Genomic DNA, 54,903 nt, shown 5'->3' with positions numbered 1-54,903 from the left:
CTGCGCCACGATTGCCCAGGGCGGCGTCCAGCCCGATGGTTGGAAGGGCGCTTGCTGGGCCTTCGTCGAGAGCCGCTTCTCGCAGTTCATCTTCGGGCGTTATCCGCTTGAGGAACGCTGGCGGGTGATCCTGGTGGGCGTGATGTTCATCGCCCTGCTTGTGCCGATGCTGATCCCGAAGGCACCGCGCAAGGGTTTGAACGCACTTCTGCTCTTCGTCATCTTCCCGGTCGTCGCCTTCTTCCTGCTGCACGGCGGCTTTGGCCTTCCGGAAGTGGAAACCCCGCTCTGGGGTGGTCTGATGGTCACGCTGATCCTGTCTTTCGTGGGGATCGCGGTATCACTGCCGCTCGGCATCCTGCTGGCGCTTGGACGCCGGTCGGACATGCCGGTCATCAAGATGATCTGCGTCGTCTTCATCGAAGTGGTGCGCGGCGTGCCGTTGATCACGGTCCTGTTCATGGCCAACGTTATGTTGCCGCTCTTCATGCCGACCGGCTGGACGATCGACAACTTCTTACGTGCGCTGGTCGGCGTGTCGCTCTTCGCGTCTGCCTACATGGCAGAAGTGGTGCGCGGCGGCCTGCAGGCGATCCCGAAGGGCCAGTATGAGGGCGCGGATTCGCTCGGCCTGTCCTACTGGCAGAAGACCCGCCTGATCATCCTGCCGCAGGCGATCAAGCTGGTCATCCCGGGCATCGTCAACACCTTCATCGGCCTGTTCAAGGACACCTCGCTCGTGTCGATCATCGGCATGTTCGACCTCCTCGGCATCGTCCGCCTCAACTTCACCGATGCCAGCTGGGCAACGCCTGTGACACCGCTCACGGGTCTGATCTTCGCAGGCTTCGTATTCTGGATCTTCTGCTTCGGCATGTCGCGCTACTCCGCCTTCATGGAGCGGCACCTCGACACCGGCCACAAGCGTTAAGAACAAGGGGAAAAACCATGGCTGAAGCCAATTCCGCTAAGAAGACCGTGTCGGGCACCGACGTAGCGGTCGAACTGATCAACATGAACAAGTGGTACGGTGATTTTCACGTGCTGCGCGACATCAACCTGAAGGTCATGAAGGGCGAACGCATCGTCGTGGCCGGGCCGTCCGGCTCGGGCAAGTCGACGATGATCCGCTGCATCAACCGCCTGGAAGAACACCAGACCGGGAACATCCTGGTCGACAACATCGAACTCACGAACGACCTGAAGAAGATCGATGAAGTTCGTCGCGAAGTCGGCATGGTGTTCCAGCACTTCAACCTCTTCCCGCACCTCACTATTCTCGAAAACTGCACGCTGGCCCCGATCTGGGTCCGCAAGATGCCGAAGAAGGATGCCGAGGAAATCGCGATGCACTTCCTGAAGCGCGTCAAGATCCCGGAACAGGCCAACAAGTATCCGGGCCAGCTTTCCGGTGGCCAGCAGCAGCGTGTGGCCATTGCCCGTGCGCTCTGCATGAAGCCGAAGATCATGCTCTTCGACGAGCCGACCTCGGCGCTCGATCCCGAAATGGTCAAGGAAGTTCTCGACACCATGGTGGGCCTTGCCGAAGAAGGCATGACCATGATCTGCGTCACGCATGAAATGGGCTTTGCCCGTCAGGTTGCAGACCGCGTCATCTTCATGGACCAGGGCCAGATCGTCGAGCAGAATTCGCCGGCCGAATTCTTCGACAATCCGCAGCACGAGCGCACGAAGCTGTTCCTCAGCCAGATCCTGCATTAAGCGGTCTTCCGCATTCGGAATCAAAGAGCCCGCCGCGACCACCGCGGCGGGCTCTTTCAGTTGTGGAGACGGCCGCTATGTTGCAGTCACGGGCACCAGCTCTGCTGGCGCGCCATGCGCGGCTTGGCGAGGCCTTCGGACACCAGGATTGAACCCAGCGAGCGGCCATCGCGGGTTGCCACGCGTAGCACCCCTGAGGCACCGCCTGGACCCGCCGTCTTCAGTGTCTCAAGATCGAATCGTCCGGAGCTCAACAGATCCTTCAGCCGCACCTTGGCGGCAAAGCCGCGGTCGCGCTCTTGCTGGCAGGCGGCGCCATCCGTTCTCGGCGCTGCAATGTCGGCCAGCACGACCTTGGTCTTCTTGTACCAGAAGGTATCACCGCTCATGACGCAGTTGTCGAGGCCCGACGTGCCGCAGAAATAGAACTTGCCGGCGAAATTCTCCCCCGTCAGTGGGCCGCCAGCGGCGGTCGTGAGTGCCGGGCGAGACGCAGGGACCGCAGCCTTCACGACACCAACCTCGGCCGGCGGTATCGGCGTTTTAGAGCCGTTCGGGGCTGTCCGCGCGTTGGCGGTCTTCTCCCGCTCACTGCGGGGCTCCGCCTTGGCTTCGGTCCGGGCTGCGGCTGGCTTTCGGTCTGATAGAAGGGGAGACAATTCCTTGAGCACAGCGGCTCTGTTGTCGTAGAGGGCGATCCCGCCCGCGACAATGCCGAGCATGACCAGCCAGGTTGTCATGCCCTGGCTGCTGGAAGAGCGGGTCGACTTGCGCCGTTTGGCGGGCGCGCGGCGGGAAGATGCGGTGCGACTGGACATGGTTAACCTCTCGTGAGCGGCATCATGACGCTCAAGGGTTTCCGAAAGGTTGGCAGCGGATGGGAAAAGATGACTATCGCCCGATCCTGCACAAAGCACCGGTTAAAAAATGAGGATAGACTCGGCACTCGTCATAACAATAATCGAGGATTGGCGATCCCTGCAGATGACAAATCGTCTATTTTTTCAACTACGTGGCCTTGGTTTCTTGTCCCGCCGCTCCCAACTGAATCATTTGTGAAATCTCAAACCCCGGCGGCACTGAAGCAACACCCGCTTGCACCGACATACCAAATCTGACACAGGAACGGCGACCTTTACGCAAAAGGCGAAATCGTGACTGGACAACCCGTCAAACGATTGCTCTTTTAGGAACCAATGGGGAGCGCGCTTGTTAAGCTACAGACAAGCGATACACGCGTATCATGCCGCGCTGAAGAGAAGCGTCGCAGTCAAAGGGAGCGCCACGATGGATGCCAAGACATTGGAAGTCACCGCAATGTTCACTTCATTGGTGAAGAACGGCCAGATCTCTCCGACTGAAAACATGGAGGATTTACGTTTCCCTGGTGAACTGCCATATATCCCTACGATTGCAACCTATGGCACCCCAGAAGTGCCAGTTCGCGTGGGGAATAGCAGTAATGCCGAATTGGGACAGCGTACTCAGGGAAATTTCAGCTGAGCAAGCACGTGCACGCGAATCGGCGCACGACATAATCCGGCGCCGCTACTTAAAGCGTCTCAATCGACATACAGGGCGAAATGTCATCGCCTATTACTCCGGATACCTCAGCAAGCGCATTGAGGGCACGGAAATCAACGACGAAGACAAAAACGGCTTTATGCTGTGCGTCCACGAGATGGACCGCAGCAAAGGGCTCGACCTTATCCTCCATACGCCCGGAGGCGATGGGCAGGCTGCTGTTTCCTTGGTCGATTACTTGCGAGGCATGTTTGGGGACAACATGCGTGCTATCGTTCCCCAGCTGGCAATGTCGGCGGGGACCATGCTGGCTTGCTCGTGCAAGTCGATCATCATGGGCAAGCAATCCAGCCTCGGTCCGGTGGACCCCCAGTTCGGCATGATCGGTGCCGCCAATCTTCTCAGCGAGGTTCGGCGAGCCTATGATGAGATCCTTGCAAATCCCAATGCATCATTCTTCTGGAATCCCATCCTCTCCAAGATCACACCATCGTTCATTGAGCGGTGCGAGCTAGCGGTCGCCGACTCAAACGAATTCATAGAGAGAACGCTTCGGACCAACATGCTTTCCACCCTCGGCAAGGCTGAGCAGGACGAGATCATTGGCAAAATTGTCGAAATCTTCGCGAACAACGAGGGCAAGGCCCACAATACGCACATTCAAGCTGAGAAGTGCAAGGAAGTCGGCCTCATAATTGAAGACCTCGAAGAGGATCAAGCTCTGCAGGATCTCGTTCTGACTATTCACCACTGCTATATGCACACGCTGATGAACACTCCAGCGTTCAAGATCATAGAAAATCACCGAGGAAAGGCACTCGTCCGCCAGCAGATTGTCCCAATGCAGTTAGTGCCTGGCTGAACCGCAGTGGCTTCCTAAACTGGGCGATTACATGCAGTGCGTAGCTACGGTGCGAGACACGTTTTGGTACCTCCGGGCCCACCAAATTTCTTGAATATCAAAGGCATTCAGGCCGTGGCTAGCCACGTCTGCATAACTGCTGACGAATAAATGCAAGGTCGCCCTGCGCGCCTTGGTCGCACCTTAAATAAAATCATGCAGTTAACTAGGGGAATGGCGATCCCTGTAGGGCTCGAACCTACGACCTAGTGCTTAGAAGGCACTTGCTCTATCCAGCTGAGCTAAGGGACCGTCTCGGGGCCGCGCGAAGCGGCAGAAATGTCAGTGCGTCCAGGGCTGAAGACGGTTGTAGCGGAAGTTGTCCGTGTAGGACACGACCTGGCGCTTGGCTTCCTTCGGCAGGATGACGCGGTATTCGATGCCTTCGCGCTTCGCATAGGCTTCGGCCTGTTCCAGCGTCTCGAAGGTCAGCTTTACCTGCTGGCGGGTGTCGCCAGATGTGGTGTAGCCCATCATCGGATCGATCTTGCGCGGTGCAGACTGGTCGAATTCCAGAACCCAAAGATGGGTCTTCGCCTTGCCGGACTGCATGGCGGTTTTCGCGGGGCGGTAGATCTTCGCAGACATGGCCTTATCCATCTCCAAGATTTTGCGGCAAGTTGCCCTGCCGCCGGACACCCGGCCCGCCGAATGCGGAAGGCCTTCCAATTCTGATCGGCGCGGCGAGATTCTAGACCCCATATCCATTGAAAAACAATGGCATTTATCCGCTGTTCGTAGATTGCTCGCGCACTACGAGACCGACTTTCTTCGAGGTTCCGTATATCCTCGTTGGAGCGCCTTCGCAACAGCATGATGGATGAATTGCAGAGCGGATGTCCATACTCACCTGATACCGCGACAGTCATCGAGACGCCACCTCTCTGCGGGCCGCGCAAACCAAATCAGCGCTGCCCTCACCTCGCGTATCGGGCAGCCTAGTTGGCCTTCTTCGGTATTTGCGCCGTCGAGGTTCCCGCCCAGGCCAGTTGATTGACGAAGGCGTTGCAGGCCTCGATCGGGCCCACGAGCATCACGGCGCTCATCAGATTGCTGTTCATCCGCTCGCGCGCTTTTTGAACATCCATCTCCGTCGCGCCGAGGGCGCGCGCACGGGCGAGATTTTGATCGGCATCCGAGCGCATGGCTGTCACGGCACCATAGCCGCCATAGGCCGGGCAATTCCGCGCAATTGCCTCCGCCGCAGCATGCCGGTTGAGATAGGCTTCCATCGGAGAAGCAGCCGGCTTCATCGTCTGGCAGCCAGTTACCACGAGCGCCATGGCGGCAATGGTATAGATATGTCTCATTATGATCGTCCCCACCCCTGGATACAACCATAAGGAATAAAGGGCGCGCATTACGGCAGCAAGGGGAAATTGTGGCGTCGCCACAAATGCACGCATGCTCTAACGCAGGCCGCAAAAGGCACGCGATTCGCCTACCGCTTGGAGATAAAAGTCGGGGCGGCGCACAGGCCTTGTCAGTATCGAGTTGGGAAGTTTTATTTGCCGGATGTCCGCCTGTTCGTCAGTTCGTAACAGCAGACTTTTGGGACCCTAGAACTCAGGATGTTCCTGATGGTCCGGCTCATTGCTTGGTCGGAGTGGAGAGATTCGAACTCCCGACCCTCTGGTCCCAAACCAGATGCGCTACCAGGCTGCGCTACACTCCGTTCAAGCAATGAAGCGGGAATACACGGTTCACCCCTCAGCCGCAACAGCAAAAAGCGGTTTGTTCGCGATTGAATCTTCAGGCGAAAACAAAGGCCGCTGCCCCGTCACTTGGGCAGGTCAAGCGGCAGCACCAGGCGGGCGGTCGGCTTGAGGCCGAGTTCGGCTGCATGGCCGCCGCGGATTTCAAGCGCATAACGCACCGGCTTGTCCGAGGACACGATCGCCTCGGAATAGGGTGTCGTGCGCTCGGCGATGCGGGCGATCTTGCCAGTATCGTCGATGAAGATCATGTCGAGGGATTCGGGAGTATTGGCCATCCACATGGTGACCATGCGCGTTTCGCCGAAATCAAAGAGCATGCCCGTACGGTCGGGAAGTGCCGGCCGCTCCATCAGGCCCCTCGCCCGCTGCTCGGCGGTCAAGGCCCATTCCACGTCCAGTGTGATGCGCTCCCCGGCTTCCGTCTCGAAGCTCAGTTGGCCGCGCTCAAAGACGACTTCGCTCAGTGCAACGCCGGCCAGAGAGAAAAACGCAAGAAGCGCCACGAAGGCGCTTCTGGTGATGGTCATCAGCTTGGTCATCGGCTCAGTGCGCACGCACGGCCGGGCCCGGATTGTCCGGGTGGATTTCGGCGGCCATCAGGCCCTTGTCGCCAGGCCCGAAGCGCACCAGAACCGTCTGGCCCGGGCGAAGCTCGGTCAGTCCGAATCGGCGAAGCGTTTCCATGTGCACGAAGATGTCCTCGGTGCCCTCGCCGCGCGTCAGGAAGCCGAAGCCCTTGGTGCGGTTGAACCACTTGACCAGCGCGCGCTCAAGACCGCTCGTCGGCGTCACCTGCACATGGGTGCGAACCGGCGGCATCTGCGAGGGATGAACGGCAGTCGACTGGTCCATGGAGAGGATGCGGAAGGCCTGGTAGCCACGATCACGCTTCTGGATGAGGGCGACGATGCGGGTGCCTTCGAGGATCGTCTGGTAGCCGTCACGGCGCAAACATGTCACGTGGAGCAACACGTCCTGCATGCCGTTGTCGGGGACGATGAAACCAAAGCCCTTGGCGACGTCGAACCACTTGACGACGCCGGTGATCTCCAGCAGGTCTACGGCTTCTCCGGACAGCTCTTCGTACTCGCCGAGCCCCTTTGATGAAATCCTGTCCGCCATTTCCCCAAGCCCCTCGAAAACGCGTCACATTGCTTAGTTAACTGATTCTTGAGATTCAGATTAACATTTGGTCAACGGATCTGCGCAAGCCCTAGTTTTACATTTCACCAGTTGCTTTTGCAGCCACAGCCTTGCTCGAAGCTGACGGCAGCCCCATATCGACCGCGTCAAAGGAGAACACCCATGCGTTACCTGCACACCATGGTCCGAGTGAAGGACCTCGAGGCCTCTCTGCACTTCTATTGCAACCTTTTCGGCCTCACCGAGATCCGCCGCTACGAGAACGAGAAGGGCCGTTTCACGCTGGTCTTTCTGACCGCCGAGAAGGATCTCGACAAGGCGAAGGTGGACATGGCCCCCTGCCTCGAGCTCACCTACAACTGGGATACGGAAGACTATACCGGCGGCCGGAACTTCGGTCATCTGGCCTATGAGGTCGACGATATCTATGCCATCTGCCAGAAACTGATGGACAATGGCGTCACCATCAATCGTCCGCCCCGCGATGGCCACATGGCATTTGTCCGCTCACCTGACGGCATTTCGATCGAGATTCTGCAGAAGGGCGAAAACCTTGCCCCGGCAGAGCCCTGGGCCTCCATGCCGAACACCGGCGCCTGGTAAGCACCACCGCCTCGCGCAAGTTTGCGCGCCTAGTCTCCAGTCTACACGAGGGCCGCCCCGGCGGCCCTTTTCCTTGCGCGCGAAGGTGACGACGGAGATCGACATGACTTGCTCATCCCAGCCCCCGAAACCCGCATTTGCGCTGATCGCTGTGTTCGCAAGCGCGCTGCTCGCGTCATGCCAGACCAGCGCTGACGAGGTGCTGTCGATCGGCGACGCGACACCGTCGGAAGAGGTTTCCGCAGCAGCACCCGGCGGCAAGTCGTTTCGGGATCCCTATGTGGTTTCCGTTTCGGGACAACCGGCAGCCGCCGCCATGCCCGCCGCGTCTCAAAACGAAACAGATCCCCCGCGCCTGAAACGCAAACCGGTTCCGCTGGCCGCGGCCTTTGCCGATATTGCCGAACCGCCGCCGGAAGTGCTTGCCCTTCAGCAGCAGGCTGCTCAGGGACAGGCGCAACCTGCCAGTCAGCCACAATCACAGGCTCAGGCGGACCTTGGTGAGATCACCATGCAGCCGACGGCGGTGAATGCCGGCAACAACAGCCTGTTCTCTGCCGGGCGGGCCAACCAGCCAAGCGCAGCGCAGACCGGTGACACGGGAACGGCCCAGGTTGCGGCAGCTGGGTCTGCGGCAAGCCCGAGCCTGGTGCCGGGTGACATGCCGACACTCGGCGTCAATGCCATGCGCAAGAGCCTGTTCAGTCCGTCTGCCGAACAGCAGGCATTGATGCAGCAACAGGCGCTTCAGGCGCAGACCTCGCAGCCGACAGCTGAAGGCCTGCCGCTCACCGAATCGACTGCGGTGCCGGCAGAGGAGCAGCCGGTTCTCAAGAAGCTCTCAGACCCGCGTCCCAAGCGGAAGATACTGGCCCTTCGCGAACCGACATCCGATGTGCCGGAACGCGTCCAGCTCACGCCTGATCAATTGCAGGCCATGGGTGCGGTCCAGGCGTTCGATCCGGCAGAGCCGCTACCGGCCGATGAACAGGTCGTGGCCGAGGCTGATGCGGGTCCGAAGAAGAAGGCATGGCTGCCCTCGCTCTCCGATCTCCTCAAAGGCGGAAAGAAAGCGGAGAAGGCTGCTGCGGCACCTTGATCCCAAGTCTTTCGAGAGTGGCTCAAGTCCTTCCAATCAAAACGTTTGTCGCTCGCGAGAGATCTGGATTTGATCGCTGTCACATTTTTTGCATGAAAGACATAAAAGCCGCTTGCGGTCCGGGAACAGCCTGATTATAAGGGCGCCACGAAGCAGACGCGCCCTTCGTCTATCGGTTAGGACACCAGATTTTCATTCTGGGAAGAGGGGTTCGACTCCCCTAGGGCGTGCCACTTCGTATCAGTCTCCCCAGCAGTTTAGTCGTCTACAGAGGCCTGTCGTGGACTGGCGTTTTCTGCCGAGTTTCGCCCGCTTTCCGCGCCTGATTTTTTCTCTCGAACTTCGCCAAGTTTCCGCTTGCGGTCATCCAGAGGCCTGACTATAAGGGCGCCACCGAAGCGCACGCGCCCTTCGTCTATCGGTTAGGACACCAGATTTTCATTCTGGGAAGAGGGGTTCGACTCCCCTAGGGCGTGCCACTTCGATCTTCCCTGACAATTCGCAACCTGTGGACAGCTTACGCGCAAGTGTTTGTTTGTGCTTGAGATACTGCCTCTGCGCATGCCTGTGGAAAAAATCGTCCCATGGCGTTTAAAGCCTCTTGCGCTTGCCGGAAGTTCCGGCCATAAGGGCGCCACCGAAGCGCACGCGCCCTTCGTCTATCGGTTAGGACACCAGATTTTCATTCTGGGAAGAGGGGTTCGACTCCCCTAGGGCGTGCCACTTCGATCTCCCCGACATCTGATCAAATCGTTCGCCTCACGGCGCCTTGGCGGCGTCCATGACGCGGAACTGAACGCGTCTGTTGCCTTGCCAGTGATCGGCGCTCAGGGTGCCTGCGACATGCACCTGGTTGCCACGGTTGTTCATCAGGAAATGGCCGAGGTCCGTTTCGGCTGCCCTAAAGGCGATCCCCTCCAGACGCTTTCCATCCATGCCTTCCAGCGTGATCTTTATGTGGGTCGTTCCCACGGGGCGAGCGTCTTTCAGCCGGTGCAGCGGCACGGCGAAGATGGGTTGCGGATGGCCCGAGCCATAGGGGCCTGCAGCCTCCAACTGGTCGACAAGCGCAAGTGTCGCGCCCGAGGCACCGATGGCGCCGTCGATCTTCAGCGTCTGGTTGGCGGCAAGCGCCGATACCTGAGACGTGGCCTGTTCGTCGAAGAAACTGCGCAGGCGTCCTAGATTCGACCGCTCGACCGTCAGGCCCGCCGCCATGGCATGCCCGCCGCCTTTGACCAGCAGACCCTCATCGACCGCAGCCCGGACCATCCGGCCCATATCGAACCCGTTGATCGAGCGGCCCGAACCGGTGCCTTTGCCCAGGGGATCGAAGGCAATGGCGAAGGCCGGGCGTTTGAACTTCTCCTTGAGCCTTGCTGCGAGCAGGCCGACGATGCCCGGGTGCCAGTTCTCCTTGGCGGTGACGATCACGGCTGCCCGCTCGCCCGTGCCGTATTCGGCCATCGCCTCGGCTTCTGCCTCGGCCAGCATGATGGCTTCCATCGCCTGGCGCTCACGGTTCAGTTCGTCGAGCTTTGCGGCGATCTCGTCGGCTTCTGCCGCGTCATCCAGCGTCAGCAGCCGGCTGCCGAGAGCGGCATCGCCGATGCGACCGCCGGCATTAATTCTGGGCCCGAGCAGAAAGCCGAAATGGTAGGGCGTCACGGGCCCGCCGATCCCCGCCACCCTCAGCAGAGCCGCCATACCGGCATTGTTCTGATGGCGGGCGGCGATCAGGCCCTTGGTCACATAGGCGCGGTTCAGGCCCTTCAGCGGCACCACATCACAGACGGTGGCGAGCGCCACGAGATCGAGCCAGGCGAGCAGGTCGAGGGAACGCGCATGGGGATGGCCGGCCTCTCGCAGAACCCGAAGTGTGGCCACCAGCACCATGAAGACCACACCGGCGGCGCAGAGATGACCCTGCCCCGACAGGTCGTCCTCACGATTCGGGTTTACCAGCGCATGACAGATCGGCATTTCGTGGCCCATCTGGTGGTGGTCGATGACGACAACGTCCACACCGCGCCGTTCGGCGGCCCCCAGCGCTTCGATGCTGGTCGATCCGCAGTCGACGGTAATCAGGAGGTTCGCGCCGCGCTCGATCAGCTGGTCGATGGCGGCAGCATTCGGGCCATAGCCTTCGAAGATCCGGTCCGGGATGTAGATCTCGGCCTCTATGCCGAAATGATGGAGAAAGCGGGCCATGAGCGCCGAGGACGCGGCCCCGTCGACGTCGTAGTCGCCGAAGATGGCGACTCTTTCCTTTCGATCGATCGCCTCCACGATGCGCTGCGCTGCCGCATCGCAATCGGTGAGCTTGGACGGGTCCGGCATGAGATTGCGAATGGTCGGATCGAGAAAGGCCGGCGCCTCGTCGACACCGACGCCCCTGCCGGCCAACACGCGGGCGACGAGCTCGGGAATGCCATGCAACTGGCTGATTGCAAGCGCACGGTTCTGGCCGGCCTGATCGGTGCGGGACATCCAGCGCTGACCGCTGGCGGAGTGTTCAACGCCGAGGAAGGCGCGGATGACGGGATCTACCGGTTCAGTCGACATTACTGCTCTTTGCGGGTGCGCAGGCGCTTGCAAGCCTGCACGACAGGGCCATGGGCGGCGGCACCGCCCTCACCCGTTCTATACCGATCGCAGAAAATCACCAGAGGCCGAAGCCCGAGAGCCACAAGGCTGAGCCGCAGCGTCAGGACATCAACCACGCGACCAGCGCAAAGGCGACGGCCATGAATGCGGCGAGGACAAACAGGAGAGCCCAATCGGCGCGTGTTTCGACGGAAGCCGCGGATTTTGAGCGCTCGCCTTCGCGAGACCGTGACGATTGATCGTCACTGTCCAGAACGCCGTCGGATAACTCAATCCACGGCGCTCTGCCTTTTACCAATCCCATCGACGAACTCCTCCCCAGGACCCGATAGAGGCTGGAGACTACGCCCGCATTAGACTTTTGGCGAGAGCCCAGGCAGGCAACCGCCAGGAATCATCTGATTAATGACGATTCTGCCATGGTCTGCCGGTTTAACGGCAGGCCGAAGGGCGCCACCGAGTCTCGTTCGGTTCAGGTTTTGGGGCGTTCGATGCGAATCACCTGCGGCTCGCCGATCAGGTAACCTTCGCCCTTGATGGCGCCGACGGCCTTGCGGACGGCACTTTCCATCGTCGCGTGGGTGACGAGGATGATCGTCTGGGGGCGATCCGGCGTCACCGGCTGCTTGGAATGCTGGACGATCGATTCAAGCGAAATGGCGTTCTCGGCCATCTTCGTTGCGATGCTGGCGAAGACACCGGTGCGGTCCTGAACGGTCAGGCGGATGAAGTAGCCACCTTCATGGCTCTGCATCTCGGCCTGACGATAGGGCTCAAGCAGATGGGCCGGACGGCCGAGGACGGGCACTTCCTGCGCACCCGGGCGGCTTTTCGCAATATCGGTGATGTCACCGAGCACGGCAGATGCCGTGGCATTGCCGCCGGCACCGGGGCCGACCATCAGCAATTCGCCGAGGATGTCGGATTCGAGCGCCACCGCGTTGGTCACGCCATCGACCTGGGCGATGACGCTGTCGAGCGGCACCATGGTCGGATGTACGCGTTGCTCGATGCCGCTCTCGGTCTTCTGGGCCACACCGAGAAGCTTGATGCGATAGCCGAGATCGGCCGCCGCATGGATATCCTCGATCGAGATGTTGGTGATGCCTTCGAGATAGATCTTGTCCGCCGAGATCTCGCAGCCGAAGGCCAGCGTCGTCAGGATCGACAGCTTGTGGGCAGTATCATTGCCTTCAATGTCGAAGCTCGGATCGGCTTCGGCGTAACCCAGGCGCTGGGCTTCCTTGAGGCAATCGGCAAAGGACAGGCCCTCACGCTCCATCCGGGTCAGGATGTAATTGCAGGTGCCGTTCATGATCCCGTAGATGCGGGAGAAATTGTTGCCGGTGAGCGACTCGCGCAGCGTCTTGATGACGGGAATGCCGCCAGCGACCGCCGCTTCGTAGTTCAGGAGGCGACCTTTTTCCTCGGCAAGCTTGGCGAGTTCAACGCCATGGCGCGACAGAAGCGCCTTGTTGGCCGTCACAACATGAAGACCGCGTCCAAGCGCTGCACGGACCGAGTCTTCAGCTGCCCCTTCAGAGCCACCGACGAGTTCGACGAAGACGTCGATGTCTGCTTGCTGGGCCATCTCCACCGGATCCGCATACCAGGTGATGCCGTCCATCAGGATGCCGCGATCCTTGGAGGCGTCGCGAGCCGAGACGGCAGTGACCACGATCGGGCGACCGCAAGCGACGGTCAGCGCATTGGCGCGGGTCTGGAGGATACGGACAAGCGAGGCACCGACGGTACCCAAACCCGCCACGCCGATTTTAAGGGCATTTGCCATGAGGCATTCCTGACGTCATCGAAAAGGAAGTGAGGCGGTCCTGACGGGACCGCCTGGGGCGCAACGTGGACTCAACGGTGGGCGTTGAGCGAAATCACGTTGTGCATGGTCTCGTCGGCCGTCGACAGGAACTTCTTGATGTTGCGAGCGGCCTGGCGGATGCGGTGCTCGTTCTCGACGAGCGCCAGACGCACATATTCGTCGCCCATTTCACCGAAGCCGATGCCCGGGGCAACAGCCACATCAGCCTTCTCGACGAGCAGCTTGGAGAACTCCAGCGAACCAAGATGGCGGAACTTTTCCGGGATCTTCGCCCATGCAAACATCGTGGCTGCCGGCGGCGGCACTTCAAAGCCAGCCTTGCCGAAGCTCTCGACCATCACGTCGCGGCGGCGCTTGTAGACGCTGCGCACTTCCGCGATGTCAGAGCCGTCGCCGTTCAGGGCGTGGGTCGCGGCCACCTGGATCGGGGTAAACGCGCCGTAGTCAAGGTAGGACTTCACGCGGGTCAAGGCCGAGATCAGGCGTTCGTTGCCGACGGCAAAGCCCATGCGCCAGCCGGGCATGGAAAAGGTCTTGGACATCGAGGTGAACTCGACGGTGCAGTCCATGGCACCCGGAACTTCGAGCACGGACGGCGGCGGATCGCCATCGAAGTAGATTTCCGAGTAGGCAAGGTCTGAGAGCACGATGATGTCGTGCTTCTTCGCGAAAGCGATGACGTCCTTGTAGAAGTCGAGACTTGCGACGCGCGCCGTCGGGTTCGACGGGTAGTTGATGATCAGCGCCAGCGGCTTCGGGATCGAGTGTTTCACGGCACGCTCGAGCGGCGGGAAGAAGGTTTCGTCCGGCTCGATCGAGATCGAGCGGATGACGCCGCCGGTCATCAGGAAGCCGAAGGCATGGATCGGATAGGTCGGGTTCGGGCAAAGAATGACGTCACCGGGTGCGGTGATCGCCTGCGCCATGTTGGCGAAGCCTTCCTTGGAACCCAGCGTCGCCACGACCTGCGTGTCGGGATTGAGCTTCACGTTGAAGCGGCGGGCGTAATAGGCCGCCTGGGCGCGGCGCAGGCCCGGAATGCCCTTGGACGAGGAGTAACGATGGGTGCGCGGGTCCTGAACCACTTCGCAGAGCTTGTCGACAATCGCCTGCGGAGTCGGAAGATCGGGATTGCCCATGCCGAGGTCGATGATGTCGGCCCCACCGGCTCGCGCGCTCGCCTTCAAACGGTTGACCTGTTCGAAAACGTAGGGCGGCAAACGCCGGACTTTGTGAAACTCTTCCATCTTCAACCCCTGAAACCGCGCGGCTCATAAACCGCGGCAGGCGCGCTCGTTTTCCCAGTGACCACACGCTCCGCAACGAACCGCAAAACCGGATGCGCGTGATGATATCTCAATCAAAGCGCTCGCAGGAAAATTTGTCGCAAATCCGACGCAAGGCCTGAATCGCCGACGAAATTTTATGTCAAAAACGCCTCGGTTGCTTTGCGAAAAAAACGCCGCCAGCGCAAGCCTTAATTGGCGATCTGCGCCTGGGTTTCCGCGCCGTGCTGGGCCGCGAGCTTGCGCAGTTCCGAAAGCTTCGCCTGATACTCGGCCTCGGAGATCGCGCCCGACTTGCGGGCAGCACCAAGCGAGGTCAGCTGAGCCTGGAGTGCGGTCGCTTCCTCGTTGCTCATTTGGACGCTTGCGGCGTTCAGCGAGCCGGCAAAATTCGGATAGCCGTCGGCATAAGCAGGACGCACGGCCGGCGCTTCCGGATTGTCAGGATCCTCGACATTCACCTGGAGTGCCGCAGGGGCCGCAGCAACCGTCGGGGTGGCAGGCGGAGCGGACTGGCAGCCGGCACCCGCCATCGTCGCCAGAAATGCGGCGATCAACGCCCGGCCCGAGAAACCCGAAAAATTGAACTTGCTGTGCACCATGGCCCCGACCGCCCGCGTTCGCGCGCAAAACTGACATTTCTCAAGGGCGCAACCGTCGATCATCATCGAAAGACTATGCGCCAATCGCTGGAACTTGTAGTCGTTTTCATGCAGGATAGGCAAACACAAAAGACACCAGAACAATCCTGGGGAGGATGGCATGGACAGGACGCGGGAAGAGGCCGAGGCGGGTGCCGCGTTCGATCCGAAGCTGATCGAGCCTTATATCATCAAGGATCCGCAGGCCTTCGCCGTCAACGCCGCCAAGGCGCTTGAGAACCTCGGCAAGGCCGCATCCGTGTGGCTGAAACCCCGTGAAACCGGCGAAATCGTCGATCCCGTTTCCGAGCCGGTGGCCGAGCTCGTGAAGATCATGGGCAAGGTGGCGGAATACTGGATGTCCGACCCGAAACGGACGCTCGAAGCGCAGACGCATCTGCTCAACGCGGTCTTCATCGTCTGGAGCCGGTCGCTGGCGCGATTCGCAACGCCGGAACAGCCGCTCGCCGATCCGTTCCCCAAGGACAAGCGCTTCTCCGACGAAGACTGGGAGCGCAATCCCTTCTTCGACTTCCTCCGCCAGACCTATCTCGTTTTGTCGCAATGGGCAGAGAAGATGGTCAATGATGCCGGTGGCCTCGACGAGCATACGCGCCACAAGGCGAACTTCTACATGCGGCAGCTCACGGCAGCACTTTCGCCCGCCAACTTCGTTGCCACCAACCCGCAGCTTTATCGCGAGACCGTGGAGAGCAGTGGTGCGAACCTCGTCAAGGGCATGCAGATGCTGGCCGAGGACATTGCCGCCGGCGGCGGAGATCTCAGGATCCGCCAGACCGATACCAGCAAGTTCGCGGTCGGCGAGAACATGGCAATCACGCCGGGCAAGGTGATCGCCCAGAGCGACATATGCGAGGTCATCCAGTACGAGCCGACGACAGAGACGGTGCTGAAGCGCCCTCTCCTCATCTGCCCGCCCTGGATCAACAAGTTCTACATCCTCGATCTCAATCCGCAGAAAAGCTTTATCAAGTGGTGCGTCGATCAGGGCCACACGGTCTTCGCCATCTCCTGGGTCAATCCGGACGAGCGGCACGCGAGCAAAGACTGGGAAGCCTATATCCGCGAGGGCGTCGATTTCGCGCTCGACACGGTGGAGAAGGCGACCGGCGAAAAACAGGTGAACGCGATCGGCTACTGTGTCGGCGGAACTCTGCTTGCTGCGGCCCTTGCCCTGCATGCGCAGGAGAAGAACAAGCGGATCGCCAGCGCAACTCTGTTCACCACGCAGGTGGACTTCACCTATGCCGGGGATCTCAAGGTCTTCGTGGACGAAGAGCAGCTGTCGGGCCTCGAAGAGCGGATGAAGTCGACGGGCTATCTCGACGGTTCGAAAATGGCAGCAGCGTTCAACATGCTGCGATCCTCCGAGCTGATCTGGCCCTATTTCGTCAACAACTACCTTAAGGGCCAGGATCCGATGCCCTTCGACCTGCTCTACTGGAACTCCGATTCGACCCGGATGGCGGCAGCGAACCACTCCTTCTATCTGCGCAACTGCTACCTCAACAACACGCTGAGCCAGGGCAAGATGCAGCTTGCCGGCAAGACGCTGTCGCTGAAGGACGTGAAGATCCCGATCTACAATCTCGCGACCAAGGAAGACCACATCGCGCCGGCGAAGTCGGTCTTCGTCGGCAGCAGCCTGTTCGGTGGGCCGGTCGATTTCGTCGTCTCAGGCTCGGGCCACATCGCCGGCGTCGTCAATCCGCCGGACAAGCAGAAGTACCAGTTCTGGACCAATGGGAAGGTTGCCGGCACCTACGAGGACTGGATGGCGAACGCCAAGGAGACGTCAGGCTCCTGGTGGCCGCATTGGCAGATCTGGGTGGAAGATCTCGCCGACGAACGCGTCCCGGCCCGCAAGCCGGGCGGAGACGCGCTCAATGCGATCGGCGATGCGCCGGGACGGTATGTTATGGCGAGGGTCTAGAATTCCTGAGAAGCAACGAGCCGTCTCGGCTCGAATGCTTCAAAATGCCAGTACCTCACCCGCAAATTCCGCCGGGTCGATCCTGAACTCCGCGGTCATGGCGCGATCTCCACGCTGGTTATCGCCCCGCTTTCGGTCACGAAGCTGTAGCGCAAGGTGATCGGACTGCCTGGAAAATTGCCGGAGACTTCGGCAGTGGCGATCACGGTGTCACCGTCGGCTTCAACGGTCAGCAGTTCGGAGCGGTCATCGTAGGCGGCTATGGTCTGCATCATCCAGGCGCGGATTTCTTGCGTCCCGCGATGCGTGCGGCTTTCGTCTCGGACGACGGCATCATTCGAAAATCCGGACAGCGCTAGCGCGAAATCGCGCGCATTCCTGCCTTCGAAATAAGCCTTAACCGGCCCGGTCATTGTGTTCGACATGGGATCAGATCTTTCGTTTTTTAGAGTGCGAAAGAGCGGCGCGCTTGCTCGAGGGCGAAGATGGCGATACGCTCGCAGAATGACAAGAACGGACGAAAAAGTAAGGTACCCACTAAAAAGTAAGGATGCCTTTCTGACGCCTGCCGACGGGGCCGAAGGCGTGGAGAATGTCCTGCGGATCCTTGAGGGACGGTGGAAGCTGGTGATCCTGTTTCATCTCTTCGGCGGCGCGGTGTTGCGCTTCTCGGAGCTCGAGCGATCCATCCCGGGAATATCGCAGAAGATGTTGATCCAGCAGCTCCGCCAAATGGAGAGCGACGGCATTGTCCGTCGGATCGTCCATCATCAGGTGCCGCCCAAGGTGGAGTATTGTCTGACGGACTGGGGACAGGCGCTCTGCCCTGCCCTTGATGCGCTGCTGACCTGGGCGATCAACAAGCCCGATGCCGATCCGGCCGCTTAAGCCTCTGCGAAGACAGCTATGATCTTCTCCCCACCCCTCATCCCTGCCCGGCTCGTGCGCCGCTACAAGCGCTTCCTCTTTGACGCCGTCCTCGAAGACGGCACCGAACTCACCGGGTTCTGCCCCAATACCGGCTCCATGCGCGGCCTGACAGAACGGGGATCGCGGATCTGGCTATCGCGCCATGACACCGCGACCCGAAAATACGCCCATGCGCTTGAACTGGTCGAAGCGGACGGCACGGTGGTCGGTGTCAACACGGCCCTGCCCAATCGGCTGGCGGAAGAGGCAATCCTCGCCGGGCTCGTTCCGCCGCTTGCGGGCTTCCGGACGCTCAAACGCGAGCAGCGTTACGGCCGCAATTCGCGGATCGACATTTTGTTGGAAGACGAAACCAAGGGCAGCGTGCATGTCGAGGTGAAGAACGTGCATTTCATCCGAGAGGCAGGTCTTGCGGAGTTTCCCGACAGCGTGACGACCCGAGGCGCCAAGCACCTCGACGAAATGGGCGACCTCGTTGAGGCTGGCCGTCGTGCGGCCATGCTCTTCATCATCCAGCGCGCCGACTGCGACCGCTTGAGAATCTGCTCGGATCTCGACCCCGGTTATGGCCGCGCCTTCGCCCGTGCGATTGCCCGCGGTGTGGAGGCCTATGCCGTGCGCTGCCACCTCGATCAGGGCAAAATCGTGCCTGAAAGCCTCATCCGGATAGACGAAGACGGGCTTGGTCGTTTATGAACGGCCAAAGCTCCTAGATTAGAACTTGCGAAAGCCACCCCATGGTCACCTATATCGACGCGGCGACGGCACCGCTGAAGAACACCGGCGCGATCCGTCTCTATGGCGCAAACGATTTCGAAGGCATGCGCCGCGCCTGCCAGTTGACCGCGCGCTGCCTCGATGCGCTGGCGCCTATGGTCAAGCCTGGTGTCACGACAGCCGCGATCGACCGGTTCGTCTTCGAGTTCGGCGCCGATCACGGCGCCCTGCCCGCGACCTTGAACTATCGCGGCTACAAATATTCTGTCTGCACCTCGATCAACCACGTCGTCTGTCACGGGATGCCCGATGACAAGCCGCTGCGCGATGGCGACATCGTCAACATCGACGTGACCTATCTGCTGGATGGCTGGCACGGTGATTCCAGCCGCATGTATCCGGTCGGCCAGGTCAAGCGGGCGGCCGAACGGCTGATGGAAGTCACCTATGAATGCCTGATGCGCGGTATCGCTGCCGTCCGTCCGGGCGCGCGCACGGGTGCAATCGGCGAAGCGATCCAGACTTATGCTGAGGCAGAGCGCTGTTCGGTCGTGCGCGACTTCTGCGGCCACGGCGTCGGACGCCTCTTCCACGACAGCCCCAACATCCTGCACTACGGAAAGTCGAACGAAGGTCCGGAACTCCGCGAAGGCATGATCTTCACCATCGAGCCGATGATTAATCTCGGCAAGCCGCATGTGAAGGTGCTGTCCGACGGCTGGACTGCGGTCACCCGCGACCGGTCGCTGACGGCGCAGTACGAGCACACGGTGGGCGTGACGGCCAATGGCTGCGAGATCTTCACCCTTTCGCCAACAGGGCTCGACCGGCCCGGCCTCGGGTGAGGCAACAGCGTCGGCACAGCTTACCGCAACTTGAACTTGCGCACGGCGGCAGTCGTGTCACTATATCCGTGCGGCTTTTCAGCCGCTCGACCATGAGGGTCAGGATTGGGGTGGCATGACGAGCAAGCTTCCGTTTTCAGACGAACCCTTGCGCCACGAGGGCGCGACAGCACAACCGGCCGGTGATCTCTTCGGCGCAGGCCAAGCGCAGATGAGGGACGGCGCGGACGAGCGCAGCTTCTTCGCCGAACAGCCGACGCGTGAGAGCAATCTGGCGAAGGCCGCCTCGACACGCGCCACACTGCAGCCAGAGGCGCATTACCTTGGCCATCGGGAACGGCTACGCAGTCGGTTCCGCGAAGGCGGCGAGACAGCGCTTGCCGATTACGAGATCCTCGAGCTCCTGCTTTTTCGGCTCATCCCGCGCCGCGACACGAAACCGATCGCCAAGGCACTGCTGGCACGGTTCCAGACGCTTGCCGGCGTGCTCGGCGCGCCTCCAGCCTTGCTGCAGGAGGTCAAGGGCGTGGGTGAGACAGTTGCGCTCGACCTGAAGCTGATCGCCAATGTCGCCCAGCGCATGCTGAAGAGTGAGCTTCGCGAAAAGCAGGTTCTGTCTTCTTGGTCGTCGGTGATCGACTACTGCCATGCCGCGATGGCCTATGAGACGACGGAGCAGTTCCGCATTCTCTTTCTCGATAAGCGTAACGTGCTGATTGCCGACGAGATCCAGGGGCGCGGTACCGTCGATCACACGCCGGTTTATCCGCGCGAGGTTGTCAAACGGGCGCTCGAACTGTCTGCGACCGCTATTATCTTGGTGCACAACCATCCCAGTGGCGACCCGACACCGTCGCGGGCGGACATCGACATGACCCGGACCATCGTCGAGACCGCCAAGCCTCTCGGTATCACCGTTCACGACCACATCATTATCGGCAAGGATGGTCACGCCAGCCTCAAGGGCCTGCGGCTGATCTGACGGCCAGGCGCCTTTGGGCACCCCCAGATCGGGGGTGCCCCAACCCTTTGGCCCCTCCAGCATGATAACGAAACGGTGACGTTGCCCTGTCATACTGCTTCTTGATAATGTGCACTGCAGCATGGCGGCAGGCGAATCAGAGGCACCTCATGAACCAGTATGACTTCGTCGTGATCGGTAGCGGACCGGCCGGACGCCGTGCGGCGATCCAGGCTGCCAAGCTGGAAAAGAAGGTTCTCGTCATCGAAAAAGGCACGCGCGTCGGCGGCGTCTCGGTGCATACCGGCACCATTCCGTCGAAGACGCTGCGCGAGACGGCCCTGAACCTCACCGGCTGGCGCGAGCGCGGCTTTTATGGCCGCAGCTACCGTGTGAAGCAGGAAATCAACGCCGACGACCTGCGCCGCCGCCTGCTCATCACGCTCGACCACGAGGTCGAAGTTCTCGAGCATCAGTTCTCCCGCAACCGCGTGCAGCAGATGCGCGGCACGGCGCGTTTCATCGATGCGCAGACAATCGAGGTAACGAAAGAAGATGGCGAAGTGCTGCATGTGCAGGCCAAGTCCGTTCTCCTCGCCGTCGGTACCCGTCCTTTCAAGCCCTCGCATATTCCCTTCGACGGTTCGAGCATCATCGACAGCGACGAAATCCTCGAGATCAAGGAGCTACCGCGGTCGATGATCGTCATCGGCGCAGGCGTCATCGGCATCGAATATGCGACGATTTTTTCGGCGCTCGATACCGCAGTTACTGTGGTCGAGCCACGCGATACGATGCTCGATTTCATCGACAAGGAAATCGTCGAGGATTTCACCTACCAGCTGCGTGACCGCAACATGAAGCTGATCTTCGGCCAGACGGTCGAGGGCGTCGAAAAGGTCGATGGCAAGTGCCGCGTCACACTCAAGAACGGTCGTGTTCTAACCGCCGAAATGGTCCTTTTCGCTGCCGGTCGCGTCGGGGCTGTCGATTCGCTGAACCTGGAAGCCGCAGGGCTCGAAGCCGACAATCGTGGTCGGTTGAAGGTCAACCCCGAGACGTTCCAGACCGCCGTCCCCAGTATTTATGCGGCCGGGGACGTGGTCGGCTTCCCGTCGCTCGCCTCGACCTCGATGGAACAGGGCCGGATTGCGGCTCGTCATGCGGTCGGCGCACCGGCGCATGAACCACCCCAATTCTTCCCATACGGCATCTATGCGGTTCCCGAGATCTCCACCTGCGGGCTCACGGAAGAAGAGGTCATCCAGCGCAGCATTCCCTATGAAACGGGCATCGCGCATTTCCGCGAGACCTCGCGCGGCCACATCATGGGCCTCGACAGCGGCATGCTGAAGATGATCTTCTCGCTCAAGACCCGCCGTCTTCTCGGCGTGCATATCGTCGGCGAAGGTGCCACCGAACTGGTGCATATCGGCCAGGCGGTGCTCAATCTCAAAGGCACGGTCGAATATTTCGTCGAGAACACCTTCAACTATCCGACGCTCGCCGAAGCCTACAAGATCGCCGGGCTCGACGCGTGGAACCGGATGGGCGAGCTGAAGACGGAAAAGGTCGAGCGGCGGGCTGCCGAATAGAATCTAGCCAGCGATCAGTAGCCAATTGCGGACAGCAGGCTGCCGGCTTGAATGAGATCGGCTGCGTCGTGGCGCGACTCATGTCAGGATGGTTCTCTTTAAACCTTCCGGCTCCCCGCCGATTTTTCGCTGCATCGGCAGCAGAGATCCTCTCATGTTTTCAACCTTCGGCCAGATTGCCGGCCGCCCGCAATTGCTCGTTTTGTCCTTGATGATCTTTGCCCAAGGGTCGGCCTTCGGGGCGACGATCCCGTATCTTTCGGTGACCGCGATCGGCACGCTCGGGATGAGCGATCAGGCCTTTTCGCTGCTTGTGCTGGTCTCCTCGGTCTCCGCCGTCGTCATCAGCGTTTCGCTCGGCATAATCTCAGACCTCTTGGGCGACAGGCGCCATATGCTGATGGCGATGTCGACGCTGGGTGTCATCGGCTACGGCGCCATCTACCTGTTTCCCTCTGTCCCGGTCTTCCTCGGCGCGACCTCGCTGGTCGTGCCCTTCTTCTACGCCACCAGCTCGCTGCTGTTTGCCAGCGCGCGGCTGGAAACCGGCGACATCGAACCGGCGGATGCTGCGTCGATCAACGGTACCTTGCGCGCTGTGGTTTCCGCCGCCTGGGTGGTGACGCCCGCGGGGCTCGGGCTGGCACTTGGGGCGTCCGGCAACATGCTCGGCGCTTGGGGGATCGCCGCGCTGTTTTGCCTGTTCATCCTCATCTGCGCGACATTTGTCCTCAAAGCCCCGCCCAGTCGACCGGTCCGGGATACCTCGGCGCCCGGCTTTCTCGCAGCACTCAAGGAACTCGCCGCCCGCGACGTGCTGATCCGCATGGTTTCGATCGCAGCGATCACCTCGACCTTGCGGCTGAGCGGCACGGTCTGGCCTCTCATCCTCACGCTACAGCTCGGCGGCAAGACTGCCGATGTCGGGCTGATCGCCGGCATGACGGCACTTGTCGAGATCCCCTTCATGCTGATGTGGGCGCATTTGCTCAAGCGCCACAGCATCGTCGGCATGATCGTGACCGCGGCGCTCGGCTATGGCGGCTATATGGCAGCCCTCAGCTTCGCTTCCGCGCCGTGGCACATCTACGCGCTTGCACTGCCGGGTGCAGCCTTTGCAGCAGCACTTCTGGCGCTGCCGCTCAGCTATTTCCAGGATCTTTTCCCCGGACGCCCCGGCCTCGGCACGGCTTTCCTGCCGATCAATTCCTTCCTCGGCAATGGAATCAACGCGGCCGCCTTCGCGGTCGGCTCGCATTACCTTGGCTATTCCGGATCGGCGTGGCTCGGGCTAGTGCTCGCCTTGCTCGGCGTGATCGGTCTCTTGTCGGTGGAGCGGCGCGTCGCACGTGCCGGCGCTGAGACCGGATCCGCCTAGAAGCTCAGCAACTCGCCGTCTTCGGGCACCAGCAACCGGCTCTGATCGATAGGGGCCTCTGCAGCCACGTGCCTGAGCTCGGCGCGCGAGACCGTCGCGTGGTCGACCGCATCGAGATGGGTGACCACAACGGTGGCATTGCCGGAAAGCCTGACGGTATCGAGCACCATCTGACCGTCCATCACCAATGGCCCCTTGCCCTGCCACAGTGCACCGCAGCCATGGACGACAACGATGTCAGGCCTTTCCTCCGCCATCACGGCCTCCACCTCAGGGCAGAGGATCGTGTCACCCGCCCAGTAGAGTGTCGGCTCGCCGGTAACGCTGATCAGAAAGCCGGATACCTCGCCCATGTCTTCCAGTACCTCGGGCGGTCCATGGCGGCCGTCCGTCGCGCGGATGGTGACGCCCCCGACCGCCGTCCCGTCGCCGATCGCTCTCACATCGGAAAAGCCCATCGCCGCAATCTGATCCCGGTCCCGGGCGTGGCAGAGGACCGGGATGGACTTCGGCAGCACGCGTTGCGCTACCTCGTCGAAATGATCGGAGTGGAGATGGGAGACGAGCACTGCATCGATGCCATCCAGCAGCTCCTCGACTGGGCAAGGCAGATCGACGAGCGGCGACGGGCCACGGCCGGAATAGCTTTTCCCCTCGCCCTTGCTTGCCAGCCAGGGATCGATCAGCAGCCGGACATCGGCCATCTGGACGGCGAGCGTCGCACTGCGAATGAGCCTGATCTGCATCGTCACTCTCCCATCTGCAAACACGAAAAAGCCGCCCCGAGGGACGGCTTTCTCTTGATATCAATCAGGCACGAAGATTACTCGGCGTCGCCTTCGGCGGCCTTCTTCTTCGGAGCGGCCTTCTTCTTCGGCGCAGCTTCTTCGCCTTCAGCAGCGTCTTCAGCCTTGGCAGCAGCCTTCTTCTTCGGAGCTGCCTTCTTGGCCGAGGTTTCGCCTTCTTCGGCGTCATCTGCCAGAAGTTCTTCCTTGCTCACCTTCTTGTCGGTGACGGAGACTTCAGCCAGCAGCTTGTCGATGACCTTCTCTTCGAAGATCGGCGCGCGCAGCGAAGCGGCGGCACCCGGCGTGTTACGGAAGAAGTCGAGGATCTGCTTTTCCTGACCCGGGAACTGCTGCAGCTGAGCGAAGAGCGAACGCTGCATTTCTTCTTCGGTCACTTCGATGCCGGCCTTTTCGCCGATTTCGGAGAGAACGAGGCCGAGGCGAACGCGACGCTCGGCGAGCGCGCGGTATTCTTCGCGGGCCGCTTCTTCGGTCGTGTCTTCGTCAGCGAAAGTCTTGCCGGACTGAGCGAGATCGGTGTTGATCTGGCGCCAGATGTTCTCGAACTCGGCATCGACGAGCTTCGAGGGCGACTCGAACTTGTACAGAGCGTCAAGCTGGTCGAGGATCTGACGCTTGACCTTCTGGCGGGTGACGTTGCCGTACTGGCTCTCGATCTGGCCGCGAACGATTTCCTTCAGCTTTTCGACCGATTCGACGCCGAGCTTGGTGGCCAGCTCGTCGTTGATTTCGGAGGCGGCAGGAGCAGCCACTTCCTTGACGGTGATGTCGAAGGTGGCTTCCTTGCCAGCAAGGTTGGCAGCCGGGTAATCGGCCGGGAAGTTTACGGTGATGACCTTCTCGTCGCCAGCCTTGAGGCCAACGAGCTGATCTTCAAAGCCCGGGATGAAGCGGTTGGAGCCGATGACGAGTTCAGCGTCTTCGTCCTTGCCGCCGTCGAAGGCTTCGCCATCGACCTTGCCGAGGTAGTCCATGGTGACGCGGTCGCCTTCAGCGGCCTTGCCCTTCTTGGTCTCAAACGTGCGGGCGCTTTCGGCGATCTTCAGGATCTGCTCGTTGATCTCGTCTTCCGAGACTTCAACAACTTCACGGGTCACCTTGATGCCGTCGACCGACTTCAGTTCGATCGCCGGGATGATTTCGTAGGAGAGCGTGAATTCCAGGTCGGCCTGAGCCGACAGGATCTTTTCCGCTTCCTTCTCGTCTTCGGTCATGACGATTTCCGGCTGGGTCGCCGACTTTTCGCCGCGCTCCGACAGGATCGCCGACGGCTTGTCGCGGATGATCTCGTTGACGAGTTCAGCCATGATCGACTTGCCGTACATCTTCTTGACATGGGAGGTCGGCACCTTGCCCGGGCGGAAGCCGTTGATGCGGACCTTGTCCTTCACATCGGCCAGGCGCTCGTTCATGCGCTGTTCCATGTCCTTGGCCGGAATGATGACCTTGATTTCGCGCTTCAGCCCTTCAGCGAGCGTTTCGATAACCTGCATGTTCTTACCTTCATGTCGTGGCGGCCGTGCTCGGACAGCCGGTGGTTTTCCCTGAGCACGACGCCGGAATTGATTTTCCCGGACGTGGCTGCGTCGCAATTCGTCAACAATCTGCCAAGCAAAACGGCGCCGGACTGACGGGAGTCACACCTCGGTGTTCTCTCATCGATCCCGCGCGGCTTAGCTGGTGCGGGTAGAGAGACTTGAACTCCCACGCCTTGCGGCACCAGAACCTAAATCTGGCGTGTCTACCAATTTCACCATACCCGCGTCCAAAAGCGCATGTCGCATTCGCGCATGGCCCCTCCGGAGCGCGCGTCTCTATAACACCCGTTTTCCCGCACGCAAAGGAAAAATGACAGTATTGCAAGGCCCACCGGGCAGGCTTCACAGGCTTTGCAGCGGGGGAATGGCAGCACTCAGTAAAGCGGTTCTTCGTAGAGTGGCTCGTTGTCGAGCATCAGGGCGCGAATCTGTGCCTGACCGTCTTCGGAGACACGCACCGCGACCGAGACCCGACCCTGGTTGCGGCCATCCTCGATCGGCCTGCCCTCGCCTTCCGGGACGTAGAAGCGCTCGATGCCGTAGGAGACAGTGAGGTTGCCCGCGTTCTGCCACTCCCAGTCGTAGATGGTCACGGGCTGCGAGATCAGCACGACGCTGCCCGCCTCCTCGGCGAGCGGATCGAAGGAGGCAGCAGAGACCGTCCAGAAACCATCGACACCCGGCTTCAACCGCACATTCAGACTTGCGACTTCCCCGGTCTCAGGTCGGGTGCCGGTGATCGACGTCGTTGATATCGTGGAGATGTCATAGGTCAGGATGACATAGTCGCCACGCAGAAGATCGCGCGGATCGACCGGCGCTGTCTTCAGCAGCACATCCGTTCCGGATCTCAGAATGGATGCCCTACCTTCGATCATGTAGCCGAGGATCGCCGTCTGGACGATGGCGATGAACAGCGCGACGGCGGCAAAGGGTTTTGCAGCGATCATGACGTCACCTCTGCGACTGGACGGGAGAAGCGTTTCTCGAGGCGAATGACGATGAAGGCGAGGATCGCCACAACGAGACCCGCAAGCAGGAAGAAGGCCGAGGTTCCGAGTATGCTATCGATCGTCTCGTAGGACAGATAAAGGACCTCAGCTGCAAAGGCGCCGTAAGCGAGGAAACGGACCGCACCATTGTCGCGACCGTCGAGCGCAATCGCGGCGATCGACAGGGCGAGGATAATCACCCCAAGCACAGCGATCGAGACCGCATCCACCGCACTGCCCTGCACATAAGCAAAACCGCTCAAGGCGAGCAGCAGGGCATAGAAGCTGCCGGATGCACCGAGCCGCCGATGGATTGCCGCCAGGGGCGATACGGGCACCGTTAGCGCCAGGAAGACCAACGTTGCGGCAATACCCACGCCAAACACATAGACCTCGCTTCGATCGAGGATCGTCATCCACCAGATCCAGCTGACGAGGAGGATGTAACCGAAATGCTTGGCCCTGTTTGCGCCCGTCCAGTTTGCGAGGCCGAAAACAACGGCTGCTCCAAAGGGTGGCCACCAGGCCCAGATGCCATGACTGCCGATATCCCAGCCGAAACTGTCAAACCCACCGCCGAAGGTCACAAGCGAAAGCGCGCCCGTCACGACCGTCAGCGCGCCGGACCGGAAGAGTGCGGCAGAAACGGCGGCGACCGTGAACCACAGGAACATCGCGGAGAAGGTATCGCCCGAGAGATGGTAGAGCTGGCCGATCAAGGCGATGGCGCCGCCGAAGGCCGCAGAACCGAGCACAAGCGATCCAGCTGCGATCCGATCGGCACCGCGTAGCCAGGCAATCGCTGCGACCGCATGAAAGATCCAGATCAGGCCGATGATGCCGACGACCTTCACCAGACGCGGGATGAGTTCCCAGTTGGCCGCGATCAGCATCAAGAGAGACGCGGCGATGAGCAGGGCTGCGAACATCGATAGCACGCCGCCGATGCTGAAGCGTGCGCCCCTTTGATCGACGTCCGCCAGCAACCTCCCGGCTGTTGCCGCATCAATCAGTCCACGCCCGACCCAATCGTCGAGATCGCGTTTCAGCCTGCCCCTGTACATTCGCATGTCCCCGTTGTTCCCGACGACAATCTGAAACGGCAGCAGAGGAAAGACAAGGGAATGTAGCCATCTTCAATTCGGCATTCCAACGCCCATGCAAGAACCGCATGCCTTCCATGCTCTTTTTGCACTGCACAAAGCCGTATGTGTCGCCTATATTCATTCTCAACAGAGCGACGGAACTACTGGCGCTCAGATCTTCGACCAGCGTTACCTCCTCCCAATGCTGGATCGATTGGCCAACGACACTCCTCCTCCCAGTCGTTGGTCTGCAAAAATGACGCTCACCGGACCTCCTCCCCCGGTGAGCGTTATTTTTTTGCCCTCAGTTTCCCAAACCCGAAAGACTTGCCAACCGCATGCAGACGCGTGCCCATTTGCAGGGCGACGTCTGCCGAGATGCAAACGCTCAAAAAAGCATCAATTAACAAAGCGTTAAATCGATGGGTATGCGCAGAGCGCATGGGTGCTCTGCCGCATTATGTCTTCAAACGTTTCGCAACGCAGCATATATTCAGCTCAACAAATTCGAAGGGGCCCGCGGATGGGTCCAACCACCAAAGAGGTAAGCCCATGAACATCGCTCGCTCGCTCAACAACTGGCGCAAGTATCGTCAGACCATCACCGAACTCGGCCGCATGTCGGACCGCGAACTCCGCGACCTCGGCATTGGCCGCGAAGACATCCGTCGCGTCGCCCGTCACGCCGTCAACGGCTGATTGGTCCCGACTTCGGTCGGATCCTGAATAGAAAAACCCCGGATCTCCTCCCAGATCCGGGGTTTTTCTTTGTCTGCTCAGCGGCGCTGCTCAGTCTTCGCGGACGGCAACGATCACGTCGTGAATGAGCTTCAGCACAGCCAACGCATCGATCTCGGTGCAGATCTTCTGGCTTGGCAGATCACCATCCCAATCGGAGGGACCAAATCCGCGACCATCCGGCTTCTGGATCGTCTGGCCATCGGCGATGCCGCCGCAGATGACGCGGATCACGCCGCTACGGGTCTTGAAGAGTTCCGGCGCCACGACATAAACGCAGGCGCAGCTGTCGTGAACGACCATGCCGTCGTCGACCAGGCCTTCGTAGAAATCGATGTAGAACTGCGAGAGATCAAACAGCAGGCGCGCGCGGCTGGTGCCGGCGGCGTCTCGGATGTCTGCGAGCTGCGAACGGGTCATCACCGTCTGCATGGTGACATCGAGCCCGACGACCACGATAGGCCATTTTGCCGTCATCACGACGTCTGCCGCTTCCGGGTCCCCGTGGATATTGGCTTCGGCGGCCGGCGTCACATTGCCGTTGACGTCGAAGGCGCCGCCCATGATGACGATCTCCTTCACGAGATTGACGATCTCGGGGTCTTCCTTCAGCGCATTAGCGAGGTTGGTCATGCGGCCGACGGCGACGATGGTCACCTCGCCCGGATTGGCACGCACCGTCTCGACGATGAAGCGGTGAGCCGGGCGTGGGTCGGCATGAACATCCGTCACCTCGGGCACGCCGATATTGCCAAGCCCGTCATCGCCATGGATGAATTTCGGTGGCTCATGGCTGACCCGATGCGGGAGGAAGGTCTCGCCGGCGCCGCGTGAAACGGGGGCATCGATCTTCCATTCGCGCTTCAGATACAGCGCGTTGCGGGTCGTGATGTCGATCTCGGCATTCCCGAACACGGTCGTGATGCCGAGGAGGTCGATCTCCGGATGATGGTGCAGGAAGAGGAGCGCCATGGCGTCGTCGACGCCCGGATCCGTATCGAAGATGACCTTGTGCATGGGAGAAGTCCTTTTCTTGTTGTTGGCCAGCTGGCGCTGAGTGGGCGCGACGATAGACCCGCTGCATGACGACGGGAAGACTGGCGCTCAGGCGCCCGACTTCTTCTTTTTCCCGACATTGCGCAGCACGTGGCTGAAGTCGGAATTGTAGAGATCGCTGTCGCGGAATTCGACATGACCGAAGACCTTGCCGACCAGCACCAGTGCCGTCCGCGTGATCTTCGCCTTGCGTACCTCTTCCGCCATGTCCTTCAGGGTCGTGCGGATGAAGAGCTCGTCCGGCCAGGTAGAGCGATAGGCGATCACAACCGGGCAATCCTCGCCATAATAGGGCGTCAGTGTATCCCGGATATGCGCGAGGTTGCGGATCGACAGATGAATGGCAAGCGTCGCCCGCGACTTGCCGAGGATCTCCAGCGTCTCGAATTCCGGCATCGAGGATGCCTTCATTTCGGTGCGCGTGACGATGACGGTCTGGGCGATCTCGGGAAGCGTCAGCTCGGTCTTCAGCCGTGCGGCGGTCGCCGCGAAAGCCGGAACGCCCGGAACGACGTCATAGGGAATGCCTGCCGCATCAAGACGGCGCATCTGTTCGGCAATCGCGCCGTAGATCGAGGGATCGCCGGAATGCACACGCGCGACATCTTCGCCGCGTTCATGGGCTGCCACCATATCGGCGACGATCTCGTCGAGATGCATCGGGGCGGTGTCCTTGACGAGTGCATCCTCGGGCGCCGCCTTGACGATCTCCTCCGGGACCAGCGAGCCGGCATAGAGGCAGACCGGGCAGCGCTCGATGAGGCGAAGGCCGCGTACGGTGATCAGATCGGGGGCACCGGGCCCTGCGCCGATGAAATAGACGGTCATGCTTCATTTCCCTTCATGCCACTGTCTGCCTTCCCCGAATAACCGCGAGGGGTGTAAACCCAGGTCTTTCCGTCGCCGGTCGTCACCGTCCGGCTCTCTGACGAGCCGACCACCACGACGGTCAGCATGTCGACGTCGTCGACATTCAATTCTCCGAGCGGCACAGTGCGGACGTTTTCGCCTTCGCGCCCCAGATTGGTGGCGAGAATGACGGGTGTGGATGCCGGGCGGTATTTCAACAATTCGTCTCGGGCATAGGCGAGCTGCGTGCGGCGCTTCATCGAGACGGGATTGTAGAAGGCAATGACGAAATCGCCCTCGCCTGCTGCCTTCACCCGGCGCTGGATATGCTCCCAAGGGGTCAGAAGGTCCGAGAGCGATATGGTGCAGAAATCATGGCCGAGCGGCGCGCCGATGCGGGCAGCGGCAGCCTGCAGTGCAGAAATGCCGGGCGAGACCTGCACCTCGATGCGGCTCGCGCCATCGGTGATGCCGCCCTTGTCGAAGAGTTCGAACACCAGCGTCGCCATGGCATAGATGCCGGCATCGCCGGAGCAAACCAGCGCCACTGTCTTGCCCTCACCCGCCAGCTCCATGGCATGCACGACGCGGGCCTCTTCCTTGCCGAGGTCGAAATCGTGGCGGGTCTTGCCGTCGGCGAGCGGGCCGAGCAGGTCGAGATAGAGCGAGTAGCCGACGAGATCCGTGGAGGCCTGGACCATGCGCGAGACCTCGGGCGACCGCCAGCCCTCCGAGCCTGGGCCGATACCGACGACGAAAAGGGTGCCGCGGGCACGGCCGATCGTCTTCGCGTCGAGGATGTCAGCAGCCCTGGCGATCGCGGCCGTAGCGCCCTTCGACTTGATCTTTTCGACGACGAGTTCGCCCGCAGCGCCGACAGCCGCAAGGGCCGCCCCTTCCGCCACGCCGTGGCAGCCGACTTCGGCGAAGACCACTTCGGACGGGTTCTTCAGCCGGGGCGCCTCGGCCTCCAGCGTGCCTGCCGTGAAGAAGCGGGCCGGTATGTTGAAATGGGCGGCCACCGCATGGATCGCCGTCTCATCCGCCTTCAGATCGATCGAGCAGATGGCCGCCAGGCTTTCCTTCGCGAAACCACCCTTGGCCAGCGCTTCCTCGGCCAAGGCAATCGCCTCTTCCGGCTTTGCGTGCCGCTCGCAGCCCATGCCGAGCACAAGCGTCTTCGGATGATAAACGAGTTCCAGCTCGCCTGATGTCTTCTGTTGGTCGGTCACGGTCAGCGTCACGCGGGCCTCTTGTTTAAATGGAAGTCTTGATTGGGTAAGCCAGTTGGCGGATGCACCCTCGAGCCGGGCGCCAGAGCCGGCCACAAGTTCGGCCATCACTGCCTTGGCCCTCTCGGGATTGGCGAGCACATAGCCTTCCGGCGGCTGATCAAGCGCTAACCCGAATTTCAGGTCGCCGGCCGTCGTGATTGCGGCATGGGCACCGATGGCGGTCGCGATCTGTCGTGCGAGGTCATTGGCGCCATGGTGGCCGCCGAGCAGCGGCACAACAGAGGAACCATCCTCGGCGACGGCGAGCACAGGCGGTTCCGACTGTTTGTCAGAGAGCAGCGGCGCGAGGAGACGAATAAGCGCGCCAGAAGCCATCACAGCAACGATCGGTCGGCCGGCGGCAAACAGCGCCTGGACATGATCCTTGGCAGAGGCAAAACGAACATCCGCCTCCTCAACGCGGGCGGCAGCACCATGCAGTTCGCCGCCGATGTCCGCTGCAATCCGGCGACCCAGCGAAGCGGCGGCCTCACTCAGGATGACGACGACCGGTTTGGCCGGTGATGCGGCGATGTCCGTCATCACACCGCGCTTCCCAGCGTCTTGGCGAGTGCCGGATGCCAGCGTTCGTCGCCCTTATAGATCAGGATCATCGAAAAATAGGGCGCAGTGTCCTCGGCCACCTCGGCAAGCGGCGTGAGCTTTTGTTCGGCAAGGCTCACGCGCTCCGCATATCCGGCCTGCCCGGTCAGCCCGAGGCTCTCGATCAGCGCGCGGATACGGGCAAAATGCCGGCCGAGCTTGATGATGGCGACGGCGCTGGAGGCCTCGATACGGGCTGCAAGCTCGTCATCCGAGAGGGGTCCCGGCAGCACCGTCAGCACGTCGTTGCGGGCAGCAAGCGGCCGTCCGAGGCCTGCGGCAGCGGCCATCATCGAGGACACGCCGGGCACGACCTCGGTCGGATATCGATCCGCCAGGCGCTCGAAGAGATACATGAAGGAGCCGTAGAAGAAGGGGTCACCTTCGCAAAGGACGGCAACATCAGAACCGGCGTCCAGATGATGCGACAGCGTCTCAGCAGCCTTGGTGTAGATATCCTGCGCCGGAAAGCGCTCGACCCGCATCGGCACGATGATCGGCACCTCCAACTGCGCTGCGGTCAGATAAGGGGCTGCGATCTGGCGGGCGAAGCTCGGGCCGGTGTCGGGTGCCGGATAGGCAATCACAGGGCATTGCGTCAGAATGCGATGCGCCTTCAGGGTCAGCAGTTCCGGATCGCCGGGCCCGAGCCCCAGGCCGTAGAGTTTTCCTGTCATTCAGCCTCTCCCTTCACAACCGTCCACATCGTGACCGGCATCAGCGACTTCCAGCCGCAAAAGCGCCCGACCGGGGCCGCTCGCGAAACCTGGATACGCACGAGTTCACCGCCATACTGGCCGCGCAGTTCCGCCAGTCGCGCTTCACCCTCGATCGTCACGGCGTTGGCAACCAGAAGGCCGCCGACCCCAAGCGCTGCCCAGCAGGTGTCGAACAGCCCCTCCCCGGTAATGCCGCCACCAATGAAGATGACATCCGGGCGCTTCAGACCGGTCAGTGCTTCCGGCGCATGGCCCTCGACGATCTCCAGATCCGGCACGCCCAGGGTCTCGGCATTGGCGCGGATCATCGCTACCCGCTCTGGTTTCGGCTCGATGGCAATCGCCTTCGTGCCCATGCCCGCACGCATCCATTCGATGGCGATCGAGCCGCAGCCGGCGCCAACGTCCCAGAGCAGCGCGTTCGGAAAGGGTGCCAGTTGCGCCAGCGTCGCGGCGCGGATCTCGCGCTTGGTCAGTTGCCCGTCGTGACGGAAGGCCTCGTCCGGCAGACCTGGCACCGATGCCAGAAGCGGTCCGTCTTCAGCGCAATCGATGGCCAGCGTATTGAAGTCCGACATCGCAGGGCATGTCTCGGCCATTTCCAGTGCGGTCATGCGCAGAATGCGCTCGCGATGGCTGCCCATGTGCTCCAGCACATGCAGCACCGAGGCGCCAAAGCCACGCTCGGCGAGCAACACGGCGGCAGCCTGCACGGTGGAGGCGTCCGAGGTCAGCGCCAGAATGCGGGCCCGCGGCATGACGTGGCGATTGAGGAAGGCGAGCGGGCGGCCATGCAGGGAGATCTGCGTGACCGACTGAAGCGGCCAACCGAGACGGGCAGCAGCCAGAGAGAAGGCCGACGGACTCGGCAGCACCACCATTTCCTCTGCCGCCACATAACGCCGGAGCGTGGCGCCAATGCCGAAATGCATGGGATCACCGGTGGCGAGCACCGTGACCGGCGTGCCACGAAGCTTCAAGATCTGCGCCAGCGTCTCGCGGAAACCTGCACCCCAGGTGAGGATGCGTTTCAGCCCGGGCAGGCTGGCGCCATCGATCACAGCATCCAGCCGCTCTCCGATGACGAGCGTCTCCGCCTGCCAGACGACCGCCTGTGCCTCGGGCGTCAGGCTTTCCAGTCCGTTGTCGCCGATGCCGATGATGGTGAGCCAGGGGCCGTGCGCATGCTCAGACATTGGTGCCCAGCCCTCCTGCCAAGGCATTCACCGCTGCCGAGGCCATGGCCGAACCGCCGCGACGACCACGGACTGCGATATAGGGAATGCCTCTGGAATTGGCGATCAGTTCTTCCTTGCTTTCGGCTGCACCCACGAAGCCGACGGGAAAGCCGAGGATGATAGCCGGCTTCGGCGCACCAGCGTCGATGCGCTCCAGCAGGCGGAAGAGTGCCGTTGGCGCATTGCCGATCGCTACCACGGCGCCACCAAGATGTTCGTCCCAGAGGTCGACCTGGGCGGCGGAGCGTGTGTTGCCTATCTCCGCCGCCTTCGGTCGCACACGATCGTCATTCAAAAGGCAGAGGATCTCGTTGTCGCTCGGGAGCAGGCGGCGGATCACGCCGTGGCGGACCATTTCGACATCGACGAGGACAGGCGCCCCTTTTTCAAGAGCTGCAGCACCGGCCTCGAAGGCCCCGTCCGACCACCTGACTTCATCGGCGAGGTCGACCATGCCGCAGGCATGGATGAGGCGTATGACGAGCGGCTGGAGGACGGACGGGAATCGCTCGAGATCGGTTTCGTCGCGGATGGTGGCGAAGGACTGGCGGTAGATTTCGGCGGGGTCGCGGATGTAGTCGAGGGACGATGTCATGCTGCCATCTCCCGCGAAAGTTCCAGATGCCCGATCCCGAGCACCCAGCCCTCTTCGGCAATCGAAACGGCGACCTCGTTATCCGTCAGCACCGCCGGACGATCAAGCAAGGCGCCAAGCCGGCCATCCGCATCAAACCGCGCAAAGGTGTCAGCAACGGTCCGCACCTGAAGGGCGTCCTTGACCCCGTCGCCCTCTGGCAGCGCAAAGAGCGACGGGTATATCTCCGCGAAGACCACAGGTTTTTTGAAGGAGCCGGCAAATCCCGTCTCGAACGGCCATACGGCGATGTGTTCACTGTGGTCCCTCTCATCGAGGAAACGGGACAGACGCGCGATGCCAAGCAGGGTCTGGCTGCCAACGGACCCATTATAGGTCAGCTGCCAGACGGACTTCGCCCCCTTGGCAAAACACTCCGAGCGGCGGAATGCGAGCGGCGCGTTTGTCGGCGCGGGCGGCTTTTTGTCTGAGAGATCGGCATAGACATGCTGATGCGGCCGCCCCCAGAAGCGCGGCTCGCCGGCAAAATGGGTGGCGTTCCAGCGCGATGCGAGATCGAAGCGGTTGTTGCAGTTGTCAGGCGCATCCTCGATTTCGTCAGCAATCTTGCACCAAAGGGCCCGCCAGTCCGCAGCCCCTGTCAATCGCTCGGCGGTGCCTGCCGGATAGCCGAAGGCAAAGTCGAAGCCGCAGAGAAGGCGCTGGCCTTCGGCAAGCGCGGCGCCGACCACGACATTAAGTCGTTGCATGAAGACATGACGGGTCGGAAAATTCTCGTTCCAGTCGATCACAACCCGATCGCCCTCGCGCCGAGCGAGGCACGCCCAGAGCGAGTTCTTGCCCGTCACCGGTTGTCCGGCACCGGACCAGTCGACGATCAGGATGCGATCGAAGAGCGGCATTACTTTTTCTTCTGCATCGACTTCGGCCCCAGCGGATGGTCGGCATGGGGGTAAGGTGCGTGATGATGGTCGTGACCGTGACCATGGGAATGACCGTGGGCATGTCCATGGTCGTGTCCGTGATCGTGGCCATGGTGATGACCATGGTCGTGGTGATGTCCGTGACCATGATCGTGGTCGTGATGGCCACAGCCGCAGTTGGGACCATGCTCGTGCTGGGCAGCCTTGCCGGAGGACGGAGCGTCCATCACCGCCTGCAGATCGGCATCAGGGGTCTTGTCCTTGAGGCCGGCATACTTGCCACCGAGTGTGAAGGACGGCGCGTAGTCGAAGGTCGGCTCAACGGGCACTGGCTTCAAAGGTGCCGGTTCCGCATGGCTGTGCAGCGGTGTCCACGGCAGGCCATGCTCGCGACAGAAATCGGGATCGCGGCAGGAGGCGTCGCAATCCCCCTTGCAGGGACAGTTTTCCAAACCGCCGCCGATGCCCTCGACGTGGTGGTGATGGCTTTCCTGGGGCTGGCCCACGTCAGCCTCGAAGCCGAGCACCTGTTCGCGATACTTGCACATCTGGCAGTTCATCACCGCCGCGCCTTCGAGGATCTCCTTCACACGATCCTGGAACGCGTCGAGAACCAGCGGGTGGTCGTTCAGATAGCTCGCCTTGACGAACTGAATCTCCGGGTAACGCGCTGCCACCTCGTCGGTGTAGCTGTAGATGCGCTTCACCAGCACGCCGGTGAACAGGAAATACGGGAAGACGACGATGCGCTTGTAGCCAAGCTTGGCGGCATGGGTCAGGCCTGGCTCCACCAGCGGGAAGGTGACACCCGAATAGCAGGTTTCGCCCCAACCGAAGCCCATGCCTTCCCAGAGCATGCGCATGACCTTGGTGGCGTTGGAATTGGCGTCCGGATCAGACGAGCCGCGACCGACGACCATCAGCAGCGTGTCGTGTTTCTCGACGAAGCCGAGCGTCTCGTTTGCCTCATCGACGGCCGCCTGAATGCGATCACCAGCGGCGCGGATCATCTTCAGGTCGATGCCAAGCTCGCGGCCGTAGTTGACCACCATGCCCGGGTTCTGTGCCTGATAGGTGTTGAGCACCGAGGGAATGTCGTTCTTGGCGTGGCCGGCAGCAAACAGCATGCCGGGGACGGCCAGCACGCGGGTCACGCCCTGTTCGCGCAGACTGTCGAGACCGGCTGAGATCACCGGATTGCAGAATTCGAGATAGCCGTATTCGACCGGCATGTCGGGGTTGCGGGCGCGCAGCGCCTCTGCGATCACGGCGAATTCCTTCGCCGCATTCTGATTGCGGCTGCCGTGGCCGCAGACCATGATTCCGAGTTTTTCCGCCATAGGTTAAGGCCTCCCTGCTTCGTTTTGTCTGCCTGTACGAAGCGCCGAACCATCCACCTCTTCAGGCGTGGTCCATGGCCTTTGGGACAGCTCCGGAATTGGCCCCCTGATTGGGTCGGCCGCACCGGACTATTTCCAGCCTGTCGAACAGGCGCCGTCGCACATTACCCTGAGCTTTATCGAAGCCTAACCCAGCGGTCAAACCGGATTGCGGCGCTTTGTGTGACGGAAGCGGCAGTTCACAGAATGTCCCCTCTGCGACCCGCACGACACGGCCTTGCAAGGTTGCGCAGCCGAGGCGTTTGGTCCACAACGACGGCACCTTCCCTCACCCTGCACGAGTCTCCCCGTGGCCGATCTCGCCTTCCAAGCCCTGCTGCTTTTGTTCGTCGCTGCCTTTATCGCCGGCTTCATCGATTCGATTGCCGGTGGCGGCGGGTTGATCACCATTCCAGCCATGCTGATTGCGGGAATTCCGCCGCTGGAAACGCTCGGCACCAACAAGCTGCAGTCAATGTTCGGCGCGGGGTCGGCGACGCTTGCCTATGCGCGCAAAGGTCATGTGGATCTGAAAAAGCAGCTGCCGATGGCTGTCATGGCGGTCATCGGTGGTGCCATCGGTGCCCTGATCGCAACCGTGGTGCCGGGAGACGTTCTGCGGGTGCTCATGCCCTTCCTGCTTGTTGCCATCGCGCTCTACTTTGCGCTGAAGCCGAACATTTCCGACGAAGACCGCCATCAGCGCATGACACCCTTCGTATTCGGCGTAACGCTTGTGCCGCTGATCGGCCTCTATGACGGAGTGTTCGGCCCGGGCACCGGCTCGTTCTTCATGCTTGCCTTCGTCTCGCTTGCCGGATTTGGCATGTTGAAGGCGACGGCGCATACGAAGCTTCTGAACCTCGGCTCCAATGTCGGCGCTTTCCTGATCTTCGTTGCCAGCGGCGTGGTGCTCTGGAAAGTCGGCCTCCTGATGGGCGTCGGTCAATTCCTCGGTGCCCAGACCGGCTCACGCTTCGCCATGCGCCAGGGCGCCAAGATCATCAAGCCGCTGCTGGTCGTTACCTGCGTGGCACTCGCGATCCGACTGCTCGCTGACCCGACGAACCCGATCCGGGTGTGGATCGGGGTCTGAAGAGTCCGTTCTTTGCAGACCGAGAGCGCAGCACTATATTCACTCTCGGCAACTCAGGGCCCGCAGAGAGGAACCATGGCAAAGACAGCTCTCAATCTTGGAGCTCATTGGCTCAACTTCATCGATGAGAAGGTCAAGAGCGGTCGCTATGCGTCTGCGGAGGAGGTCGTGCACGATGCGCTGAAAGGCTTGGAAGATCAGGACCGCAAGCTTGCAGACGTTCTTCTACAAATCGATGAAGGCCGGCAACAGGCTAAGGCGGGAGTGTTTGTCGGCGACGATTTTCTCGACCGTCTGATCGAGACGGATGTCGAGGTCGATCACCGTTGAGCGGCCGCTATCGCCTTACGCCGAAAGCGGCTGATGATCTCAAGGCGATCAATGACTATACCGCGCGGCAATGGGGCAATGAGCAGCGTCGCAAATACCTCGGCGAACTCAGGCACCGTTTCAGATGGCTTGCCGAGCAACCTCTCCTTGGCCGAGCGCGACCCGAACTGCGTGATAACTGCTATTCCTATCCTCAGGGCGAGCACCTGATCTTCTACGCCATCCGGTCTCCCGACATCGAAATTCTGTCAGTGATCCATAATAGATCGCTCCCAGATTTTCTTCGGCGCTAAGTACTCAGCCCCTGGGCCGTTCGCCTATTAGTACTCGACCCCGATCTGAGCCTTGATGCCCGAGCGGAAGGGGTGCTTCACCAGTTCCATCTCGGTTACGAGATCGGCAAGCTCGATCAACTCGTCCTTGGCGTTGCGGCCGGTCAGAACGACATGCGTCATCGGAGGCTTCTCGGTCGCGAGGAACTCCAGCACCTCGGCCAGATCGATATAGTCGTAGCGGATGGCGATGTTTACCTCGTCGAGCAGCACCATGGAATTTAAGGGATCGCGGATCAACTCCTTGGCCTTCGCCCAGGCGGCCTGCGCCATCTCGATATCGCGCGCCTTGTCCTGGGTTTCCCAGGTGAAGCCTTCACCCATGGTGTGGAAGTCGCAGAGGTCCGAGAAATGCTTGAGGATCATGTCCCGTTCGCCGGTCGACATGGCGCCCTTGATGAACTGGACAACGGCGCATTTCTTGCCGTGGGCGATGTGGCGGAAGATCATGCCGAAGGCGGCGGACGACTTGCCCTTGCCCTTGCCGGTATGAACGATGATCAGGCCTTTCTCGCCCGTCTTCGTCGCCATGATCTTGTCGCGCGCGGCCTTCTTCTTGGCCATCTTTTCCGCGTGGCGGGCGAGATCGGCTTCGCCGCTCGCAGTGGTTTCCTCGGTCATGTCGTACTCCCGGTCTCGTTGAATTCTTTTGCAAACCAGATCCGCTGCGGGGCATCTCCCACCTTCGGCAAGCGACCGATCTCGCGGTAGCCCTCGCGGAGGTAGAAGCGCGGCGCCTGGAATTCGAAGGTGTCGAGATAGATCCCGACGAGACCATCCTCGCGCGCCATGGCTTCGGCTCGTGCGAGCAACTGCGCACCGATGCCGCCGCCGCGCGCCTCGGGCGAAACAGCGAGAAGCTTAACGAAGAACCAGCGCTGCAGATGGGCGCCGATCAGCCCGCCCAACATCTTGCCGTCAGCGTCCAGGGCCCGCAGTTGAACCTTGCGCCCCTCGAACGGGTGTCCCTGCGCTTTGGCTGCCTCATCGAGAATGGCATCGACGGCTCCGGTCAGGAGAGCGTCATCACCCTCCACCAGTTCGATATGCACCGACTTCGTCACACGCCGCCCTCGCTCTTCGGCAGCTCGTCGACGACAGTCAGCCAGTCGACGCGTTCGTCCCAGTGCCAGTGCTCACGGATCGGGACGGAAAGGCCGTCATCAAGACTCGCCACATACAAATCGATATCCTCAGGTCGGCGTTCCGTCTCGAAGGACATCGGCGAGCCGCAATTGCCGCAAAAGCCGCGGCGAACGCCGGGCGAAGACGCGTAGTAGCGAAGGCTTTCACCAGAGAGTTCTATTCCCTTGCGCGGAACGGTGAAGAAGGTGGTGACCGGCGAGGAGGCAGCGCGGCGGCAGCTTTCGCAATGGCAATGGCCGGAGGCTCGAACGAGGCCAGTTGTGCGGAAGCGCACCCCACCGCACAGGCAATGGCCGCTCAAAACCAACGGCTTTCCATCCTGAACGTCAGGCACGCACACCTCCATCGACCATTTCGCTCAACGTGAACTTGGCCGAATTGCTCTTCGGCGTCCACAGGCCTCGGTCGATCGCTTCGATCAGGCGCTCGGCCAGTTCCTTCTGGGCCGGTGCATTCTTCTCGGCCATGAAGTCGCGCACGCGCTCATCCAGAATGAAGGCCTGGTAGACGGCCTCGAAATGATGGTCGCGGACGGCACCCGTCGTTGCGGCGAAGGCGAACATGTAGTCCACCGTGGCAGTGATCTCGAAAGCGCCCTTGTAACCGTGGCGCATGACGCCGTCGATCCACTTTGGATTGACCACACGGGCGCGCACGACACGACCGATCTCTTCCTCGAGGCTGCGGATCACCGGCTTTTCCGGCCGCGAATGGTCGTTGTGATAGACCTTGGGCCTGACACCCGCCACATGTTCGATCGCCGCCGTCATACCGCCTTCGAACTGGTAGTAGTCGTCGCTGTCGAGCAGATCGTGCTCGCGGTTGTCCTGGTTCTGCACCACGGCCTGGACAGAGCGCAGCCGCTCCTCGAACAGCCCACGTTCGGCCTTCCCTTCCTCGCCCGCGCCATAGGCATAACCGCCCCAGACGAGATAGCTCTCGGCGAGATCGGCGCGGTCGGTCCAGCCCTTTTCATCGATGAGTGCCTGCAGGCCAGCCCCATAGGCGCCAGGCTTAGAGCCGAAGACGCGGTAGCCGGCGCGACGGGCGGCCTGTTTTGCATCGAGTCCTTCGGCGACCAGTTTGCCGGTCTCTGCCCGGACACGGGCCGCGATCGGATTGTCGCCCTCATCTTCGTCAAGGGCGGCCACGGCGCGCACCGCCTTGTCGAAGAGTGCGATTTGTTCGGGGAAAGCATCGCGGAAGAAGCCTGAAATGCGCAGCGTCACGTCGACTCGCGGGCGTCCGAGGATCGCCATCGGGATCACCTCGAAGCCGGTGACGCGGCGCGAGGCCATGTCCCAGAGCGGCTTGACGCCGATGAGGGCCAGAGCCTGCGCGATATCATCGCCGCCGGTGCGCATATTCGACGTGCCCCAGGCGGTGATGCCGAATGAAACAGGCCATTCGCCATGGTCCTGCACATAACGCTGGATCAAAAGCTCGGCGGATTTCTTGCCGAGTTCGTAAGCCGCCGGCGTGGGGACTGCGCGGCTGTCGACGGAGTAGAAGTTTCGCCCTGTGGGCAGGACGTCAGGTCGCCCGCGCGTGGGCGCGCCTGAGGGACCCGGGGGCACGAATTGGCCGGCTAGCCCCTTCAGCAAGCCCCGGATTTCGGCGGGGCCAGAGGAGACGACGGCGGGTTTGAGGCGGGTTCCGATTTCAGCGAGAACGGCTTGGGTGCGGGGCCATCCATCCGGGCAGGCGATCTCCCCCGCGACCAGCTGTGCAGCGAGGAGTTCGATGCGCTCGACGGCGTCGCCGGCCGTGCGCCAGGGTGCGTCGACGCGATCGGCGAGCATCTCGGGCTTCGGGCCTGTCCAGGGATCAGACATGACGCAGTCGAGAGGGTCGAAGCCTTCAGTCTTCAGCAGATCCCACGCGATTGCCCGCTGCAGGCTGGCATCACCCCCCTCGCCCTGACCGCGTGGCACCCGGGCAAGCGCGACGACGAGATCCGTCAGCAACCGCCCCTCAGGGGCTAGACCAAAGATGTGCAGCCCGTCGCGGATCTGCATTTCCTTGAGGTCGCAGAGATAGGCGTCTAGCTTTTCCAGCGCCTGATCTTCCGCCTCGCCCTTGGCGATGCCGGCATCCTGGTCGAGGCCGATATCGGCGATCAACTCCAGGATCTGCTTCTTCAAAAGGACCAACCGGCGCGGATCGCCGCCGGAGGCCTCGTAATACTCGTCGACCAGTGCCTCCAGGTCCTTCAGCGGTCCGTAGCTTTCGGCCCGCGTCAGTGGTGGCGTCAGGTGATCGATGATGACGGCGGAGGTGCGGCGCTTGGCTTGCGTGCCCTCACCGGGGTCGTTGACGATGAAGGGATAGAGATGCGGGAGCGGGCCGAACACGGCTTCGGGGAAACAGGTTTCCGACAGCGCCAAAGCCTTGCCCGGCATCCATTCGAGATTGCCGTGTTTGCCCATGTGGATCACCGCTTGAGCGCCGAATTCCCGCCTCAGGAAAGCGTAGAAGGCGAGATAGCCATGCGGCGGCACGAGGTCCGGGGAATGGTAGGTTTCCTTGGGATCAATGTTGTAGCCACGCGCCGGCTGGATGCCGATCATGAGCTTGCCGAAGCGCATCAGCGGCAGCGCGAAGGCGCCCTCGAGATTGAAGGGATCGGCCTCCGGGGCACCCCAGCGCGCGGTGACGCGATCCTGAACCTCTTTTGGAAGATCCTCGAAGAACTTCATGTAATCACTGACGGAAAGGCGTTCTCGAATAACGCGTCCGTCATTCGCCGCATTGGTCGGGCCGGCCATCAACGCCTGCATCAGCACATCACCGTCCGCGGGCAGATCGGCGAGATCGTAGCCTGCGTCGCGCATGGCGCGCATCACTTCGATCGTGCCTGCTGGCGTATCGAGACCGACCCCGTTGCCGAGACGTCCGTCACGGTTCGGGTAATTGGCCATGATCAAGGCGACCCGGCGATCCGCAGCTTCGGTCGCGCGAAGCTTCGCCCAGTTGGCAGCGAGCTCTGCGACGAAGCGCATGCGGCCGGCATCCGGCTCATGGCTGACGAGATTGGCTTCGACCCGCTCATCGAACCGCGCCTTCGACTTGAAGGAGACGGCGCGGGTCAGGACGCGGCCGTCGACTTCAGGAAGGGCGACGCTCATCGCCAGATCGCGGGCGCTCAGGCCCTGGCTCGAATTCTCCCAGGTGGTACGCGGCGAAGAGGAGAAGATCGCCTGCAGCACGACGGCGCCCGTCTCGTCGAGCACCGTCGACGGCTTTTCGGCGCCCGGGGTCGAGACGGCAAAGCCTGTCGTGTTGATGACCACCGATGGCGGGAAACGGTCGAAGATGGCGCGCAGCGTATCGACCGAGACCTGGTCCTTGAGACTGGAGACGAACACCGGCAGGGGAATGAGACCCTCGGCCTTCAAGGCCTCGACCATGGCTTCGACTGGCGCCGTCTCGCCGCCCTGGACGAGGGCGCGGTAGAAGCAGAGTGGGGCGATGGGCGGCAGGTCAGAGGGGGGCTCCGCAAACGCCAGCCTCTCCCATTCCTCAACCCCTATCACGCCCCTGCCCGGCCACCAGATGCCGGCCTTCAACAGCGGACGTGCAGGCTCCGGCCGGTCGGCGCCAGCGAGCAAGGCCTCGGCATAGGCGACGAAAGCGGATGCATTCCCCGCGCCACCTTCGGTCAAATAGGTCCAGAGAGCCTGTCGGTCCTCGTCTGAGCTGTTCTGGAACGGTGCGAGTCCGTCGTCCGGCTTGTCGTCACCGGGCAGTACGACGATGACAGCGCGACTGCGACGGGCGCAAGCATGCAACGCCTCCAGCGCGTAGTGGAAGTAGCTTGCTCCACCCAACGCTCTGACGACGATAAGCCGCGCATGGCGTGCCGTGCGTTTGATGTAGGTATCGACCGACATCGGATGCTTGAGCGTCATCAGGCTGGCAAGCCGCCAGCGAACCGCCTGCTCGCCCCTCGCCTCCACGGCGGCTGCGATCGCAGCCAACTCCGTGTCGGCCGCCGAGAGGAACAGCACGTCCCCCGGGGTCTGGCCAAGATCGATCGCCTCGTCGCCGTCGCTGATCGATCCCTTCTGGGCAAGCAGGAGATGCATGGATCAGCCGGCCGCTGCCTGAACGTCCTCGACGACCGCACCGAAATCCCATTCGTGCAGGCCGATGACGACGATGCGCGTCTCGCGCTTTTCGGCGCTCGTCCAGGGACGGTCGAAATAGGTGTCGATGCGGGTGCCGACGGCCTGGATGACGAGGCGCATCGGCTTGCCGGGTACGTCGATGAAACCCTTCAAACGCAGGATATCGTGCTTCTCGATAACCGGCTTGAGGCGGTCGATGAACTCCGAGGCATCCTTGATCGCGCCGAGCTTCAGCACGAAGCTTTCGAACTCGTCGTGGTCGTGATGATGGTCGTGGTCCTCGCCCGAGGCATGCAGCGCATCGTGCTCCAGTTCATGATGGGACTTGCGGTTGTCGATGTCATCTTCCGTGCTGGCGCCGATGCCGAGCAGGACGAGCGAGGGCACTTCGCCATTCTTTGCCTCGATCATCGAAGGCTTGCGGCTGGTGCGGCCGGTGACTTCCGCGCGCACCGCAGCAATGCCGGCAGCGTCGAGCAGATCGGTCTTGTTGAGCACGATAAGGTCGGCGCAGGTCAGCTGGTCCTCGAAGAGTTCTTCGATGGGGCTTTCGTGGTCGAGATTGTCGTCCTCGGCGCGCTGGGCGGCGACCGCGTCGTGGTCATCGGCAAAACGACCGGCGGCGACGGCAGCACTGTCGACCACTGTGACGACACCATCAACGGTGACGCGGGTCCGGATATCGGGCCAGTTGAAGGCGGCGACCAGCGGCTGCGGCAGCGCCAGGCCAGAAGTTTCGATGACGATGTGGTCGGGCTTCACGTCACGCTCGAGCAGCTTCAGCATGGTCGGCACGAAGTCGTCGGCAACCGTGCAGCAGATGCAGCCATTGGTGAGTTCGATGATGTCGTCTTCGGTGCAGTTGTCTGCGCCACAGCCCTTCAGCACGTCGCCGTCAACGCCGAGATCGCCGAATTCATTGATGATCAGCGCGATCTTCTTGCCGCCGGCATTCATCAGCATGTTGCGGATGATGGTGGTCTTGCCGGCCCCCAGGAAGCCGGTGATGACGGTGGCGGGGATCTTTTGCTGCAACATGGTTCAACCCTTCATTTTCAACGGCAAACCTGCCGCGATAAAATAGACTTCATCCGCCTCTGCGGCGATGGCTTGGTGGAGACGGCCGGCGTGGTCGCGGAAGGCGCGGGCCATCTTGTTTTCGGGCACGATGCCGAGGCCGACTTCATTGGAGACGAAGATGACGGTGGCCTCGAGTCCCCTAAGGCTGGCGGCGAGTGCCGCGCCGTCTGCGTCGACGTCACGGCCTTCTTCCAACATCAGATTGGTGACCCAGAGTGTGAGGCAATCCACGAGGATCACCCGCTCGGGCTTGTCGAGCGCCTTCAGCGACCCGACGAGATCCAGCGGCTCCTCATGCGTCGTCCAGCCGTCATTGGCACGGTCGGCCTTGTGAGTCTCGATGCGGGCGCCCATCTCGTCGTCCCAGGCGCGGCCCGTGGCCAGATAAACGCGATCCAGGCCGGTGCTGCGCGCCGTTGTTTCGGCAAAACGCGACTTGCCCGAGCGGGCGCCGCCGAGAACGAGGATGGATCGGGATTGGGATGCGGTCATGGCGTGCCAAGGCCCCACGCCGCACGCAGCTGACCTGCGGCGCATGTTCCAGACACGCGCGAAGAATAGATCGATGCACGATCCGCACATACGGACCGGCACCGGCGGGGCCTCAAGGACCCGCGGATGCAAGACGTCGCCACGACAACCTCCGTGCTGGCAACGGGGAAACCTCCCCAGTGTGGGCACCATGCCCGTGGATGGCAGGTCTCCTGGCTCGCAGGTCGTGGTCCTTGAAAGGACCGTCGGGTTCTCCTCGCCTTCCCAGGGTTTGTCGGCAACACGAAAGAGCGGACGATTCGTAGAGAAAGAGGCGTCCTGCCCCGGCTGATCGTGTTGCCACCCCAGTGGCTTTTCCGTTCTGCCGCTCTCGATTGGCCGGTCGCACCCTGCGACCCGTCGCCACCTGAAACGGCAGAGCGGATGGAGAACCCTCGCTGCAATACAGTCGCGGGGTCGGCTGCGTTCAGCATGCCCGGTTGGGGTCCACGCCTTCGCATTCCCTTTTGCTCTCCGGACAACATCTCTGTCGTCCGGAAACCATCCATCATGAGGATTAGGCCGAGGTCAGGTTCAAGTCAATCACGGCTGCGCCTTGCAGCTGCGTCATCGCGACCCAAGGGCCGATCATGGGGTCGCGGTGCAATCCGGCGTGACGGACGGATCACAGTCGGCGCGCAGACGGATCGTGCCGCTTGCTCCCTGCTCCACAGGTGTGCCGGACCCGATGTCAGCCGCACGACGCGCCGGCTGTGCGGGAGCCGCGGCACGCACGGCGGGGGCTTCGACAACCGGAGGGCCCGCCATCTCCTGGGGTGCAGGCTGTGCGGGGGCGGCCGGAGGTGCCACCGCAACAGGCTTTTGCGCCTCCACCTTGGGCATGACCGCCGCTGTGCGCGGCACTGATGCTGGCGCGTTCGGCACGATGACCGGCGCGGGGTCCGAAACAAGGCGGGTGGATATGGTCCTTGGCGGCTGCGACTTTCGGATGCGCGGCGTCGTCAGCGAGAAGGCGAAACGGATGCGCGCTGCGATCTCCTCGGCAAGCGCCTGGCGCGTCCAACGGGGATCGTCGGTCGGGCTGTTTACGGTGAAGAAGCCTTGCGCCACAGGTTCACCCGTCTCGACGGAGGTCGCCGTCACCGTGAACTTCGCCTGGGCGAGCCTGCGGCGGGCGCCCTCGCCAAAGCCGAGACGGTCGATCTTGACCAGCAGCACGACACGCTCGGCGCCTGCGGGCGCCCGGGTCGCAGAAATTGCTGAAGAGACGCGGCGATCTACGCTTTCGATCAGGTCGATCGGGATGCGGGCGTCAGCCATAACAGTGACATTGCGGACGTAGTAGACCAGCGGCCGGTCGATGCTTCGGCCATGCAGCAGCGTACAGGATCCCAACACCATGAGGAGCCCGACGGCTGCGGCGATGCGGAGACTGCGAGCAAACATGACGACCCCGGACAGGTGATTCTGGACCTGCCCGAGAATTCGCCATTTATGGTTAGTGGACGGTTAACTTGCGGGCTGAAGGGCCGCGAAGAGTGAGGCTGCCGACGCGAATTCGCCATACCGCGCCTCACGACGCGCTTCGGCCTCGGCATCCGAGCCCCAATGCTCGATTGTCCAGTCCTCGTCGAGATGTGCAAGCGACCAGACTTCGTCGAGGTCGAAAGCACCCTCGGCGAAAGCAAGGGTCAGAACAGCCGAGCCCGTCAGCGTCGTCACGACGTTAAGGCAGGAGATCTGGAAGGGATCGCGGTAGCGTTCGAGAGCACGCGCGTAAGCGGCCACAGCCTCGGCCGGCTGCTCCTGATGCATCACGCCCTCGACGAGAAAGAAACGGGCGCCATGGGCGGTCGCGACCCAGGACAGCACGGCATCCCAGCGTGCTGCCTGGCGGTCGATCAATTCCGTTGGGCCGTCGGCACGGTAGCAAAGGAGATCCGTGCCGGCGAACCGGACAATCTCGTCAAAGACCTCGGAAAGGCTGTTCGAGACAGCGTCGATAGCGGTGTTGGCAAGCTTGGTGACCGGCATGGTCGCCGGGTCGATAAACTCGCCCTGCCCGGCCCATTCTGCCACCACAAGTTCAGCCGCCTCGCGGGTCGGCAGCGTCAGCAGGTTCTTGGCCGGCGTCTTCACCGACTTGCCGTCGAGGGTGATCGAGAAGCCGTCCTCACGCTCCTCCATGCCGACGCTCTCGTAGAAGCGCTTCGGCAGCGGCCGCTTCATCTGGATCTGCGCCCGGCGCACCGGGTCCTCGTGGCTCGACTCCGGAATGAAGGTCCCGAAAATGTCCTGGCTGAGTTCGTCGCGCATCAAGGGCTCCTAGTGGATATAGGCCAGAAGGTCGGCGGGGCGTTCGACCACGGCATCGGCTCCGGCCTTCCAGAGCTCGTCCGGATTGGCGTAACCCCAGGCAACGCCGATCGCGGTCGCGCCTGCGGCCTTCGCCATCTGCATGTCGTAGATCGCGTCACCGATGACGATCGTTTCACGGGGTGCCATGCCTGCCTCGTCACAGCATTCCGTTACCATGGCCGGGTGCGGCTTAGACGGGCATTCGTCGGCCGTGCGGCAGAACAGGAAATGGGGCTTCAGCCCATGGCCTTCAAGGATCATTTCCAGACCGCGGCGCGACTTGCCGGTCACGGCGCCGAGCCAGATGTCGTCGCGCGCGATCAGGGCATCCAGCACCTCACGGATGCCGTCGAACATGGTCTCGCCAAAGCCGGAGTCCCGGCGGACATCGGCAAAGATCTTCTTGTAGTGGGCTGCCATGGCGACCGCCTCGTCATCGGCATGCGGCTTGCCGTCCATACGGGCGATCGCAATATCGAGCGTCAGGCCGATGATCGATTTGGTCGTCTCCAGTGCCGGCTCGGGCTTGCCGAAGGCGATGAAGGTGTGGCGCATGACCTCATGGATCAGGCCGGCGCTGTCGACCAGCGTGCCGTCGCAATCGAAGAGTACAAGCTTCATTCGCCGTCCCTGTCACCATCGCGCTGGTCGAGGCCGAGCAGGTTCCAGGTCTGGACCATGTGCGGCGGCAGCGGTGCCGTGACCTTCAGGCGACCACCATTCGGATGCGGCAGGTCGATATAGCGTGCATGCAGATGCAGGCGCTTTTGTACGCCGCCGGGGAAATCCCAGTTATGGTCATCGATGAAGTATTTGGGATCGCCGATGATCGGGTGACCGATATGGAGCGCATGAACGCGCAACTGGTGGGTCCGCCCGGTATAGGGCTCCATCTCCAGCCAGGCGAGGTTCTGGGCCGCCGTATCGATCACACGGTAATAGGTGATGGCGTGGTCTGCCCCGTCCTCGCCGTGCTTGCAGACGCGCATCCGGTCGCCCTCATCGGTCTGGTCCTTGGTGAGCCAGGTCGAGATCTTGTCCTCGTGCTTGCGCGGAACGCCCTTCACCAGCGACCAGTAGATCTTCTTGGTGTCGCGCTCGCGGAAGGCGGCCGTCAGCTTCTGAGCAGCGCCACGGGTGCGGGCGACAACGAGCACGCCTGATGTATCGCGGTCGAGGCGGTGAACGAGGCGCGGCTTTTCGCCCTTCCTGCTCGTCCAGGCTTCCAGCATCTTGTCGATGTGGCGATTGAGGCCCGAGCCGCCCTGCACAGCAAGGCCGGCGGGCTTGTTGAGCACGAAGACCTTCTCGTCTTCATGCAGCAGCATGCGCGACAGGAGTTCATGGTCGTCGCCATGCTTCAGGTCGTGGCTGGCGATCGGGCCGGTCTTCTTGGCGTCGACATCCATGGGCGGCACACGGACGACCTGGCCGGGCTGGACGCGGGCATCGGTCTTGACGCGACCGCCGTCGACACGGACCTGGCCCGAGCGCAGCAGCTTCTGAAGCGCGCCGAAGCCGAGACCCGGATAGTGGATCTTGAACCAACGATCGAGCCGCATGCCCGCCTCATCGGCTTCCACGGTAATATGTTCGATGCCTGCCATCAGGGAAATCTCTCGTGCTCGGGTTCTCCACCCACTTGTCCCGTGCCTTTAGTAGATTTCGGCCGGAAAGGGAAAGCGGAAATGCAGGCAGGCTGCTCAGAACAGGCTGCGCCCAAGGGCAAGGCCGCCAAAAGCGGCCGCAAGTGACAGGGTGACGCTTGCCGCGACATAGGCGAAAGCGGTCAGCACAGCGCCCCGCTCGACGAGCGCCATGGTGTCGAGGGAGAAGGATGAGAATGTCGTGAAGCCGCCGAGGAAGCCGACCACGAGCAGCAGCCGCATCTCCATGGGTGCTGCCAGTTTGCGGGCGACAAGCTCCGTCAGCAGGCCGATCGCGAAGGATCCGACGATGTTGACCGTGATCGTGCCCCAGGGAAAAGCGGGGCCCAAGAGACGCGTCATCGCCAGCCCGGTCAGATAGCGGGCCACCGATCCTGTCGCGCCACCGATCGCGACCAGCAGGATATGAAACATGGATGCCTCCGCTCGAACGGCTGTTGTCTCAAGCCGTTCAAACCCTTCGAGGCTAGCGCGTCAAGCCTTTGCCAGCGTCAGAACGTCGTCGACAAAGGCTTTCAGGGCCACCCAGTCGGTGAATTCGTGATCGCGGCTGACATCGGTCGGCGCATTCTCATGTTCCGCCATGCGCCGGATGATCCAGCGCTTGAAGAAATCATATTCGGTATAGCGCAGTGCGCCGGCCGCATGATGAACACGGGCGGGCTTCCAGCCGGTCTCGGCGAGCAGTCCGTCCGGAAAGTGCGTCGCCTCTTCCTGCTCCTCTTCGAACTCGCTGCGGATTAGCATCGAAACCGAGACGAAAGCGGAGGGTACGCCGTTCAGCCAGGACGCTTCCTGACGCACAAAGCTTGCAAAGGCGTGGGGATAGCGGGCCGCATGGACGGGCGCGCAGAGGATCGCCGCCTCGGGATGGCCAAGCGCGTATTCCGCACCCGAGGTGATGTCGAACAGCAGAGCCCGATCGCCCGCCGCTTCGATGTTAGCCGCAATGGCTTCCGCAATCTTGCGCGTCTGTCCCTCGATGGTCGCATAACCGACAAGAATGATCATGTCTCGGCTCCTCGTGTCTTGATGAGCCACTATCCCGTTATGAGGAAAATCCGCCTTGATCTGGCGCAATGAGGGCAAGAGTTCGGGCGTGATGATAGCGATTTGCAACCAATAGAATTTTATTCAAATATCATCATTCGACTTAAAGATGCATAGATAACCGTGGTTTATGCTAATATCGTTATGTAATCTGGAAAACGCCCATGACACAGGTTGTCACAGTCTCAGCACAAACCGCTGCCTATGCGATGGAACCGGTGAAACCGCCACAGCGCGTCTCCCGTGCCACGTATGTGGAAGAGCATACCCGTGTGCTGGCACAGCAGGCAGCACAGAGCGAAGATCTGAGACTGCGGGCTTTGGTGAATGTCGTGCAGCCGCCGGCACTCGCCCTCTATTTCCTGACGTCCACGCAGGCTCGCTATGAACAGGCGACGCTTGCCGAAACGATCGAAGCCTACAAGAACTCTGTAGCCTAACCTCTCCCTCCCAAGCCCATGCAAAAGCCGCGACCGTTTGACGGTCGCGGCTTCTTTTATGCCAGACTTGAGTGGATCAGTTGCTTCTGGCCGGGCCGACCGGCAGGACGACGTCCACGGCACCGGCCTTTTCGAAGGTGAGCGTGACGTTGACGGTCGCACCTTCCTTGAAGGCCTCGGCCACCTTGAAGAACATCAGGTGCATACCGCCCGGCTTCAGCTCGACGGTCTCGCCGGCCGGGATCGCAATGCCGTCGGTCAGCTGACGCATCTTCATGACGTCACCTTCCATCGCCATTTCGTGCAACTGCACTTCGCCGGCCTGGGCCGAGGTCGCAGACACCAGCGTGTCGTCTTCGCCGCCCTTGTTGGTGATGGTGATGAAACCGCCACCGACAGGCTGGCCGGGCAGCATGGCCTTGGTGAAACCGGCCGTCAGCTCAAGCTCTCCCGCGGTGACCGTCTCGAAGCCGCCTGGATCTGCAGCCGCCATGTGATCACCATGACCGGCGTGATCGCCATGCGCACCATGTGCGCCATGACCGTCCGCTGTGGCCTGCTCGGCAGGGGCGGCGTGACCACCATGGGCGCCGTGTGCCCCGTGTCCGCCATGCGCGTCGCCTTCCGCTGCCACGAGCTGCAGAACAGGCGCCGGACCATCGAGGTCATGGGGATCCTGGCCCGGTGCCGCGATCTGGTCCCAGGCAACCTTGCCATCCGTGCCGCAGAGCTGAACCGTCGGGAAGGCGAGGCCCGTCGCCGGATCGCCGGCAGCGATCTTTCCGTAGACGGTGAAGGTGTCGTAGAAATTGTCCGGCAGGTCACCGTTCTTGAAGCGGATTTCGACCGGGCCGGATTTCACGGCCTTGCCGTGGTTGTCGTAGCTGTTCTGGTAGTCGCCGGTGATGACTTCCACTTCCCAGCCGGCCTTCGGCATCGGCTTGGCGGAGATGAAGCCTTCCGGCAGCTTGATCTGGACTTCGTTCGTTGCCTTGCCGTCACAGCCATGCGGCACCTGAAGGGTGGCGGCGACATAAGAGCCGACTTTGGCAGGCTGGTTGGCGAAGGTCGCATGCGCGAACACCGATGTGGTCATGGCGAGCGTTGCGATCGTGGTTGCGAGAATCATTTGGGTCTTCATGGGTGTCTCTCCGTGCCGCGGTCCGTCTTGGCCGTCGGCGGTCGTCCGTCATTGTCTGTTGGTGAAAAACGATCAGACGGAGAGCGGCGGCCCGCGCAGGCGGGGACGGTCGAGGACATATCGAGAGCGATCCGTCGAGACGACGGGCCTGACCAGCCCAAGGCTTGAAAACGCACTGACAAGCCAGGACTGATCCGAGGGTGCAGGCAGGATGACGGCGCCCGCGAGGCGGCAGGCTTCGCAATCGCCGGCGGGCTTGGCGTGTTTCTGGCCCTGGTCTGCGATGCATAGGTCGGCAAAGCTGCCGTCGGGAAGGCTGTAGGCGAGCGACTGAACATCCGCCGCGATGGCGGCAGGTGTCCGATGACCGAAACCAACCGACAGGAAGACAATGGCGCAGAAGATGCGCAGGATGATCGTCGCTGTCTTGACCTTCGGTTTCATCGTCGTCCCCGTTCGGACCATTGCATTATCGCGATGCGCCCGTCCTGCCAAGTGGCGAGATGCCGCGCCTGTGGCCCACCCTCCCCGATGCCCGGCTGACGCAATCATGATGCCCGAGCGACAAAAATCTGCTTGCGAGCGACGCAGCCTCTTGCCAAGCCGCCACACTGCCAGATAATGCCTTCATGACCTTGTTGGGAGATACCGGTTTGATCCGGAGCCGAAGGAGCAACCGCCCCGGAAACTCTCAGGCAAAAGGACCACAAGGCGTCGACTGCACTCTGGAGAGAGGCCCGTTTCCAAAGCGGGCCGCGCCGAAGGGATAACAATCTCAGGCACAAGGACAGAGGGGGCTCATGAAGCGGCACAACCGTGCCCAGACTTGAGCTAGCGCGCGAGCGCTCAAACCCGGAGGCGACGTCTTGGACGATAAGACCCAACTCAAACGCACCCCCCTTTATGACTTTCACGTATCGCTTGGCGCCAAGATGGTGCCCTTCGCCGGCTACGACATGCCGGTGCAGTATCCCGCCGGCGTGCTGAAGGAACACCTGCACACCCGTTCCGCCGCAGGTCTCTTCGACGTTTCCCATATGGGCCAGGTCGAACTGGTCGCACCCTCCGGCACCTATGATGATGCCGCCAAGGCGCTAGAAACGCTCGTTCCCGTCGACATCCTCGGCCTCAAGGACGGCCGTCAACGTTATGGCTTCTTCACCGACGACAATGGCGGCATCCTCGACGATTTGATGATTTCCCGCCTCGGCGAGCGCCTGCTGGTCGTGGTCAATGCCGGCTGTAAGGATGCCGACATCGTCCATCTCAGGGCGAAGCTTCCTGATGGCGTTCAGGTTCTCGTGCATGACGACCGGGCGCTGCTCGCCCTCCAGGGTCCGAAGGCCGAATCCGTACTTGCGGCGCTCAATTCCGATGTTGCAGCCATGAAGTTCATGGACGTGCGCGAGCTTTCCCTCGGCGACATCCCTGCCCTCGCCTCCCGCACCGGCTACTCTGGCGAGGACGGCTTCGAGATCTCGGTGCCCGCAGACCGCGCCACCGATCTCGCCAAGGCGCTGCTCGACCAGCCGGACTGTCAGGCAATTGGGCTGGGCGCACGCGATTCGCTCCGCCTCGAAGCCGGGCTCTGCCTCTACGGCAACGACATCGATACGACCACTTCGCCTGTGGAAGCGTCGATCGAATGGGCAATCCAGAAGGTGCGCCGGAACGGTGGCGACCGTGCGGGCGGCTTTCCGGGTGCAGAGCGCATCCTCGGCGAACTTGAGAATGGCGTTTCCCGCCGCCGCGTTGGTCTGAAGCCCGAGGGCAAGGCGCCGGTGCGCCCACCGGCAAAGCTGTTCTCCGATGCCGAAGGTCAGACCGAGATCGGTCACGTCTCATCCGGCGGATTCGGCCCGAGCGCCGAAGGCCCGATCGCCATGGGTTACGTACCGACCGAGATCGCCGTGCCCGGCACCCAGGTTTTCGCGGAGGTGCGTGGCAAGCTGATGCCGCTCACCGTCACCGCGCTTCCTTTCGTTACCCCCACCTACAAACGCTGAAAAAATCTCCGGAGAGAACCATGTTGAAATTCACCGCTGAACACGAATGGCTGAAGATCGAAGGCGATGTCGCAACCGTCGGCATCACCACGCATGCCGCCGGCCAGCTCGGCGATCTCGTCTTCGTCGAACTGCCGGACGAAGGTTCAAGCTTCAAGAAGGATGGCACCGCCGCGACCGTCGAGAGCGTCAAGGCAGCCTCCGACGTCTACTGCCCGCTCGATGGTGAAGTGGTCGAGATCAACCAGGCGATCGTCGACGATCCGTCGCTTGTCAATTCCGATCCGGAAGGTGCCGCCTGGTTCTTCAAGCTGAAGCTCGCCAACCCTTCTGACGCCGACGCACTGCTCGACGAAGCCGCATACAAGGAGTTGATCGC

Annotated in this window: 57 protein-coding genes, 6 tRNA genes and 2 riboswitches (2 of these 65 cut by a window edge); of the genes, 23 read left to right on the top strand and 40 right to left on the bottom strand. The window is 61.7% G+C overall.

Annotated elements, in window-relative coordinates; all coding sequences use genetic code 11:
* Both C0V73_RS10580 and C0V73_RS10575 read left to right on the top strand, forming a co-directional pair.
* Positions 1 to 931, top strand: partial view of an amino acid ABC transporter permease gene (locus tag C0V73_RS10580; RefSeq protein WP_245407956.1) — the 3' portion only. It extends 188 nt beyond the left edge of the window; 931 of the gene's 1,119 nt are visible here — the last part of the coding sequence; its start codon lies off the left edge, out of view; its stop codon occupies positions 929 to 931.
* Positions 932 to 948: 17 nt separating this feature from the next.
* Positions 949 to 1,722 carry an amino acid ABC transporter ATP-binding protein gene (locus C0V73_RS10575; RefSeq protein WP_102019957.1) on the top strand — a complete coding sequence of 258 codons (774 nt, stop codon included), beginning with the start codon at positions 949 to 951 and terminating at the stop codon, positions 1,720 to 1,722.
* 86 nt (positions 1,723 to 1,808) lie between these two features.
* Here C0V73_RS10575 and C0V73_RS10570 read toward each other — a convergent pair whose 3' ends face one another.
* Positions 1,809 to 2,540: a nuclease gene (locus C0V73_RS10570; RefSeq protein WP_102019956.1), complete on the bottom strand. Its 732-nt coding sequence runs from the start codon at positions 2,538 to 2,540 to the stop codon at positions 1,809 to 1,811.
* Between the two features lie 469 nt (positions 2,541 to 3,009).
* On the opposite strand from C0V73_RS10570, the gene C0V73_RS22980 reads away from it, so the two are divergent.
* Positions 3,010 to 3,225: a hypothetical protein gene (locus tag C0V73_RS22980; protein WP_143708333.1), complete on the top strand. Its 216-nt coding sequence runs from the start codon at positions 3,010 to 3,012 to the stop codon at positions 3,223 to 3,225.
* Positions 3,185 to 4,108, top strand: coding sequence for a serine protease (locus tag C0V73_RS10565; RefSeq protein ID WP_102020344.1), 924 nt, complete (start codon positions 3,185 to 3,187; stop codon positions 4,106 to 4,108). The genes C0V73_RS22980 and C0V73_RS10565 overlap by 41 nt, the downstream gene beginning before the upstream one ends.
* Positions 4,109 to 4,322: 214 nt before the next feature.
* Here C0V73_RS10565 and C0V73_RS10560 read toward each other — a convergent pair.
* From C0V73_RS10560 to C0V73_RS10535, 6 genes are all read right to left on the bottom strand, one after another.
* Positions 4,323 to 4,399: transfer RNA gene (locus C0V73_RS10560), tRNA-Arg, on the bottom strand.
* Between the two features lie 30 nt (positions 4,400 to 4,429).
* Complete coding sequence (locus tag C0V73_RS10555) at positions 4,430 to 4,735, bottom strand: ETC complex I subunit (protein WP_102020343.1); 306 nt, start codon at positions 4,733 to 4,735, stop codon at positions 4,430 to 4,432.
* A gap of 350 nt (positions 4,736 to 5,085) precedes the next feature.
* Positions 5,086 to 5,457, bottom strand: coding sequence for a hypothetical protein (locus tag C0V73_RS10550; protein ID WP_143708332.1), 372 nt, complete (start codon positions 5,455 to 5,457; stop codon positions 5,086 to 5,088).
* A gap of 288 nt (positions 5,458 to 5,745) precedes the next feature.
* Positions 5,746 to 5,822 (bottom strand) — tRNA-Pro (locus C0V73_RS10545).
* A gap of 105 nt (positions 5,823 to 5,927) precedes the next feature.
* Entirely contained in the window at positions 5,928 to 6,392 is a 465-nt protein-coding gene (locus C0V73_RS10540) for a DUF192 domain-containing protein (protein WP_245407937.1), read from the bottom strand.
* Positions 6,393 to 6,408: 16 nt separating this feature from the next.
* Entirely contained in the window at positions 6,409 to 6,987 is a 579-nt protein-coding gene (locus C0V73_RS10535) for a cold-shock protein (RefSeq protein ID WP_102019953.1), read from the bottom strand.
* A gap of 183 nt (positions 6,988 to 7,170) precedes the next feature.
* On the opposite strand from C0V73_RS10535, the gene gloA reads away from it, so the two are divergent.
* The 5 genes from gloA to C0V73_RS10510 all read left to right on the top strand — a co-directional run bounded on the left by gloA (position 7,171) and on the right by C0V73_RS10510 (position 9,433).
* Positions 7,171 to 7,611 (top strand): lactoylglutathione lyase, encoded by a 441-nt coding sequence (gene gloA, locus C0V73_RS10530; RefSeq protein ID WP_102019952.1) that lies wholly within the window; start codon positions 7,171 to 7,173, stop codon positions 7,609 to 7,611.
* Between the two features lie 103 nt (positions 7,612 to 7,714).
* A complete protein-coding gene (locus C0V73_RS10525) occupies positions 7,715 to 8,710 on the top strand; it encodes a hypothetical protein (RefSeq protein WP_143708331.1) in 996 nt (331 codons plus the stop codon).
* Positions 8,711 to 8,868: 158 nt separating this feature from the next.
* Positions 8,869 to 8,943 (top strand) — tRNA-Glu (locus tag C0V73_RS10520).
* 171 nt (positions 8,944 to 9,114) lie between these two features.
* Positions 9,115 to 9,189 (top strand) — tRNA-Glu (locus tag C0V73_RS10515).
* Positions 9,190 to 9,358: 169 nt separating this feature from the next.
* Positions 9,359 to 9,433 (top strand) — tRNA-Glu (locus C0V73_RS10510).
* A 36-nt stretch (positions 9,434 to 9,469) separates the two neighbouring features.
* Here the strand turns inward: C0V73_RS10510 and recJ are convergent.
* From recJ to C0V73_RS10485, 5 genes are all read right to left on the bottom strand, one after another.
* Positions 9,470 to 11,275: a single-stranded-DNA-specific exonuclease RecJ gene (recJ, locus tag C0V73_RS10505; protein WP_102019950.1), complete on the bottom strand. Its 1,806-nt coding sequence runs from the start codon at positions 11,273 to 11,275 to the stop codon at positions 9,470 to 9,472.
* Between the two features lie 142 nt (positions 11,276 to 11,417).
* The gene (locus C0V73_RS10500) at positions 11,418 to 11,621 is read right to left on the bottom strand and encodes a hypothetical protein (RefSeq protein ID WP_102019949.1); all 204 of its coding nucleotides are present in this window, start codon (positions 11,619 to 11,621) and stop codon (positions 11,418 to 11,420) included.
* 168 nt (positions 11,622 to 11,789) lie between these two features.
* A complete protein-coding gene (locus tag C0V73_RS10495) occupies positions 11,790 to 13,109 on the bottom strand; it encodes a homoserine dehydrogenase (protein ID WP_102019948.1) in 1,320 nt (439 codons plus the stop codon).
* A gap of 71 nt (positions 13,110 to 13,180) precedes the next feature.
* The gene (locus C0V73_RS10490) at positions 13,181 to 14,398 is read right to left on the bottom strand and encodes an LL-diaminopimelate aminotransferase (protein WP_102019947.1); all 1,218 of its coding nucleotides are present in this window, start codon (positions 14,396 to 14,398) and stop codon (positions 13,181 to 13,183) included.
* Between the two features lie 230 nt (positions 14,399 to 14,628).
* Entirely contained in the window at positions 14,629 to 15,039 is a 411-nt protein-coding gene (locus C0V73_RS10485) for an SHOCT domain-containing protein (protein ID WP_102019946.1), read from the bottom strand.
* A gap of 160 nt (positions 15,040 to 15,199) precedes the next feature.
* On the opposite strand from C0V73_RS10485, the gene phaC reads away from it, so the two are divergent.
* Positions 15,200 to 17,032, top strand: a complete 1,833-nt coding sequence (gene phaC, locus C0V73_RS10480; RefSeq protein WP_102019945.1) for a class I poly(R)-hydroxyalkanoic acid synthase — start codon at positions 15,200 to 15,202, stop codon at positions 17,030 to 17,032.
* Between the two features lie 95 nt (positions 17,033 to 17,127).
* On the opposite strand, the gene C0V73_RS10475 is transcribed toward phaC, so the two are convergent.
* Complete coding sequence (locus C0V73_RS10475) at positions 17,128 to 17,457, bottom strand: nuclear transport factor 2 family protein (RefSeq protein WP_102019944.1); 330 nt, start codon at positions 17,455 to 17,457, stop codon at positions 17,128 to 17,130.
* Positions 17,458 to 17,536: 79 nt separating this feature from the next.
* Here C0V73_RS10475 and C0V73_RS10470 point away from each other — a divergent pair, with 79 nt between their 5' ends.
* From C0V73_RS10470 to C0V73_RS10445, 6 genes are all read left to right on the top strand, one after another.
* A complete protein-coding gene (locus C0V73_RS10470; protein ID WP_102019943.1) occupies positions 17,537 to 17,920 on the top strand; it encodes a helix-turn-helix domain-containing protein in 384 nt (127 codons plus the stop codon).
* Positions 17,921 to 17,938: 18 nt separating this feature from the next.
* Positions 17,939 to 18,658, top strand: a complete 720-nt coding sequence (gene sfsA, locus C0V73_RS10465) for a DNA/RNA nuclease SfsA (protein ID WP_102019942.1) — start codon at positions 17,939 to 17,941, stop codon at positions 18,656 to 18,658.
* A gap of 41 nt (positions 18,659 to 18,699) precedes the next feature.
* Positions 18,700 to 19,524, top strand: a complete 825-nt coding sequence (gene map, locus C0V73_RS10460) for a type I methionyl aminopeptidase (protein WP_102019941.1) — start codon at positions 18,700 to 18,702, stop codon at positions 19,522 to 19,524.
* A 211-nt stretch (positions 19,525 to 19,735) separates the two neighbouring features.
* Positions 19,736 to 20,506: a DNA repair protein RadC gene (gene radC / locus C0V73_RS10455; RefSeq protein WP_245407955.1), complete on the top strand. Its 771-nt coding sequence runs from the start codon at positions 19,736 to 19,738 to the stop codon at positions 20,504 to 20,506.
* A gap of 149 nt (positions 20,507 to 20,655) precedes the next feature.
* Entirely contained in the window at positions 20,656 to 22,080 is a 1,425-nt protein-coding gene (gene sthA / locus C0V73_RS10450) for a Si-specific NAD(P)(+) transhydrogenase (RefSeq protein WP_102019940.1), read from the top strand.
* A 154-nt stretch (positions 22,081 to 22,234) separates the two neighbouring features.
* Positions 22,235 to 23,458: an MFS transporter gene (locus tag C0V73_RS10445; RefSeq protein ID WP_102019939.1), complete on the top strand. Its 1,224-nt coding sequence runs from the start codon at positions 22,235 to 22,237 to the stop codon at positions 23,456 to 23,458.
* Here C0V73_RS10445 and C0V73_RS10440 read toward each other — a convergent pair.
* The 5 genes from C0V73_RS10440 to C0V73_RS10420 all read right to left on the bottom strand — a co-directional run bounded on the left by C0V73_RS10440 (position 23,455) and on the right by C0V73_RS10420 (position 27,867).
* Positions 23,455 to 24,204: an MBL fold metallo-hydrolase gene (locus C0V73_RS10440; RefSeq protein WP_102019938.1), complete on the bottom strand. Its 750-nt coding sequence runs from the start codon at positions 24,202 to 24,204 to the stop codon at positions 23,455 to 23,457. The genes C0V73_RS10445 and C0V73_RS10440 overlap by 4 nt on opposite strands.
* A gap of 77 nt (positions 24,205 to 24,281) precedes the next feature.
* Positions 24,282 to 25,760, bottom strand: coding sequence for a trigger factor (gene tig / locus C0V73_RS10435; protein WP_102019937.1), 1,479 nt, complete (start codon positions 25,758 to 25,760; stop codon positions 24,282 to 24,284).
* A 185-nt stretch (positions 25,761 to 25,945) separates the two neighbouring features.
* Positions 25,946 to 26,030: transfer RNA gene (locus C0V73_RS10430), tRNA-Leu, on the bottom strand.
* A 149-nt stretch (positions 26,031 to 26,179) separates the two neighbouring features.
* Positions 26,180 to 26,755, bottom strand: coding sequence for a GDYXXLXY domain-containing protein (locus C0V73_RS10425; RefSeq protein ID WP_102019936.1), 576 nt, complete (start codon positions 26,753 to 26,755; stop codon positions 26,180 to 26,182).
* On the bottom strand, positions 26,752 to 27,867 hold the full coding sequence (locus C0V73_RS10420) for a DUF2157 domain-containing protein (protein WP_245407936.1): 1,116 nt from the start codon (positions 27,865 to 27,867) through the stop codon (positions 26,752 to 26,754). Before C0V73_RS10420 ends, C0V73_RS10425 begins: the two co-directional genes overlap by 4 nt.
* 567 nt (positions 27,868 to 28,434) lie before the next feature.
* Between C0V73_RS10420 and C0V73_RS10415 the strand changes: the two genes are divergently transcribed.
* Entirely contained in the window at positions 28,435 to 28,581 is a 147-nt protein-coding gene (locus C0V73_RS10415; protein WP_006728511.1) for a DUF1127 domain-containing protein, read from the top strand.
* Between the two features lie 90 nt (positions 28,582 to 28,671).
* Here C0V73_RS10415 and C0V73_RS10410 read toward each other — a convergent pair whose 3' ends face one another.
* The 8 genes from C0V73_RS10410 to C0V73_RS10375 form a co-directional block, all read right to left on the bottom strand.
* Positions 28,672 to 29,637 (bottom strand): nucleoside hydrolase, encoded by a 966-nt coding sequence (locus C0V73_RS10410; RefSeq protein ID WP_102019934.1) that lies wholly within the window; start codon positions 29,635 to 29,637, stop codon positions 28,672 to 28,674.
* Positions 29,638 to 29,724: 87 nt separating this feature from the next.
* Positions 29,725 to 30,504: a precorrin-4 C(11)-methyltransferase gene (gene cobM, locus C0V73_RS10405; RefSeq protein WP_102019933.1), complete on the bottom strand. Its 780-nt coding sequence runs from the start codon at positions 30,502 to 30,504 to the stop codon at positions 29,725 to 29,727.
* Positions 30,501 to 32,342: a precorrin-3B C(17)-methyltransferase gene (cobJ, locus tag C0V73_RS10400; RefSeq protein WP_102019932.1), complete on the bottom strand. Its 1,842-nt coding sequence runs from the start codon at positions 32,340 to 32,342 to the stop codon at positions 30,501 to 30,503. The genes cobM and cobJ overlap by 4 nt, the downstream gene beginning before the upstream one ends.
* Entirely contained in the window at positions 32,342 to 33,079 is a 738-nt protein-coding gene (cobI, locus tag C0V73_RS10395; RefSeq protein ID WP_102019931.1) for a precorrin-2 C(20)-methyltransferase, read from the bottom strand. The genes cobJ and cobI overlap by 1 nt, the downstream gene beginning before the upstream one ends.
* Positions 33,076 to 34,317 (bottom strand): precorrin-6y C5,15-methyltransferase (decarboxylating) subunit CbiE, encoded by a 1,242-nt coding sequence (gene cbiE / locus C0V73_RS10390; RefSeq protein ID WP_102019930.1) that lies wholly within the window; start codon positions 34,315 to 34,317, stop codon positions 33,076 to 33,078. Before cbiE ends, cobI begins: the two co-directional genes overlap by 4 nt.
* Positions 34,310 to 34,954, bottom strand: a complete 645-nt coding sequence (locus tag C0V73_RS10385) for a precorrin-8X methylmutase (RefSeq protein WP_102019929.1) — start codon at positions 34,952 to 34,954, stop codon at positions 34,310 to 34,312. Before C0V73_RS10385 ends, cbiE begins: the two co-directional genes overlap by 8 nt.
* Positions 34,951 to 35,856: a cobalamin biosynthesis protein CbiG gene (locus tag C0V73_RS10380; RefSeq protein WP_102019928.1), complete on the bottom strand. Its 906-nt coding sequence runs from the start codon at positions 35,854 to 35,856 to the stop codon at positions 34,951 to 34,953. The genes C0V73_RS10385 and C0V73_RS10380 overlap by 4 nt, the downstream gene beginning before the upstream one ends.
* Positions 35,856 to 37,217, bottom strand: coding sequence for a sirohydrochlorin chelatase (locus C0V73_RS10375; RefSeq protein ID WP_102019927.1), 1,362 nt, complete (start codon positions 37,215 to 37,217; stop codon positions 35,856 to 35,858). Before C0V73_RS10375 ends, C0V73_RS10380 begins: the two co-directional genes overlap by 1 nt.
* A gap of 349 nt (positions 37,218 to 37,566) precedes the next feature.
* Here C0V73_RS10375 and C0V73_RS10370 point away from each other — a divergent pair, with 349 nt between their 5' ends.
* From C0V73_RS10370 to C0V73_RS10360, 3 genes are all read left to right on the top strand, one after another.
* Positions 37,567 to 38,352: a TSUP family transporter gene (locus C0V73_RS10370; protein ID WP_102019926.1), complete on the top strand. Its 786-nt coding sequence runs from the start codon at positions 37,567 to 37,569 to the stop codon at positions 38,350 to 38,352.
* Positions 38,353 to 38,427: 75 nt separating this feature from the next.
* Positions 38,428 to 38,682: a type II toxin-antitoxin system ParD family antitoxin gene (locus C0V73_RS10365; protein WP_102019925.1), complete on the top strand. Its 255-nt coding sequence runs from the start codon at positions 38,428 to 38,430 to the stop codon at positions 38,680 to 38,682.
* Positions 38,679 to 38,975, top strand: a complete 297-nt coding sequence (locus C0V73_RS10360) for a type II toxin-antitoxin system RelE/ParE family toxin (RefSeq protein ID WP_102019924.1) — start codon at positions 38,679 to 38,681, stop codon at positions 38,973 to 38,975. Before C0V73_RS10365 ends, C0V73_RS10360 begins: the two co-directional genes overlap by 4 nt.
* Positions 38,976 to 39,002: 27 nt before the next feature.
* Here the strand turns inward: C0V73_RS10360 and cobO are convergent, their stop codons facing one another.
* The 12 genes from cobO to C0V73_RS10300 form a co-directional block, all read right to left on the bottom strand.
* Positions 39,003 to 39,635, bottom strand: coding sequence for a cob(I)yrinic acid a,c-diamide adenosyltransferase (gene cobO / locus C0V73_RS10355; RefSeq protein WP_102019923.1), 633 nt, complete (start codon positions 39,633 to 39,635; stop codon positions 39,003 to 39,005).
* Positions 39,632 to 40,078: a GNAT family N-acetyltransferase gene (locus C0V73_RS10350; RefSeq protein ID WP_102019922.1), complete on the bottom strand. Its 447-nt coding sequence runs from the start codon at positions 40,076 to 40,078 to the stop codon at positions 39,632 to 39,634. Before C0V73_RS10350 ends, cobO begins: the two co-directional genes overlap by 4 nt.
* Complete coding sequence (locus C0V73_RS10345; RefSeq protein WP_172450124.1) at positions 40,075 to 40,494, bottom strand: GFA family protein; 420 nt, start codon at positions 40,492 to 40,494, stop codon at positions 40,075 to 40,077. Before C0V73_RS10345 ends, C0V73_RS10350 begins: the two co-directional genes overlap by 4 nt.
* Positions 40,487 to 44,248 carry a cobaltochelatase subunit CobN gene (gene cobN, locus C0V73_RS10340; protein WP_102019920.1) on the bottom strand — a complete coding sequence of 1,254 codons (3,762 nt, stop codon included), beginning with the start codon at positions 44,246 to 44,248 and terminating at the stop codon, positions 40,487 to 40,489. Before cobN ends, C0V73_RS10345 begins: the two co-directional genes overlap by 8 nt.
* A 3-nt stretch (positions 44,249 to 44,251) precedes the next feature.
* A complete protein-coding gene (cobW, locus tag C0V73_RS10335) occupies positions 44,252 to 45,328 on the bottom strand; it encodes a cobalamin biosynthesis protein CobW (protein ID WP_102019919.1) in 1,077 nt (358 codons plus the stop codon).
* A gap of 3 nt (positions 45,329 to 45,331) precedes the next feature.
* The gene (cobU, locus tag C0V73_RS10330; RefSeq protein WP_102019918.1) at positions 45,332 to 45,862 is read right to left on the bottom strand and encodes a bifunctional adenosylcobinamide kinase/adenosylcobinamide-phosphate guanylyltransferase; all 531 of its coding nucleotides are present in this window, start codon (positions 45,860 to 45,862) and stop codon (positions 45,332 to 45,334) included.
* A gap of 184 nt (positions 45,863 to 46,046) precedes the next feature.
* Positions 46,047 to 46,422: riboswitch (cobalamin riboswitch) on the bottom strand.
* A gap of 67 nt (positions 46,423 to 46,489) precedes the next feature.
* Positions 46,490 to 47,308: a hypothetical protein gene (locus C0V73_RS10325; RefSeq protein ID WP_102019917.1), complete on the bottom strand. Its 819-nt coding sequence runs from the start codon at positions 47,306 to 47,308 to the stop codon at positions 46,490 to 46,492.
* 63 nt (positions 47,309 to 47,371) lie between these two features.
* Complete coding sequence (locus C0V73_RS10320; protein ID WP_102019916.1) at positions 47,372 to 48,178, bottom strand: ATP12 family protein; 807 nt, start codon at positions 48,176 to 48,178, stop codon at positions 47,372 to 47,374.
* Between the two features lie 9 nt (positions 48,179 to 48,187).
* A complete protein-coding gene (locus tag C0V73_RS10315) occupies positions 48,188 to 48,841 on the bottom strand; it encodes an HAD-IA family hydrolase (protein ID WP_102019915.1) in 654 nt (217 codons plus the stop codon).
* On the bottom strand, positions 48,838 to 49,827 hold the full coding sequence (locus C0V73_RS10310) for an RluA family pseudouridine synthase (RefSeq protein WP_102019914.1): 990 nt from the start codon (positions 49,825 to 49,827) through the stop codon (positions 48,838 to 48,840). The genes C0V73_RS10315 and C0V73_RS10310 overlap by 4 nt, the downstream gene beginning before the upstream one ends.
* A gap of 96 nt (positions 49,828 to 49,923) precedes the next feature.
* Complete coding sequence (gene crcB / locus C0V73_RS10305; protein WP_102019913.1) at positions 49,924 to 50,301, bottom strand: fluoride efflux transporter CrcB; 378 nt, start codon at positions 50,299 to 50,301, stop codon at positions 49,924 to 49,926.
* Between the two features lie 60 nt (positions 50,302 to 50,361).
* Positions 50,362 to 50,898 (bottom strand): flavodoxin domain-containing protein, encoded by a 537-nt coding sequence (locus C0V73_RS10300; RefSeq protein WP_102019912.1) that lies wholly within the window; start codon positions 50,896 to 50,898, stop codon positions 50,362 to 50,364.
* Between the two features lie 203 nt (positions 50,899 to 51,101).
* Between C0V73_RS10300 and C0V73_RS10295 the strand changes: the two genes are divergently transcribed.
* Complete coding sequence (locus C0V73_RS10295) at positions 51,102 to 51,377, top strand: hypothetical protein (RefSeq protein WP_102019911.1); 276 nt, start codon at positions 51,102 to 51,104, stop codon at positions 51,375 to 51,377.
* A gap of 76 nt (positions 51,378 to 51,453) precedes the next feature.
* Here the strand turns inward: C0V73_RS10295 and C0V73_RS10290 are convergent, their stop codons facing one another.
* A complete protein-coding gene (locus tag C0V73_RS10290; RefSeq protein ID WP_245407954.1) occupies positions 51,454 to 52,473 on the bottom strand; it encodes a DUF1775 domain-containing protein in 1,020 nt (339 codons plus the stop codon).
* A 117-nt stretch (positions 52,474 to 52,590) separates the two neighbouring features.
* Positions 52,591 to 52,962, bottom strand: a complete 372-nt coding sequence (locus C0V73_RS10285) for a hypothetical protein (RefSeq protein ID WP_143708330.1) — start codon at positions 52,960 to 52,962, stop codon at positions 52,591 to 52,593.
* A gap of 185 nt (positions 52,963 to 53,147) precedes the next feature.
* Positions 53,148 to 53,235, top strand: a riboswitch (glycine riboswitch).
* A gap of 149 nt (positions 53,236 to 53,384) precedes the next feature.
* Here C0V73_RS10285 and gcvT point away from each other — a divergent pair.
* Both gcvT and gcvH read left to right on the top strand, forming a co-directional pair.
* On the top strand, positions 53,385 to 54,524 hold the full coding sequence (gene gcvT / locus C0V73_RS10280) for a glycine cleavage system aminomethyltransferase GcvT (protein WP_102019908.1): 1,140 nt from the start codon (positions 53,385 to 53,387) through the stop codon (positions 54,522 to 54,524).
* Between the two features lie 20 nt (positions 54,525 to 54,544).
* Positions 54,545 to 54,903: the 5' portion of a glycine cleavage system protein GcvH gene (gene gcvH / locus C0V73_RS10275; RefSeq protein ID WP_102019907.1), read on the top strand. The gene runs 4 nt beyond the window's last position; only the first 359 of its 363 coding nucleotides appear in the window; it begins with the start codon at positions 54,545 to 54,547; its stop codon lies off the right edge, out of view.

The organism is Rhizobium sp. TH135 (assembly GCF_002855515.1).
Taxonomy (GTDB): domain Bacteria; phylum Pseudomonadota; class Alphaproteobacteria; order Rhizobiales; family Rhizobiaceae; genus Allorhizobium.
This window is presented reverse-complemented; position numbering and strand designations above follow the sequence as displayed.

Coding starts and splice junctions, on each gene's coding strand:
- C0V73_RS10385 (WP_102019929.1), bottom strand. CDS start 34,954: ATGACATCGTCCCTCGACTACATCCGCGACCCCGCCGAAATCTACCGC.
- C0V73_RS10475 (WP_102019944.1), bottom strand. CDS start 17,457: ATGTCGAACACAATGACCGGGCCGGTTAAGGCTTATTTCGAAGGCAGG.
- C0V73_RS10415 (WP_006728511.1), top strand. CDS start 28,435: ATGAACATCGCTCGCTCGCTCAACAACTGGCGCAAGTATCGTCAGACC.
- C0V73_RS10310 (WP_102019914.1), bottom strand. CDS start 49,827: ATGGCAGGCATCGAACATATTACCGTGGAAGCCGATGAGGCGGGCATG.
- C0V73_RS10410 (WP_102019934.1), bottom strand. CDS start 29,637: ATGCACAAGGTCATCTTCGATACGGATCCGGGCGTCGACGACGCCATG.
- C0V73_RS10570 (WP_102019956.1), bottom strand. CDS start 2,540: ATGTCCAGTCGCACCGCATCTTCCCGCCGCGCGCCCGCCAAACGGCGC.
- C0V73_RS10300 (WP_102019912.1), bottom strand. CDS start 50,898: ATGATCATTCTTGTCGGTTATGCGACCATCGAGGGACAGACGCGCAAG.
- C0V73_RS10500 (WP_102019949.1), bottom strand. CDS start 11,621: ATGGGATTGGTAAAAGGCAGAGCGCCGTGGATTGAGTTATCCGACGGC.
- cobU (WP_102019918.1), bottom strand. CDS start 45,862: ATGACCGCATCCCAATCCCGATCCATCCTCGTTCTCGGCGGCGCCCGC.
- C0V73_RS10285 (WP_143708330.1), bottom strand. CDS start 52,962: ATGAAACCGAAGGTCAAGACAGCGACGATCATCCTGCGCATCTTCTGC.
- phaC (WP_102019945.1), top strand. CDS start 15,200: ATGGACAGGACGCGGGAAGAGGCCGAGGCGGGTGCCGCGTTCGATCCG.
- C0V73_RS10425 (WP_102019936.1), bottom strand. CDS start 26,755: ATGATCGCTGCAAAACCCTTTGCCGCCGTCGCGCTGTTCATCGCCATC.
- C0V73_RS10315 (WP_102019915.1), bottom strand. CDS start 48,841: ATGAAGCTTGTACTCTTCGATTGCGACGGCACGCTGGTCGACAGCGCC.
- cobN (WP_102019920.1), bottom strand. CDS start 44,248: ATGCATCTCCTGCTTGCCCAGAAGGGATCGATCAGCGACGGCGACGAG.
- crcB (WP_102019913.1), bottom strand. CDS start 50,301: ATGTTTCATATCCTGCTGGTCGCGATCGGTGGCGCGACAGGATCGGTG.
- radC (WP_245407955.1), top strand. CDS start 19,736: ATGAGGGACGGCGCGGACGAGCGCAGCTTCTTCGCCGAACAGCCGACG.
- C0V73_RS10525 (WP_143708331.1), top strand. CDS start 7,715: ATGACTTGCTCATCCCAGCCCCCGAAACCCGCATTTGCGCTGATCGCT.
- C0V73_RS10535 (WP_102019953.1), bottom strand. CDS start 6,987: ATGGCGGACAGGATTTCATCAAAGGGGCTCGGCGAGTACGAAGAGCTG.
- cobO (WP_102019923.1), bottom strand. CDS start 39,635: ATGACCGAGGAAACCACTGCGAGCGGCGAAGCCGATCTCGCCCGCCAC.
- cobI (WP_102019931.1), bottom strand. CDS start 33,079: ATGACAGGAAAACTCTACGGCCTGGGGCTCGGGCCCGGCGATCCGGAA.
- C0V73_RS10440 (WP_102019938.1), bottom strand. CDS start 24,204: ATGCAGATCAGGCTCATTCGCAGTGCGACGCTCGCCGTCCAGATGGCC.
- recJ (WP_102019950.1), bottom strand. CDS start 11,275: ATGTCGACTGAACCGGTAGATCCCGTCATCCGCGCCTTCCTCGGCGTT.
- C0V73_RS10320 (WP_102019916.1), bottom strand. CDS start 48,178: ATGCGCGACGAACTCAGCCAGGACATTTTCGGGACCTTCATTCCGGAG.
- C0V73_RS10485 (WP_102019946.1), bottom strand. CDS start 15,039: ATGGTGCACAGCAAGTTCAATTTTTCGGGTTTCTCGGGCCGGGCGTTG.
- gloA (WP_102019952.1), top strand. CDS start 7,171: ATGCGTTACCTGCACACCATGGTCCGAGTGAAGGACCTCGAGGCCTCT.
- C0V73_RS10290 (WP_245407954.1), bottom strand. CDS start 52,473: ATGACCACATCGGTGTTCGCGCATGCGACCTTCGCCAACCAGCCTGCC.
- C0V73_RS10375 (WP_102019927.1), bottom strand. CDS start 37,217: ATGGCGGAAAAACTCGGAATCATGGTCTGCGGCCACGGCAGCCGCAAT.
- C0V73_RS10325 (WP_102019917.1), bottom strand. CDS start 47,308: ATGTTTGCTCGCAGTCTCCGCATCGCCGCAGCCGTCGGGCTCCTCATG.
- C0V73_RS10550 (WP_143708332.1), bottom strand. CDS start 5,457: ATGAGACATATCTATACCATTGCCGCCATGGCGCTCGTGGTAACTGGC.
- sthA (WP_102019940.1), top strand. CDS start 20,656: ATGAACCAGTATGACTTCGTCGTGATCGGTAGCGGACCGGCCGGACGC.
- C0V73_RS10575 (WP_102019957.1), top strand. CDS start 949: ATGGCTGAAGCCAATTCCGCTAAGAAGACCGTGTCGGGCACCGACGTA.
- cbiE (WP_102019930.1), bottom strand. CDS start 34,317: ATGTCTGAGCATGCGCACGGCCCCTGGCTCACCATCATCGGCATCGGC.
- cobM (WP_102019933.1), bottom strand. CDS start 30,504: ATGACCGTCTATTTCATCGGCGCAGGGCCCGGTGCCCCCGATCTGATC.
- map (WP_102019941.1), top strand. CDS start 18,700: ATGGTCACCTATATCGACGCGGCGACGGCACCGCTGAAGAACACCGGC.
- cobW (WP_102019919.1), bottom strand. CDS start 45,328: ATGTTGCAGCAAAAGATCCCCGCCACCGTCATCACCGGCTTCCTGGGG.
- C0V73_RS10495 (WP_102019948.1), bottom strand. CDS start 13,109: ATGGCAAATGCCCTTAAAATCGGCGTGGCGGGTTTGGGTACCGTCGGT.
- C0V73_RS10380 (WP_102019928.1), bottom strand. CDS start 35,856: ATGCCGCTCTTCGATCGCATCCTGATCGTCGACTGGTCCGGTGCCGGA.
- C0V73_RS10490 (WP_102019947.1), bottom strand. CDS start 14,398: ATGGAAGAGTTTCACAAAGTCCGGCGTTTGCCGCCCTACGTTTTCGAA.
- C0V73_RS10445 (WP_102019939.1), top strand. CDS start 22,235: ATGTTTTCAACCTTCGGCCAGATTGCCGGCCGCCCGCAATTGCTCGTT.
- C0V73_RS10555 (WP_102020343.1), bottom strand. CDS start 4,735: ATGTCTGCGAAGATCTACCGCCCCGCGAAAACCGCCATGCAGTCCGGC.
- C0V73_RS22980 (WP_143708333.1), top strand. CDS start 3,010: ATGGATGCCAAGACATTGGAAGTCACCGCAATGTTCACTTCATTGGTG.
- cobJ (WP_102019932.1), bottom strand. CDS start 32,342: ATGACGGACATCGCCGCATCACCGGCCAAACCGGTCGTCGTCATCCTG.
- C0V73_RS10565 (WP_102020344.1), top strand. CDS start 3,185: ATGCCGAATTGGGACAGCGTACTCAGGGAAATTTCAGCTGAGCAAGCA.
- C0V73_RS10295 (WP_102019911.1), top strand. CDS start 51,102: ATGACACAGGTTGTCACAGTCTCAGCACAAACCGCTGCCTATGCGATG.
- C0V73_RS10540 (WP_245407937.1), bottom strand. CDS start 6,392: ATGACCATCACCAGAAGCGCCTTCGTGGCGCTTCTTGCGTTTTTCTCT.
- sfsA (WP_102019942.1), top strand. CDS start 17,939: ATGATCTTCTCCCCACCCCTCATCCCTGCCCGGCTCGTGCGCCGCTAC.
- C0V73_RS10470 (WP_102019943.1), top strand. CDS start 17,537: ATGACAAGAACGGACGAAAAAGTAAGGTACCCACTAAAAAGTAAGGAT.
- C0V73_RS10365 (WP_102019925.1), top strand. CDS start 38,428: ATGGCAAAGACAGCTCTCAATCTTGGAGCTCATTGGCTCAACTTCATC.
- C0V73_RS10420 (WP_245407936.1), bottom strand. CDS start 27,867: ATGCGAATGTACAGGGGCAGGCTGAAACGCGATCTCGACGATTGGGTC.
- tig (WP_102019937.1), bottom strand. CDS start 25,760: ATGCAGGTTATCGAAACGCTCGCTGAAGGGCTGAAGCGCGAAATCAAG.